Origin of the sequence: Enterobacter sp. SST3, assembly GCF_000286655.1 — a bacterium.
GTDB lineage: Bacteria > Pseudomonadota > Gammaproteobacteria > Enterobacterales > Enterobacteriaceae > Enterobacter > Enterobacter roggenkampii.
On record NZ_ALNS01000027.1, the window covers coordinates 1 to 56806 of the forward strand.

Consider the following 56806-nt stretch of genomic DNA (forward strand, 5'->3'; position numbering starts at 1 on the left):
CGTTTATTTTCGCTATTCTCCACTGACCCGGCGGCGTGTGTGCCGTTGTTCCGTGTCAGTGGAGGCGCATTATAGGGAGTAATTCCGAACCTGCAAGGATAAAGTGAAAATTATTTACTGACTGCTCACTTTCCAGGCAAACCTCACTCCAGACCTCAATTTTCGCCTGGTTTTTAAACAAAAACGAGCCGCAAGCGGCTCGTTTTTGCGTTTTGTGACTTACTGCACTGCCACAATACGATCGTCGTTGGCTTCCAGACGGATAATTTTACCAGGAACCAGTTCCCCGGAGAGGATCTGCTGCGCCAGCGGGTTTTCGATCTGCTGCTGGATAGCACGTTTCAATGGACGCGCACCGTACACCGGATCGTAACCATTCTTACTCAGCAGTTTCAGCGCATCGTCGGAGATGTGAATTTCATATCCACGCTCTTCCAGACGTTTGTACAGACGCTGCAGCTGAATCTGCGCAATCGACGCGATGTGTTTCTCACCCAGAGGATGGAATACCACCACTTCATCAATACGGTTGATGAACTCCGGACGGAAGTTATGGCTTACCACACCCAGCACCAGATCCTTCATGTGGCTGTAGTCCAGTTCACCGAAACGTTCCTGAATCAAATCGGAACCCAGGTTCGACGTCATAATGACAACCGTATTACGGAAGTCGACCGTTCTCCCCTGCCCGTCGGTCAGACGCCCATCATCCAGCACCTGAAGCAGAATGTTGAACACATCCGGATGCGCTTTTTCCACCTCATCCAGCAGGATGACGGAATAAGGACGACGACGCACCGCTTCTGTCAGGTACCCACCTTCTTCATAACCCACATATCCAGGAGGCGCCCCGACCAGACGCGAGACGGAGTGTTTCTCCATAAACTCGGACATGTCGATACGCACCATCGCATCGTCGCTGTCGAACATAAAGTTAGCCAGCGCTTTACACAGCTCGGTTTTACCGACACCCGTCGGCCCCAGGAACAGGAATGAACCAATCGGACGGTTCGGATCGGACAGCCCTGCACGACTACGACGAATAGCATTCGAAACCGCTTCAACCGCTTCGTTCTGGCCAATCACACGATTGTGGAGATCGTTCTCCATGCGCAGCAGTTTTTCACGCTCGCCTTCCAGCATGCGCGCCACCGGAATACCGGTCCAGCGGGCAAGCACTTCCGCAATCTCGGCATCCGTCACTTTATTACGTAACAGACGCATCGTTTTTCCTTCTGACTGCGTCGCAATCTCAAGCTGTTTTTCCAGCTCAGGAATTTTGCCGTACTGCAGCTCTGACATTCGCGCCAGGTCGCCCACGCGTCGCGCCTGCTCAATGGCAATTTTTGCCTGTTCGAGTTCAGCTTTGATGGTCTGCGTACCAGAAAGGGAGGCTTTCTCGGCTTTCCACTCTTCTTCCAGCTCAGAATACTGGCGCTCTTTATCGTCCAGTTCTTCATTGAGCATATCGAGACGTTTCTTACTGGCTTCATCAGACTCTTTCTTCAGCGCCTGCTGTTCCAGCTTGAGCTGAATGATGCGTCGGTCGAGTCGGTCCAGCTCTTCCGGCTTCGAGTCAATCTGCATACGAATGCTCGACGCCGCTTCATCAATCAGGTCGATGGCTTTATCCGGCAGCTGACGGTCAGCAATATAACGATGCGAAAGCGTCGCCGCCGCAACGATGGCCGGGTCAGTGATCTGCACATGGTGGTGCAGTTCATAGCGCTCTTTCAGACCACGCAGGATCGCGATGGTATCTTCAACGCTTGGCTCGGCAACAAACACTTTCTGGAAACGACGTTCCAGCGCAGCATCTTTCTCAATGTACTGACGGTACTCATCCAGCGTAGTGGCACCGACGCAGTGAAGTTCACCGCGCGCCAGCGCAGGTTTCAGCATGTTCCCGGCATCCATTGCGCCGTCTGCCTTACCGGCACCGACCATGGTGTGCAGCTCGTCGATAAACAGGATAACGTTGCCTTCCTGCTTCGCCAGATCGTTAAGCACGCCTTTCAGACGCTCTTCAAACTCACCGCGGTATTTCGCACCGGCCACCAGCGCGCCCATGTCCAGCGCCAGTACGCGGCGGCCTTTCAGGCCTTCCGGAACTTCACCGTTCACAATACGCTGCGCCAGCCCTTCAACAATCGCGGTTTTACCGACACCCGGTTCACCTATCAGTACCGGGTTGTTCTTGGTACGACGCTGCAGTACCTGAATCGTACGGCGAATTTCTTCATCACGGCCGATCACCGGGTCAAGTTTGCCCTGCTCAGCGCGTTCGGTCAGATCGACCGTAAATTTCTTCAAAGCCTGACGTTGGTCTTCGGCTCCCTGATCGTTCACGCTTTCACCTCCGCGCATGTTCTCAATCGCCTGAGTCACATTGGCGGTGGTCGCACCGGCGGATTTCAGCAGGTCGGTCAAGGTACCGCGTGATTCAAGCGCCGCCAGAACAAACAGCTCTGACGAAATAAAATTGTCCCCACGTTTTTGCGCCAGCTTGTCGCAAAGGTTCAGGACGCGCACCAGATCCTGCGACGGCTGAACGTCGCCGCCGGTCCCTTCGACCTGCGGTAAACGGCTCAGCGCCTGATCGATAGCGGTGCGTAACTGACCAGCATTAATGCCAGCGGACGTTAATAAAGGACGTACCGATCCCCCTTCCTGATTCAGCAAGGCGCTCATTAGATGAAGAGGTTCGATAAATTGGTTGTCGTGCCCCAGTGCGAGGGACTGGGCATCGGCGAGAGCAAGCTGGAATTTATTAGTAAGACGATCCAGACGCATAACTCCTCCCATAACAGGTCAAATTTGCTACTGGAGATTAAATGAGGTCATCCCTCAATTATTCAAGGTTAATGACCTGAATTATGTGAAAAGAAAACGGCACGTGCCGGATCGTCTTGATTCTTTAGGTTATATCAGCCAAATGAAACTTGCCATACGCCCCGTCGTCTTGTCGCGGCGATAAGAGAAAAAATCACCCTTTTCGGTGAATGTACAGCGATCGCCGCCGAAGATCTGCGTCACGCCGACGCGGTTCAGGCGCTGACGAGCAAGCTGATAAATATCGGCCAGATATTTATCTCCAGAAGGCAGGAAGGCGTCCACCGCTTGCGGATCTTTATCCATAAAGGCTTCGCGAACCTCCGGCCCCACTTCAAAAGCGCGAGGACCAATCGCCGGGCCAAGCCAGGCCATAATATTGGCGGGCTCATCCTTAAAGCAGGCGACAGTTTCTTCCAGCACGCCTTCACACAGTCCACGCCAGCCCGCGTGCGCTGCAGCCACCTCGGTGCCTGCACGGTTGCAGAACAGCACTGGCAGACAATCGGCGGTCATTACGGCACAAACGGTTCCCGGAGTATTGCTGTAAGAGGCATCAGCGCGTTTGGAAGCATAGGGCTCTCCCGTCAACTTCAGCACCGCCTTGCCATGAACCTGTTCCAGCCAGACCGGTTTCGACGGCAGGTTCCCCGCTGCAAACAGACGCCTGCGGTTCTCTTCCACGTGTTCCAGGTTATCGCCACAGTGTGCGCCGAGGTTCAACGACGCCCACGCGCCCTGGCTCACACCGCCAGTGCGGGTTGAACTGCAGGCAGCCACGCCGGCAGGCAATGGCCACTCCGGGACAATCAGTTTGGTCATAACCAGTCCACTTGATCCTTATGTTCTTCGAAATCAGCACGCATGGCGTCAATAAGGTCCACCATATCCTGCGGGATAGGCGCATGCCACTCCATCTGAATACCGGTGATAGGGTGATAAAGACGCAGCATGGTCGCGTGCAGCGCCTGACGATCGAATTTACGCAATACGCTGATGAACTCATCCGATGCGCCTTTAGGCGGACGCGGACGACCACCGTAGACCTGATCCCCCACCAGCGGATGGGTAATGTGGGCCATATGCACGCGGATCTGGTGAGTACGTCCGGTCTCCAGACGCAGACGCAGGCGCGTATGAATACGGAAGTGCTCCATAATGCGGTAATGCGTCACCGCCGGTTTACCCATCGGATGCACCGACATATGGGTACGCTTGGTCGGGTGACGGCTAATGGGCTCTTCCACCGTCCCGCCAGAAGTCATATGTCCAATGGCTACCGCTTCATATTCACGGGTGATTTCGCGCAGCTGCAGCGACTCCACCAGACGGGTCTGAGCAGGAACGGTCTTCGCCACCACCATCAGACCGGTAGTGTCTTTATCCAGACGGTGCACGATGCCCGCGCGCGGAACATCCGCGATCGGCGGATAGTAATGGAGAAGTGCGTTAAGTACCGTACCGTCAGGGTTTCCCGCACCCGGGTGAACAACCAGGTCGCGCGGCTTGTTGATCACCAGAATGTCATCATCTTCATAGACGATGTCCAGTGGGATATCCTGCGGCTCGAAGCGGATTTCCTCTTCGATTTCAGCATTGATGGCGACAGCTTCCCCACCTAACACTTTCTCTTTTGGTTTGTCCCAGATCTTGCCGTTTACCATCACGCGCTGGTCAAGGATCCATTCTTTTATGCGTGAACGCGAATAATCAGGGAACAATTCGGCCAAAGCCTGATCTAAGCGTTGACCGAGCTGATTTTCGGAGACTGTTGCGGTGAGTTCTACTCGTTGTGCCATAAACTGCTTCTTCGTTTAACGTTGGGTTTTACGGCTTTGCCGTTTAATATAGTGTGCTATTGTAGCTGGTCTTAATCGGGAGCAGGAACAGAGTTTCTCCCGGACAAACATTTGAGGAAAGTCAAAACGTCATGACGCGCATGAAATATCTGGTGGCAGCGGCCACGTTGAGCCTGGCTTTGGTGGGCTGCTCCGGTTCAAATGAACAGGTCCCTGACAATCCGCCGAATGAAATCTATGCGACTGCACAACAAAAGTTGCAGGACGGTAACTGGAAACAGGCGATAACGCAACTGGAAGCGTTGGATAATCGCTATCCATTTGGTCCGTATTCGCAGCAGGTACAGTTAGATCTCATCTACGCATACTATAAAAATGCCGATCTGCCGCTGGCTCAGGCAACCATCGATCGTTTCATGCGTCTGAACCCGACTCATCCTAACATCGACTATGTGATGTACATGCGCGGGCTCACCAACATGGCGCTGGATGACAGTGCGCTGCAGGGCTTCTTCGGTGTGGATCGTTCCGACCGTGACCCGCAGCATGCGCGTGACGCCTTCAATGACTTCTCTAAACTGGTGCGCGGCTATCCAAACAGCCAGTACGTGACCGACGCCACCAAGCGTCTGGTGTTCCTGAAAGATCGTCTGGCGAAATATGAATACTCCGTGGCGGACTACTATACCCGCCGTGGCGCATGGGTTGCCGTGGTTAACCGCGTAGAAGGTATGCTGCGTGATTACCCGGATACTCAGGCTACGCGCGACGGCCTGAAGCTGATGGAAAATGCTTACCGTCAGATGCAGATGACCGCTCAGGCTGAAAAAGTGGCGAAAATCATCGCCGCGAACAGCAGCAACACCTGATTTTGCCTCAATGCAAAACGGCAGCCCGAAGGCTGCCGTTTTTTTATTCGTTTCTGAGCGTCGCTGAAGCGCGTTAGCCTCAACACATCCATTCAACTATGGCCTCAATTTTTGCCTTCTACAAGGTAAATCTCACCTCTTCCTGCCCTGCCTCACAAAAAAGATTCCCTGACAAAAACCGACAAAATAACGTGATCTAAATCACACATTTTGACATTAGGTCGGGTATGCTGGAATCACCAAGACGGAAAGACAAGAGGTAAAATTTATGACAATGAACATTACCAGTAAACAAATGGAAATTACTCCGGCAATTCGCCAGCACGTCGCAGACCGTCTCGCCAAACTGGATAAATGGCAAACACATTTGATTAATCCACATATCATCCTGTCCAAGGAGCCGCAGGGTTTCATCGCTGACGCAACTATCAATACTCCAAACGGCCATCTGGTCGCCAGCGCAAAACATGAGGATATGTACACCGCAATTAACGATTTGATCAACAAGCTGGAACGGCAGCTCAATAAAGTGCAACACAAAGGTGAAGCCCGTCGCGCCACAACGTCGGTGAAAGACGCCAGCTTCGCGGAAGAAGTTGAAGAAGAGTAATCCTTTAAATTGAGTGTACCGCCAACGCGCCTTCGGGCGCGTTTTTTGTTTTTTATTGACAGGGTGAAAACAGTACGGGTACTTTAACGATATCACTCACAGGATGACTTTATGAAACTTACGCCGTTCTTCTTCGCATTCTTTTTTACCTTCCCCTGAACGGGAGGCGTTTCGTCGTGTGATAAAGAATGCGAAGACGAACAACAAGGCCTCCCACACCGGGGGGCCTTTTTTATTGATAACGATAAGATGAGACAGGCAACACTATGACACCGGAAAACCCGTTACTGGATCTGCGCGTAAAAATCAGCGCGCTGGATGAGAAACTGCTGGCGCTGCTGGCCGAACGCCGCTCCCTCGCCGTTGAAGTGGGCAAAGCCAAGCTGGACTCCCATCGTCCGGTCCGTGATATCGACCGCGAGCGGGATCTGCTGGAACGTCTCATTCAGCTCGGCAAAGCGCATCATCTCGATGCCCACTACATTACCCGGCTGTTCCAGCTCATCATCGAAGACTCCGTTCTGACCCAGCAAGCGCTACTCCAGCAGCACCTCAATAAAACCAATCCGCACTCTGCGCGTATCGCTTTCCTCGGGCCAAAGGGCTCCTATTCTCACCTGGCCGCACGTCAGTATGCCGCTCGCCATTTCGAAGAATTTATTGAAAGCGGCTGCGCGAAGTTTGCCGACATTTTTAACCAGGTCGAGACCGGCCAGGCGGATTACGCCGTGGTGCCGATTGAAAACACCAGCTCCGGCGCCATCAACGACGTCTACGATTTGCTGCAGCACACCAGCCTGTCGCTGGTCGGCGAGCTGACGATCCCTATCGATCACTGCGTGCTGGTCTCCGGCTCAACGGACCTGAACACGATCGAAACGGTCTACAGCCACCCGCAGCCGTTCCAGCAGTGCAGCCAGTTCCTGAACCGCTATCCGAACTGGAAAATTGAGTACACCGAAAGCACCTCGGCGGCGATGGAAAAAGTCGCCCAGGCGAACTCCCCCAACGTTGCGGCGCTGGGCAGCGAAGCGGGCGGCGCGCTGTATGGTTTACAGGTGCTGGAACGCAACCTGGCGAACCAGACGCAAAATATTACCCGCTTCGTGGTGCTGGCCCGCAAGGCAATCAATGTGTCTGACCAGGTACCGGCCAAGACCACGCTGCTGATGGCCACCGGCCAACAGGCCGGTGCGCTGGTTGAAGCTCTGCTGGTACTGCGTAATCACAACCTGATCATGACCCGGCTGGAATCGCGCCCAATCCACGGTAACCCGTGGGAAGAGATGTTCTACCTCGATATCCAGGCCAACCTGGAGTCTGCTTCCATGCAGAAAGCCCTGCGCGAGCTGGGCGAGATCACGCGCTCTATGAAAGTGCTGGGCTGCTATCCGAGCGAAAACGTCGTCCCGGTCGATCCAATCTAACGTTCGATAAAACGGCTTTTCTTCATCCCTGCCACGCTCACCGGCAGGGTGAAGATGGCGCCGGAGAGCGGATATTTCGCCACCTCCTCCGCATCCATATTTTCCCGCGTGGTGGTAATAAACAGCGTTTTCATATCATCGCCGCCAAAGCAGACCATCGTCGGGCAACGTACCGGCATGCGGTACTCTTCCAGCTGCTCCCCTTGCGGTGAAAAACGCGCGATGCGCCAGCCGTCAAACAGCGCGCTCCAGTAACAGCCTTCCACATCCATCGCCGCGCCGTCCGGTATCCCCTCGCCCTCTTTAAACTGACGAAACACCTCTCGCTTACCCGGTTCGCCCTGCTCATCAAGCGGGGTACGGTAGATCACACCGTTTGGCGTGTCTGAGGTAAACATCCATTGCTTATCCGGGCTAAACGCTAAGCCGTTGTGCCCGTGGATATCACACTGGATCACCTTCGGCGTCAGGTCGTTGTCGATGCGCATCAGCAGGGCGCCGTTGTAATCTCCCGGCCCCCAGAACGTGCCCGCATAGAAGCGACCCAGGTGATCGGTGCCTCCATCGTTAAAACGCGCCAGCTGCGGGTTAGAGGGGTTATCACACACCTTGCGGCGCAGCAGGCCGTGTTTATCGGTCAGCCAGATACCCGTTCGCATCGCAACGATAAAACCACCCTGCTCACGCAGCGCGAAACACCCCACTTCCTCGTGGAAAGAGAGTACGGTGTGTTCCGCCGTCGGCAGATGGTAGCGGTGGATCTCGCCTTCCAGAATATCGGCCCAGTAGAGCGCCTGCTCTTCGGCGCTCCACGTCGGGCATTCAGGCAAATGCCCGGTGTAATTCAACAGCAGCTGCGGTTCAGCCATGACAGTTCCCCAAAATGAAAAAAGCCAGCATTGCTGGCTTTCAGTATATACATCATCGCATTACTGGCGACTGTCATTTGCCTGGCGCAACAACGTCCGGCTCTCATTCTGGAAACGCTGCGCATAATCGCCAAACCAGTGCTCGACCTTGCGGAAGCTGTCGATAAACGCCTGCTTGTCTCCGTGCTCAAGCAGCGTAATGGCTTCTCCAAAGCGCTGATAGTAGCGCTTGATCAGTGCCAGGTTGTTTTCGGAGGACATAATAATGTCCGCGTACAGCTGCGGATCCTGCGCGAACAGACGCCCAACCATCGCCAGCTCCAGACGATAGATAGGTGAAGAGAGCGCCAGCAGCTGTTCAAGCTGCACGTTCTCTTCCGCCAGATGCAGGCCGTAGGCAAACGTCGCAAAGTGGCGCAGCGCCTGAATGAACGCCATGTTCTGGTCGTGCTCAACCGCGCTGATGCGGTGCAGTCGCGCGCCCCATACCTGAATTTGTTCCAGGAACCACTGATAGGCTTCCGGCTGACGACCGTCGCAGTAAACCACCACCTGCTTAGCCAGGCTGCCGCTGTCCGGACCAAACATCGGGTGCAGACCCAGCACCGGCCCGGTATGCGCAGCCAGCATTGCCTGCAGCGGACCATTTTTGACGGAGGCCAGATCGACCAGGATACAGTCTTTCGGTAAAGGAGGAAGCTTCCCGACGATCTGCTCCGTCACGTGGATCGGCACGCTGACGATAACCATCCCGGCATCTTTCATGAGCTCCGGCGCCTGCGCCCAGTCCTCTTTTTCCAGAATGCGCACCTGATAGCCAGAAAGCGTCAGCATTTTTTCAAACAGGCGCCCCATCTGTCCTGCCCCGCCGACAATCACCACCGGCCGCAGGGTCGGGCAAAGGGTTTTGAACCCCTTGTCGTTTTCGCTGGAATAGGATTCCCGCATCACGCGACGCAGGACGTCTTCAATCAAGTCCGGCGAAACGCCCAGCGCCTGCGCCTCTTTGCGACGGGAGGCGAGCATAGAGGCTTCGCGCTCCGGGACGTAAATCGGCAGGCCGTATTTGCTTTTCACCTCACCGACTTCGGCAACCAGCGCCATGCGGCGCGCCAGCAGATCCAGCAGCGCCTTATCCACTTCATCAATTTGATCGCGCAGTGCGGTCAATTCAGCAACCATAACTACCCTCTTAAGCCAGACGCGTCGCCAGCTGGCCGCTTAAATCTTTATGGATCTCACGCAGCAGTGCATCGGTGGTTTCCCAGCTGATGCAGGCATCCGTCACGGAGACGCCGTGCTTCATGGCACTGCGCGGTTGTTCAGATGATTGATTGCCTTCATGAATATTGCTCTCAATCATTAGACCGATAATCGAACGGTTGCCATCTTTGATCTGGGCGACCACGGATTCCGCAACCGCAGGCTGACGACGGTAATCTTTATTCGAATTACCATGACTGCAATCTACCATCAGTGCCGGGCGCAGTCCCGCCTGCTCCATCTCTTTTTCACACTGCGCCACGTCCGCCGGACTGTAGTTCGGGGCTTTCCCGCCGCGCAGGATCACGTGCCCGTCCGGGTTACCCTGCGTTTGCAGGAGGCAGACCTGGCCCGCCTGGTTGATACCGACGAAACGGTGCGGCATGGCGGCCGCGCGCATGGCGTTGATCGCCGTCGCCAGGCTGCCATCGGTACCGTTTTTAAAACCAACCGGCATCGACAGGCCAGACGCCATCTCGCGGTGGGTTTGCGATTCCGTGGTACGCGCGCCAATCGCGGACCAGCTGAACAGATCGCCAAGGTATTGCGGGCTGTTCGGATCCAGCGCTTCGGTTGCCAGCGGCAGGCCCATGCTGACCAGCTCCACCAGCAGGCGACGCGCAATCTTCAGGCCTGCTTCCACATCAAACGAGCCATCCATGTGCGGATCGTTAATCAACCCTTTCCAGCCAACGGTAGTACGTGGCTTCTCAAAATAGACGCGCATCACCAGGTAGAGGCTATCGCTGACCTCCTCCGCTAATGCTTTAAATCGACGAGCGTACTCAATGGCGGTTTCAGGATCGTGAATAGAGCAAGGACCACACACCACCAGCAGGCGCGGATCGCGGCCGGCGATGATGTCAGAAATGGTCTGGCGCGAGTGCTCAATCTGAGCCTCCTGCGCGACGCTCAGCGGAAATTCTGCTTTCAGCTGATCCGGAGTAATTAAAACCTGTTCGTCAGTGATATGTACGTTGTTCAGCGCGTCTTTTTGCATGATGGCGATCCTGTAAAGCTCGTTTGCGATAGTTGTTTTCCTCAATGAGGTGAAACCACGATACCATAAAAAGTAAACATTTCAATCCAAAATACGTACACATTACTTTACAGAAGCTAATTTATTGCAAAAATCAGCCGTCAAAAACGTAAAGTTTAAATTACAGACATACTTTCTTAAGCCAGGCTATGCTGAAGTAAAAAGGAGAATGGCTATGCGTTCAATTGCTCTCACGCTGTTGTCGCTGTTTTTAACGGGCTGTCAGATCAATCCTTATACCTTCCAGCCCGACTGGACCAGTCCATCCTGGTTTGATGCCGGCAAAGAAGACGCCATGAATGGCCTGCCGGTTAAAGATAACCAGACCCTGGCCGATAGTTTTAACGACACCCACGTTGATCGTAGTGAATATCTTCGCGGCTATGCCGATGGTCAGAAGAGAGTCTGCGAAGAAGGGTTTATTCACGCCTGGGGATTAGCGGGCAAATCTTTCCCTGCCAGTTGCGATACTGCTGAAAACGCGGCAAAACTGCGTGCGTCATGGCAAAAAGGGATGGATGAAAGTATGCGCTCCAGCAGACTCAATTAAGTCTGTTTTTAATCACCGGAAAATAAACAACAGTAGGATTTAGCTTAGGTTGACCTGAGGCTATTTCTGACATAATGACGGCTCTGACAAACAATGGTATTCTGCCCGCAACTCTTAAGGACATCTATTTCCGGAGCGATGTGGCGGATTCTGGTGAGAAATTTATTCTTGATCTCTTTTTTCCGACTCACTCTGGTGTTAATGCTGTTCATTATGGTGGGCCCAGCGACGGCAGGCACGCTCACGGAAACGGATAAATCGGTACGCTCGATAGTCTCAGGCATTGTGAGCTATACGCGATGGCCGTCACTATCCGGGCAACCTAAACTCTGCATCTATGCCACTTCTCACTATACGCACGCGCTTAGCGGCGACGAAGGGCACAACGAGTTACCCTATACTCCCGCTATTGTACATAACGATCGGGAAGCCCTGGCCGCGACGTGCGATGCGATTTATTTCGGGTCTGAATCACCGGCAAAACAACTTGAATTAATAAGCCAATATCAGGGCAGAGCATTGCTATTAATCTCAGAGCAAAATCCGGAATGTGTAATTGGCAGTGCCTTTTGCCTGATGATCGATCGCGGCCAGGTCCGGTTCTCCGTCAACCTGGATGCATTGACGCGCAGTGGCGTAAGAGTCAATCCGGATGTATTAATGCTGGCACGGAATAAGCAGCATGGATAAAGATTTCACTTCAACGCCACGTCCGACGTTTAAATGAACGTTGAGGCGAAACAGCATGATAAGCGTCATTATCACGATGACGTTAATATGGCTGTTGCTCTGTTTTGCTTCCGTTGTGACGTTAAAACAATACGCGCAAAAGAATCTCGAATTAACCGGCGCCACAATGAGCCACAGCCTGGAAGCCTCGCTGGTTTTCAACGACTCGCTGGCGGCCAACGAAACGCTTGCAGCCCTGGGCAAACAGGGGCAGTTTGCCGCGGCGGAGGTGATTAATGCGCATAAAAAGCGGTTCGCCTACTGGTCCTGGAACCCGGAAGATAACAACGACACGCTGGGCGCGCTGGTCAGCCGCTGGCTTTTCCCCGTACCGGTTGCGCAGCCCATCATGCATAACGGCTTAACGATCGGCGAAATTCGCCTTACCGCGCGTGACAGTTTGATCAGCCATTTCATCTGGACGTCGTTTGCCGTACTGACTGGCTGCATTCTCTTTGCCGCCGTCGTCGCGCTCGTCATTACCCAGTCTTTGCATCGTGGAATGGTCACGGCGCTGCAGAACATTACCGACGTCGTGCATGACGTGCGCACGAACCGAAATTTCTCCCGCCGGGTGAAAGACGGCCGTATCGAAGAATTTCACCAGTTTGGCGAAGACTTCAATAGTCTTCTGGATGAAATGGAAGAGTGGCAGCTGAAGCTTCAGGCGAAAAATGCCCAGCTGTTGCGGACCGCCATGCACGACCCGCTTACCGGTCTTGCCAACCGCGCGGCGTTTCGTAACAGCATTGCGGCATTAATGAATGACCCTTCAGCCAGAACAAACTCGGCCCTGCTCTTCCTCGACGGTGATAATTTTAAGTTTATTAACGACACCTGGGGACACGCGGCAGGAGACTGCGTGCTGATCGAAGTCGCCAGCAGAATGATGGAGTTTGGCGACAAACGTCATCAGTCCTACCGCCTTGGCGGTGACGAATTTGCGATGGTGCTGTACGGCGTGCACTCTGAGCTTGAGGTTCAACATATTTGTGCTGCGCTTTCGCAGCAGTTTATCCGTCCGTTTGATCTTCATAACGGACAAAAAGCATCGATGTCACTCAGCATTGGCTTTGCTCTGGCGTGGGAAAATACTTCCGTGGAAGCATTACTGGAGAGGGCTGACCGCAACATGTACCAGGTTAAAAACCAGCGTACGAAAACAATAAGTTAGAAAGGATACACTATGTTAAAACGTTACTTCGCGCCCTTAGTCCTGGCCTCACTGGTTCTGGCAGGCTGCCAGTCGCCGCCGGAAGGCAAATTCACTCCTGAGCAAATTGCGGCGATGAAGTCTTACGGTTTTAACGAACTGAACGGTGACTGGTCGCTTGGGATGTCGGACACCATCCTGTTTGATAAAAATGACGCCAGGCTGCGATCGGAGAGTGAAACGCAGATCCAGTCCATGGCCTCTCGCCTGGCGGAAACCGGCCTGACCCACGCGCGAATGGACGGTCACACGGATAACTACGGGGAAGAGAGCTACAACGAAGCGCTCTCGTTAAAACGCGCCAACGCCGTGGCCGATGCCTGGGCGAAGGGGGCAAATATCCCGCGCAGCAATCTCACCACGCGGGGATTAGGTCAAAAATATCCGGTTGCGAGCAACAGTACCTCACAAGGGCGCGCTGAAAACCGCCGCGTCGCAGTGGTGATCAGCACGCCATAAGGCTATTTAGCGGAGGATTCGGCGAGCGTCACCCTGGTTGCCGCTCGCCAGCGCAGCCAGTCCACCAGAACAAACAGCGCCAGACTCACGCCCATGACCGGCAGGGCCAGCCCCAACAGTACGCTGATTAACACCGTAACGCCTCTTCCCCACACTGACAAGGCAAGCCAGCTCTGGCAAAGCGTCTGTACCGGACTCACAGCCGATTGCGCCGGACGACGCATCCACCACATCCGGTATCCCCAGATAATGAGCACGCAAAGGGCGAGGCCGAACGCAACCAGCAGCAGCTGATTTGCGAGGCCGAATAAGATCCCCATATGGAAATCCACGCCCCAGCGGGTCAGTTTTGCCATTAGCGGAAAATCCTCGAATCGGGTTCTGTCCAGAACCTGCATCGTATGAGGATCAACCGCCACGGCGTCCACCTGGGTCGGCCAGCTGCGATCGATTTCCGTCACGGTCCAGGCGCGATCCCTCGTTTTCGCCGGGCGGATCTCCAGCTTGCCGGCATCAATACCCGCGTTACGCGCCGCGCTTAATACCCCATCAAACAGCGTCAAATCCATCGCCATTTCCGGCATCACCATTCCACCGTGATGACCGCGGTGTTCGGCATGTTCATCCACGACCTCATGTTGGCCGGATAGCGTCGTGTTCACCTGCGGGGTGAGCCAGTTCATCTCTGCCCGCAGCTTATCCACGTTCCCGCCAGCCCACTGGGACCAGGTCAGGCCGGTTGCGGAGAACAGCAGCATTCCACCCAGCAGGCTCCAGCCCAGCGTCACATGCACCCGACGCCGGTTCTGGAAGCGATTATTGATCCGCCGTTTGGGCCGGGTATAACACCACAGGGCAATACCGCCCAGCGCGGCGACCCACATCCACGAGGCCGCAAGCTCGCTGTAAAGGCGCCCAATGTCGCCCAGCATCAGGGACGTATGCAGGTAATCAATGGTCTGACGCAGGGGTAAAATCCCGCTGGTGCCGTATACCGTCAGATCTCCCAGCACCGTCAGGCTTACCGGATCGATAAAGATAGCCCGGTTCTCCGATGGCCCAAGTTTCGGGTCAGCGAACATCACGCGGGTGGTTTCGCCCTCAACCAGCCCCGGACGAACGGCGTGCAAACGTAAATCTGATCCAACGGTTTTTTTCGCCACGGCGATTTGTTCCGCCAGAGGCTGTGGCTCGCCCATAGAATCCGCGTGGAGCGCGTGCCGGTAGAGTGCGTTTTCCAGCTGTGGGGTCGCCACATACAGCGTCCCGGTTAGCGCGGCGAAGAAGATAAACGGGCCGACAAACAGCCCAACGTAGAAATGAAGGCGACGCAGCAGGTTTCCCCATGCCGCGCGCGAGGTGCAGGTAGTCATACTTTTCCTTTTTAAGGCAAAAAGTTATCGATATTTTTTAAAGTGAAAAAGCAGACTGCCGCGGCGGCGCGCGGGTATCAGGGTAAAGCCAGGGGAAAAAGTGCCAGTGCTTGACCGCCTGACGCGGCGGCTTAACGCGAAGCCTCTGCAGCACCACGCTGAGCAGGACGATGAGCGCCAGCATCACGCCAGGGACATGCGCTAACAGCACGCAGTAGCCGCACGCTTCCGCATGGTCGACGGGCATCGTGTGTGGCATATCGCCGTGATGCTCGTCCATCGACATCATGCTCATGTCATGATGCATGCCCGGCATGGCGCTCATGGGATCTTTCTGCAATGAGACGGAGATAAGGGGTGCTACCACGATCAGCAGGATCGCAAACAGCGCGGTCAATGCCGCTGCGCGTTTCCAACTATGCTGATGCAGTACGTTATCCACTTCCCCTCCATTCAAGAGGCAAGCATTGTAAATGATTTATGACGAAAGGGTTAACGCGAGAGGTGCGATGGAATAAAAAAAGGGCCGGCCTTTCGGCCAGCCCTTTCTAACAGGATGTCGCTTAAGCGAATCTTAGTTCAGATGCTCCTATTTACACCCTATTCAAAACAACAACTTACCATACAAAACAACTAGTTAAGTTAATTTTTAATGCAGTGAATTGTAGTGTTATGCAACCTCTGCCGCCATATTGTCGCCAACATACAACGAAAGAGGATTGAGAGAGACAGCTTGCTCTAAATGGTCAGGAGCAAAGTGCGCGTATCTCATTGTTTCGCGAATGTTGGAATGTCCGAGGATTTTCTGCAGTACCAGTATGTTTCCGCCGTTCATCATAAAATGCGCACCAAATGTATGTCTCAGGACATGCGTCTTTTGCCCTTCAGTTAGCTCGATATTCGTGAGTTTGAGCATCTTTTTAAACTCCTGATAGCAGGGCTTGAACATTCTGCCCTGACGTTCGGCTAGCTCGTCATACAACCATTTAGGAATGGGAACGGTGCGATTTTTCTTGCCTTTGGTTTTTGTGAAAGTCAGTTTGCAGGGAGAGAGTTGAGGCCGCGTCAATCTCTCGGCCTCCCCCCATCTTGCGCCGGTTGCAAGACAGACTTTGACAATCATCGTGAGATCCTCTTTGCCGTATTGCTCGCAGGCTCGAAACTGCTCAGGGATTTGAGAAAGAGTTAGCCAGGACATTTCTTTCTCGGCTTCTTTGAATACGCGCACCCCTTCCAGTGGGTTGGGTAAACTCCACTCCCCTAACCGCCGCAGCTCATTAAACACAGCTATAAGGTATTGCTGCTCACGATTCACGGTTATTGGTTTGGCGACCCATTTTGCCGGGTCTTTATGATATCCGTTATCGATTTCACCACGGAGTCGGCGGTCGCGGTAATGAGCCCAATCTTTAGCGGTAAAGCGGGATGCAATTGGGTCGCCCAAACCGTTACAGACAATTTGCAGCTTTGCTAACCGCGACTTACTGGCGACTAAAGCCTGCCCGTGCAGGTTATGCCAGAGTTGAATCAACTCGCTTAAGCGTCGGCGATCTTCTTTCTTGCCGAGCCAAGGCTTGTCCTCACTTTCATTATTCGTAAATGTTTCGAATGCCTCGGCCTCACCTTTTGTATTGAAATGCCGACGTATACGCCGCCCTTCTCGTCCATTTGGGTAGAGTTCGCATAACCATTTGCCATTTTTTTGCTTACTTACAGTCATGATTTCACCGAGGCAATGCTAATTATTCACAAAGCGCTGTTGCAGCATCCATTACCGGATCCAAAGGTATTTTTACGCCTTTGTAATACGGGTTATCCTTCCAAACAGCATCAATATCGCTACCCTCAAGCTTTCCAGACTTAACGCCGCTAATCGCTAGGCCGTTCAATGGGTAACGGTCATCTGTTGCTTTGTCGTACACAAAGGCATATCGACCGTTAACACAAGAAACCGAAGCTTTTTCAAAAGTTAGCGGCCAGTCTTCACCAAACTTGGCCCCGTCTAAATCCTGTGATTTTTCGGCGGATGAAGCCCCAAAAGAAATGGTAAGAAATAAAGCTAAAAAAAGTTTACCTTTCATAAATTCCCTTAAACGTGTTTTTCCAAAGTAAGCACTACAGCTCCGGCAGGAGTAATATCTGAAATATTGCATTCAAATTCAGCAGACTTATTAGTCAACCTGACTTTCCCGCCGGGAAGACGAATTACATCAAAAACATCAAGAGCGCCGTCGATATCAATTAACCAACGCCCATTACTTATGTTCGAAGCCGAACGGTCGACAAGCCAAGAGGAGCCTACGCCTTCAACAAAAATCAATTCCTCTGAGTCAGACGGTATCATCGAGGGGTCTGGATACCATGCGCCAGCGTCCTTAAGCTCACCAGATTCAAGGCGGGATTTTTTAATTGAGTAATTTGATATGGCCGCTTCCTTGTCAGCGCGCATTTGCCCTTTTCCGGTAGCTAACCATTCCAGCGAAACACCGGTATCAAGAGCACAAGTAACCACTACATCACCGGGGAAAAAATCACGCCGTACCCATGTGCTTATCGTTCCTGATGATATACCGAGTAGATCACCAAGCTCTTTTTGCATAGAAAAACCGTAAGCATCAAGGATTCGTCTAAGAACAGGTTTTCCACCTGAAGCCATGACCTCTTCATACAGCTCTTTCCCCTTGAGGGTTACATGTGGTGAGTTTGCTTTTGCAAGTTCACCAGTTACTAACCATCCAATATCAGCGCCCGTTTCGATAGCACATTCAACGAACACATTGCCCGGCACGCTATCTCTGGCAAGCCAACTGCTTATGTTGTTGGCATAAATCCCAAGTTTTTCGCCAAGCTCCTTCTGCGAGCTAAGTCCATAAGCCGAAAGGATTCTTTCGATAGCTGGTGCCGCCCCGTCTCCAAATTTAGCCATATCTCGCCACCAAAATTAATTTTTACCATTGCAAAATTAAATTTCGCGAACTAAAGTGACGTTTATCAACCACGATGCACATCAATGCAGTTCACTACAATCAACAGGAGATAATGCGATATGTCAGATGCAAAATCAATCTCGATGCACGACTCGCAAAACTCACAAAATCAAACTGTGCTGTTAGACCCGACTCAGTTTGACGCCATCGTTACAGCAATGCTGCCAGCCCTGCAGACAATGATTCGCTCTGCTATGTCAGACACCATGACAGTGAAAGACTTTGCCGCCACCCGCGGCGTTAGCGAGCGTCTGGTCTGGCAATGGCTTGATGAGGGCATTCTTCTTAAAGCTCCGACCAAAGACTTTTCCAACAAAGAGGAAGCCGGTAAACGAAGCCGCACCCTCGTAAACGTAAAAGCATGGCGCGACAAACTGACTCAACAAGCGATTGATTGTCGCTACATCGACCAGCGCACCGCTCTTAACTGAATTTGATTATGCAAGTTAGAGGGAACTTAACCATGTTTGATTTTCAGATTTCCAAACATCCCCACTATGACGATGCGTGTCGTGCTTTCGCTCAACGTCACAACATGGCGAAGCTGGCCGAGCGAGCGGGTATGAACGTTCAAACGTTACGTAACAAGCTCAACCCGGAACAGCCTCACCAGTTCACGCCGCCTGAGTTATGGCTGCTGACAGACCTGACCGAAGACTCAACCTTAGTTGATGGTTTTCTGACCCAAACACGAACAGTGGAGCGCTCAGCTATGTCGGGAATGGTTTCGGTCAGTGGCAGTCTGGAGCGGGCGTTAATATTAATTTTCGAAACCTTGTACTCAATGCTGCTAATCAGGTGCCGACGGCCTCAGAGAACCGGGTAAAAAACATTGCATTTAACTTTATCGTGAGGGCGGCATAATGGCGAAAGCTACGCTGAATAAAAACGGAATTGCCACGAAGGCAGGCGAAATCACGGTTTATAACTTTGCCGGTGATACGCGCGAATTTTTATCGTCATCGGTGGAGTTTCTCGCGATCGGCGTGGGTATTCCTGCCAGCTCCTGTACCGACTTACCACTGAGTCCAAAAGAGGGCTTCGCCGTCTGCCGCACGGCCAGCCTTGACGGGTGGGAATACGTTGCCGACCACCGGGGCGAAACGGTCTATGACACGGCCACGGGTGAGCCAGCAGAAATCACCACGCCGGGTGAATATGCCGACAGCGTGACCACACTTGCGCCATCAACACGTTTTGACAAGTGGAACGGTAGCGCGTGGGTCACGGATGTGGATGCGCAACACCGGGCGCAGGTGCAGAACGCCGAAACCGTAAAGGCCACGTTACTAAAAGAGGCGCAAGGCACAATCAGCATATGGCAGACTGAGCTGCAGCTCGGCATTATCGGTGATGATGACAAGGCCAGCCTGATTACATGGATGAAATACATTCAGGTGCTGAACGCGATCGACACCTCTACAGCGCCGGATATTGAGTGGCCTGAAAGACCAGAATAAACGAAGCCCTCCACCCGGAGGGCTTTTTTGTGTGTTGTGTTATCCCTCCACCAACGGCATTGCATCGCGCCTGCGCGACACACAACAGAAAATAGTCGCACCCCTTAACCACGGAGTTAAACAGATGGGCGACTATCATCATGGCGTCGAGGTCATCGAGATTAACGATGGCACGCGCACCATTTCCACCGTCTCGACGGCCATCATCGGCATGGTCTGCACGGCCAGCGATGCTGACGACAAGACGTTTCCCCTTAATGAGCCGGTGCTGATTACCAGTGTGCAAACGGCGATCGGTAAAGCCGGTAAAAAAGGTACGCTGGCAAAATCCCTGCAGGCCATCGCCGACCAGTGCAAGCCGGTCATTGTGGTGGTGCGCGTTCCCGAAGGTATTGAAGACCCGGAAGACCCGGAAGCGGCGCAGAAAGAAACCATTTCCAACATCATCGGCACGACCGACGAAAACGGCAAATACACCGGGCTGAAAGCGCTGCTAACGGCGAAAACCGTCACCGGCGTTAAGCCGCGCATTCTCGGCGTGCCGGGACTGGATACGCAGGAAGTGGCGACCGCGCTCGCGTCGACCTGCCAGAGCCTGCGCGCGTTCGGCTATGTGAGCGCGTGGGGCTGCAAGACCATTTCCGACGCCATCAAATACCGCGAGAACTTCAGCCAGCGCGAGCTGATGGTCATTCACCCTGATTTTCTGGCATGGGACACCACGGCGAACGAAACAGATATTGCATGGGCGACCGCCCGCGCGCTCGGCCTGCGTGCCAGAATCGACCAGGAGACCGGCTGGCACAAAACTCTGTCTAACGTCGGCGTGAATGGCGTCACCGGCGTCAGCGCCTCGGTCTCATGGGATTTGCAGGAGCAGGCCACCGACGCCAACCTGCTTAATCAGGCCGGGGTGACAACGCTTATCCGCAACGACGGCTTTAAGTTCTGGGGCAACCGCACCTGCTCGGACGATCCGTTATTCGTGTTTGAAAACTACACCCGCACGGCGCAGGTGCTGGCCGACACGATGGCGGAAGCGCACGCGTGGGCGATGGATAAGCCCGTTTCCGCAACGCTCATCCGCGACATCGTCGCCGGTATCAATGCCAAATTCCGCGAGCTGAAAAACAACGGCTATATCGTTGACGGCTCCTGCTGGTACGACCCGGAGTCAAACAGCGTGGAAACCCTCAAAGCCGGGAAGCTGTATATCGATTACGACTACACCCCCGTCCCGCCGCTGGAAAACCTGACCCTGCGCCAGCGCATCACCGATACCTATCTGGCAGACCTGTCAGACTCGGTCAACAGCTAAGGAGCTCAGAGCATGGCGTTACCACGCAAACTGAAATATCTGAACATGTTTAACGACGGTCTCAGCTACATGGGCGTCGTTGAATCCGTCACCCTGCCAAAGCTGACCCGCAAACTTGAAAAATACCGCGGCGGCGGGATGCCGGGCTCGGTGTCGGTTGACCTCGGTCTTGACGACGACGCGCTGTCGCTTGAGTGGACGCTGGGAGGTCTGCCTGACGTCGCGCTGTGGGCGCAGTACGCGTCACCGGGTGCCGACAGCGTGCCGTTGCGCTTCACCGGCTCATTCCAGCGCGATGACACCGGCGAAATTTCTGCCGTTGAGGTGGTTATGCGTGGCCGTCACAAGGAGTACGACGGTGGCGAAAACAAACAGGGCGAAAGCGGCACGACCAAAATCGCGACCGAGTGCTCGTACTACCAGCTCACGATTGACGGCAAAGAGGTCATCGAGATTGACGTCGTCAACATGGTGATGAAAGTAGACGGCGTCGACCGTCTGGCGGAGCACCGTAAGGCGATTGGCCTGTAATCCCTTAACCGGTCGGCAATGCTGGCCGGTCATTTAACTTTGAAGAGAGCAACATCATGGAAAACATCAACGAAACCGAAAACCCGAACATTGTGATCCTCGATAACCCCATCATGCGCGGTGAGCAAAAAATCGAGCAGGTGACCGTCACAAAACCCAACGCGGGAACCCTGCGCGGCGTGAGTCTGGCCTCGCTGGCAAACTCTGACGTCGATGCGCTGATTAAGGTGCTGCCGCGCATGACGTACCCGGCGCTGACCGAGCACGAGGTCATGCGTCTGGAAGCATCAGACCTGATTTTGTTCGCCGGTAAGGTGGTCGGTTTTTTGTCACCATCTTCGGCTCGCTGACCTTCCCGGATAATCTTTCGGTCGATGACCTGATGGCGGATATCGCGGTGATATTTCACTGGCCGCCATCAGAGCTGAATTCCCTGAGCGTGACCGAGCTCATCACATGGCGCGAAAAGGCGCTGCAGCGAAGCGGAAACCACCATGAGCAATAATGTCAGACTTGAGGTACTGCTTAACGCAGTAGACCGGGCAAGCCGACCGCTCAAAGCTATCCAGAACGCCAGCAAGACTCTTGCCGGTGACATCCGCACTTCTCAAAACAGCCTGCGCGATCTGAATGCGCAGGCTGGCCGAATTGACGGATTCAGGAAAGCGAGCGCACAGCTTGCCGTGACCGGTCAGTCGCTTAACAAAGCGAAACAGGAGGCCGCTGCGCTGGCCGTCCAGTTTAAAAACACGGAAAACCCCACTAAGGCGCAGGCGCGCGCGATGGAGGCGGCAAAGAAATCCGCCGCTGACCTGCAGCTCAAATACAACAGCCTCAGGCAGTCGGTACAGCGCCAGCGTACCGAGCTCGCGCAGGCCGGGATTAATACCCGTACCCTGTCGGCGGATGAGCGCCGCCTGAAAACCAGCATCAGTGAAACGACTGCGCAGCTAAACCGGCAGCGCGAGGCACTGGCGCGGGTCAGTGCTCAGCAGGCGAAATTAAGCCAGGTAAAAGAACGATATAAATCAGGTAAGGAGCTGGCAGGCAATATGGCCGCTGCAGGTGCTGCCGGTGTAGGTATCGCCACAGCGGGAACAATGGCCGGGGTAAAACTGCTGATGCCTGGCTATTCGTTTGCACAGAAAAACTCTGAGCTGCAGGCTGTTCTCGGGGTCGATAAACAGTCGCCAGAAATGGAGGCGCTGCGTAAACAGGCGCGCCAGCTCGGGGACAATACTGCCGCGTCTGCAGACGATGCGGCCAGCGCGCAGATTATCATCGCAAAAAGCGGCGGGGATGCGGCGGCCATTCAGGCGGCGACGCCGGTCACGCTGAATATGGCTCTGTCTAACCGGCGCTCGATGGAAGAAAACGCCGCGCTGCTGACGGGTATGAAATCCGCGTTTCAGATGTCTAACGACCAGATCGCACACATTGGCGACGTGCTGTCGATGACGATGAACAAAACGGCCGCTGACTTTGACGGGCTGAGCGACGCGCTGACCTATGCCGCGCCGGTGGCAAAAAATGCCGGGGTCAGTATCGAGCAGACCGCCGCCATGGTCGGCGCGCTCCATGACGCCAAAATCACCGGCTCGATGGCAGGGACGGGAAGCCGTGCCGTGCTGAGTCGCCTGCAGGCTCCGACCGGTAAGGCATATGAGGCCATCAAAGAACTCGGCGTTAAAACGTCTGACAGTAAGGGCAATACGCGCCCGATATTCGCCATTCTGAAAGAAATGCAGCGCAGTTTTGAGAAAAACAATCTCGGAACCAGCCAGAAAGGCGAGTACATGAAAACCATCTTTGGTGAGGAAGCCAGTTCGGCGGCGGCGGTACTGATGACCGCGGCCTCAAGCGGCAAACTCGATAAGCTCACTGCGGCGTTTAAAGCTTCAGACGGTAAAACCGAGGAGCTGGTCAAAATCATGCAGGACAACCTCGGGGGTGACTTCAAAGAATTCCAGTCAGCTTATGAGGCCGTCGGCACAGACCTCTACGACCAGCAAGATAGCTCTCTACGAAAATTAACCCAAACAGCCACGCGGTACGTTTTACAACTGGATGACTGGATCAAAAACAATAAGGAGCTTGCGGAAACTATAGGCATCATTGCCGGTGGTGCGCTGGCGTTGATTGGCATTATAGGCGGTATTGGTCTTGTTGCGTGGCCGGTAGTGATGGGTATCAACGCTATTATTGCCGCAGCTGGCCTGCTGGGAACGGTGTTTACCGTGACCGGTGGCGCGATAGTGACCGCCATCGGTGCAATTAGCCTGCCAGTGGTGGCAGTTGTCGGTGCGGTGGTGGCCGGTGCGCTCCTGATTCGGAAATACTGGGAGCCCATCAGCGCATTCTTTTCCGGCGTGGTTGAGGGGCTTAAAGCGGCGTTTGCACCAGTGGCGGAAGTCTTTGCACCGCTCGCGCCGGTGTTTGATTCAATCATTGAGAAATTGCGCGGTGTCTGGCAGTGGTTTACAGACCTCATAGCGCCGGTTAAGGCGACGCAGGAGACGCTCGACCGCTGCAAAAATGTCGGCGTGACGTTTGGTACAGCGCTGGCCGATGCGCTGATGGCGCCGCTCAATATCTTTAACAGCCTGAGCGGCAAAGTCAGCTGGCTACTGGAAAAGCTCGGGGTCATCAAAAAAGAGTCTGGCGACCTTGACCAGACGGCCGCTAAAGCCAGTGCCGCCACCGGCTCGCAAAATGGGGCTTATATTCCGGCCACCTCAGCATATGGCGGATATCAGGCATATCAGCCGGTAACGGCACCCACTGGTAAGACTTACGTCGACCAGAGCAAGCCAGAATATAACATCAACCTGAATGGTGGCATCGCGCCGGGCAGCGACCTCGACCGTCAGCTCCGCGAGGCTGTCGATAAACTCGACCGTGAAAACCGTGCGCGTCAGCGCTCAAGTATGCGTCATGACTGAGGGGGATAAAGCATGTTAATGGTTTTGGGCTTATTTGTATTTGAGCGCCGCACGCTGCCCTATCAGTCCATGCAGTATTCGAAGGACTACCGCTGGGCGTCAAATGACCGTATCGGCAAGCCACCGGCATACCAGTATCTCGGGGAGGGGGAAACCACGCGCACGCTGTCGGGTGTTCTCTATCCCGAAATTACCGGCGGACGTCTGTCACTGACCGCCATCGAGCTGATGGCAGACGAGGGGCGAGCGTGGCCGCTGATAGACGGAACGGGCATCATCCACGGCATGTATGTCATCGACAAAGTGACGCACACCCACACCGAGTTATTCAGCGACGGTGCGGCCAGAAAAATCGAGTTTAGCCTGTCGCTTAAGCGGGTCGATAAATCGCTGGCGTCCATTTATGGCGATCTGCAGACGCAGGCCGACAATCTGGTCACGTCTGCCGGTGACTGGCTGGGAGGAATGGCGGGATGATTACGGGAATGGATATTCAGGCCGGGGCGAAGGTTGCCCCGGCGTTTATGCTCACGCTTGACGGTGCGGATATTACGCAGAATTTCAGCGATCGGCTTATCAATCTCACCATGACCGACAATCGCGGGTTTGAGGCTGACCAGCTCGATATCGAGCTCGACGACACCGACGGGCTTGTCGAATTGCCCCCGAGAGGCGCAAATCTGACCTTGTGGTTAGGCTGGCAGGGCTCAGCCTTGCTGAATAAGGGGAGTTTCACGGTCGATGAAATCGAGCACCGGGGCGCGCCTGATACGCTGACCATCCGGGGGCGCAGCGCCGATTTTCGCGGGACGCTGAACTCGCGCCGGGAACAGTCATGGCATGACACCACGCTCGGGCAAATTGTGGAGACGATTGCGGCACGCAATAAGCTGACGGCCAGCGTGGCCGACATGCTGAAAGCCGTCGCTGTGCCTCACATTGACCAGTCGCAGGAATCCGACGCGGTGTTTCTGTCCCGTCTGGCAGACCGGAACGGGGCGGCGGTTTCGGTAAAAGCGGGGAAACTGTTATTCCTGAAAGCGGGGAGCTGTAAGACGGCCAGCGGGAAGCCCATTCCGCAAATGACCTTAGAACGCGGGGACGGCGATCGTCATCAGTTTGCCATTGCTGACCGGGAAGCCTATACCGGCGTTACGGCAAAATGGCTGCACACCAAAGACCCGAAGCCGCAAAAGCAAAAGGTGAAGCTCACGCGCAAACCGAAAGAGCAGCACCTCCGCGCGCTGCAGCACCCGAAAGCGACCAAAGCCCCGGCAAAGGCCAAAGCTCAAAAAGAGCAGGAAGCGCGCGAGGGTGAGTATATGGTCGGTGAGGCTGACAACGTGCTGGAGCTGACGACCATCTACGCGACAAAGGCGCAGGCCATGCGCGCCGCTCAGGCGAAGTGGGACAGGCTGCAGCGCGGTGTCGCGGAGTTTTCAATCTCGCTGGCGATCGGTCGGGCAGATTTATTTCCTGAAACGCCAGTCGCGGTGAAAGGCTTTAAGCGCGTTATAGACGAGCAGGCTTGGATAATCAGCCGGGTGGTGCATAACCTCAACGGGAACGGCTACACGACGGGCTTAGAGCTTGAGGTTAAGGTTTCGGATGTGGAGTACGAGCAAGTCAGCGATTAAATAAAGCAAACTTTAACTTGCAAATGCAAGTTTGGGGTTTATCATCCCGACTAGGTCATGAGAGGGGGATAAAATTATGATGCACTGTCCATTATGTCAGGAGGCGTCACACGCCAGATCGAGCCGGTACTTAAGCACTGAAACAAAAGAGCGTTATCATCAGTGCCAAAACATAAACTGTGGCTGTACTTTTGTAACACACGAAACACTTGCAAGGTACATAATGAAGCCAGGTGAAGTAGTGCCAGCCCCGCCCCACCCCTCAAAATATAATCAGGGTAATCTGTGGCTTTGAACCTGCTCCGGCAGGTTTTTTTTATTTCTATCGCCAAAGCGCTAATCTCTGCCGCCAATTTGCCGCCATCGCCAATAAAAAAGGGGCTAGCATTACGCTAACCCCTTGTTTTCTACAAGCTTTCGGATGTTGCGAAAGCGCGTTATTAGTTCAGACGCTCTTTAATACGAGCAGACTTACCAGTACGCTCACGCAGGTAGTACAGTTTAGCTTTACGTACAGCACCACGACGTTTAACAGCAATGCTGTCAACTACCGGAGAGTGAGTCTGGAAGACACGCTCAACGCCTTCGCCGTTGGAAATTTTACGAACAGTGAATGCAGAGTGCAGACCGCGGTTACGAATAGCGATAACCACGCCCTCGAATGCCTGCAGACGTTTTTTGGAACCTTCAACAACCCATACTTTCACTTCCACGGTGTCACCTGGACGGAAGGAAGGTACGTCCTGCTTCATCTGCTCTTGTTCAAGTTGCTTAATAATGTTGCTCATAATTTAATCTCTTATCCTGGGTAAACTGATATTCGGGAGCGTATTACGCATTCCCATCATGTTCATGCTGCTGTTGCGCGTGTTCAGTTTTGAACTCGGCCAGCAACTTTGCTTGCTCTTCAGTCAGAGCCAGGTTTTCCAGAAGTTCAGGTCTTCTAAGCCAGGTTCGGCCCAGCGACTGCTTCAAACGCCAGCGACGTATCTCGGCATGGTTTCCAGACAGTAACACTGCCGGTACTTCCATTCCTTCTAACACTTCAGGACGGGTATAGTGTGGACAGTCCAGCAATCCATCGGCAAAGGAATCTTCCGTTGCCGAAGCTTCATGGCCCAGTACTCCCGGAATGAACCGGGCGACGGAGTCAATCAGCGTCATTGCGGGTAACTCACCACCGCTGAGAACGTAATCGCCGATAGACCATTCTTCGTCAATCTCGGTTTGAATTACGCGCTCATCTATCCCTTCGTAGCGACCACAAACCAGAATCAGTTTTTGATTCGTCGCCAGTTCGCTGACGCCCGCTTGATCAAGCTTGCGTCCCTGAGGTGACAGATAAATCACCTTTGCGCCTTCACCTGCCGCGGCTTTTGCTGTGTGAATGGCGTCCCGTAAGGGTTGCACCATCATTAGCATCCCCGGTCCGCCGCCGTAAGGACGATCGTCCACGGTACGGTGCCGGTCATGAGTAAAGTCACGCGGACTCCAGCTCTGGATGCTCAGCAGGCCATTCTTTACTGCCCGGCCAGTTACCCCGTAATCGGTAATCGCGCGGAACATTTCAGGAAACAGGCTAATTATGCCAATCCACATAGCGCCGTCTTTTACCGTTTATCCGGAGAATTTAAAAACCAGGATCCCAATCTACTTCAATGGTTTGAGTAGTGAGATCGACTTTCTTGATAACCTGTCCATCGAGGAACGGGACCAACCGCTCCTTGATGCCAAATGCATCTTTCAGGTTTGCCTTAATGACGAGAACGTCATTTGACCCGGTTTCCATCATATCGATGACTTTCCCCAGGCTGTAGCCTTCAGTAGTGACTACCTGGCAACCCATAAGGTCTTTCCAGTAGTAGTCGCCCTCTTCCAGCTGTGGCAACTGCGACGAATCCACGACAATTTCACAATTAGTCAGCGCATTCGCGGCATCACGATCGTCAACGCCTTTCAGCTTGATGATGATGTCCTGATTGTGGTGACGCCAGCTTTCCAGCTCGACCTCTTCCCACTTACCGCCTTTCTGGATAAACCAGGGCTGGTAATTAAAAATGCTATCAGCGTCTTCAGTGGAGGAAAACACTCTGAGCCAACCACGGATACCGTAGCAAGAACCCATTTTTCCCAATACGATCGGTTCAACAGGTGCTTTATTGCTCATCATGACCACCGTGACAGATTAAGCTGCTTTGTTTGCTGCTTTGATCAGCGTAGCAACGCGATCGGAAACAGTAGCGCCCTGGCCAACCCAGTGAGCGATACGATCCAGATCCAGACGAGTTTCTTCTTCTGCGCCAGCGGCCAGTGGGTTGAAGAAACCAACGCGCTCGATGAAGCGACCGTTGCGTGCATTACGGCTGTCAGTCACAACAACCTGGTAGAACGGACGCTTTTTAGCGCCGTGACGTGCTAAACGAATAGTTACCATAACATCCTCTTGTGTGAATAAAACAACCGGGCCCCATCGAGGAACGGAGCCCGGGTGTCATATTAAAAGCCCGAAAATTTTACTCATTTTCGGGCAAAAAGCAATCTCAAAAGCGATTAACGCCCTGGAAAACCGGGAGGCATCATCCCTTTCATGCCGCGCATCATCTTCGCCATGCCGCCTTTCTTCATTTTCTTCATCATGCGCTGCATGTCGTCGAACTGTTTCAGAAGGCGGTTAACGTCCTGCACCTGCATGCCGCAACCGGCTGCAATACGGCGTTTACGGGAACCTTTGATGATGTCCGGATTAGCGCGTTCTTTAAGGGTCATCGAGTTGATGATCGCCTCCATACGCACCAGCACCTTGTCATCCATCTGTGCTTTCACGTTGTCAGGGATCTGGCCCATGCCCGGCAGTTTGCCCATCAGGCTGGCCATGCCGCCCATGTTTTTCATCTGACGCAGCTGCTCAAGGAAGTCAGTCAGATCGAAACCGTCACCTTTTTTCAGCTTGCTGGCCAGCTTCTCGGCCTGCGCGCGGTCAACCTTGCTTTCGATATCTTCGATCAGCGACAGCACGTCGCCCATGCCGAGGATACGGGAGGCAATACGATCCGGGTGGAACGGCTCCAGCGCTTCGGTTTTTTCGCCCACGCCGAGGAATTTGATCGGCTTGCCGGTGATGTGGCGAATGGAGAGGGCCGCACCGCCGCGGGCGTCACCGTCCACTTTGGTCAGCACCACGCCGGTTAACGGCAGCGCTTCGTTAAACGCTTTCGCGGTATTCGCCGCATCCTGACCGGTCATAGCGTCGACGACAAACAGGGTCTCTACCGGGTTGATAGAGGCATGCACCTGCTTGATCTCGTCCATCATCGCTTCGTCAACATGCAGACGACCGGCGGTATCCACCAGCAGCACGTCGTAGAATTTCAGCTTCGCCTCTTTCAGCGCGGCGTTAACGATGTCGACAGGCTTCTGCGCCACGTCGGACGGGAAGAAATCCACGCCAACCTGCTCTGCCAGGGTTTCCAGCTGCTTGATCGCCGCCGGGCGATAGACGTCCGCAGAGACCACCAGCACTTTCTTCTTGTGCTTTTCGCGCAGGAATTTACCCAGCTTACCGACGCTGGTGGTTTTACCCGCGCCCTGCAGGCCCGCCATCAGCACCACGGCCGGTGGCTGAGCCGCCAGGTTAAGCACCTGGTTCTCTTCGCCCATCGCCGAAACCAGTTCGTTACGAACGATTTTGACGAACTCCTGACCCGGGGTCAGGCTCTTGTTAACTTCATGACCAACCGCCTTCTCTTTCACGCGGTTGATAAAATCACGAACAACCGGCAACGCCACGTCTGCTTCCAGCAGCGCCATGCGCACTTCGCGCAGCGTTTCCTTGATGTTGTCTTCAGTAAGGCGTCCGCGGCCGCTGATGTTGCGCAGCGTGCGCGACAAACGATCGGTTAAATTATCAAACATTGTCTCTCGCCTGAGTAGAAACGTTGGGCCGCCATGAGCGACACATACACAGAATTTTGCCGGAGTATAACATGAAGGCGCCTTTGTTGTTATGCAACGGTTGGAGCAGGCGTCACGTAACGTTATACTGCTTCTCTTTCTTATTAAGACAACTGTCGATGCCTATATGCCTGTTTTCGCACTGATCGCCCTTGTTGCCTACTCTGTCAGCCTCGCGCTGATTATTCCCGGACTGCTGCAAAAAAACAGCGGCTGGCGGCGCATGGCTATTCTTTCGGCGGTGATCGCACTGATTAGCCACGCCTTTGCGCTGGAATCACGCATTATCCCCGGCGACGGCAGCGTGCAAAACCTGAGCGTGCTGAACGTCGGCTCGCTGGTCAGCCTGATGATCTGTACGGTAATGACCATCGTCGCGTCTAAAAATCGCGGCTGGCTGCTGCTGCCGATTGTCTACACCTTCGCGCTGATCAATCTGGCCCTCGCCACCTTTATGCCTAATGAGTTCATTACGCATCTGGAGGCGACGCCGGGGATGCTGGTGCATATCGGCCTGTCGCTCTTTGCCTACGCGACGCTGATCATCGCCGCGCTTTATGCCATGCAGCTCGCCTGGATTGACTACCAGCTGAAAAACAAAAAACTGGCGTTTAACCATGAAATGCCGCCGCTGATGGTGATTGAGCGTAAGATGTTCCACATCACCCAGGTGGGAGTGGTGCTGCTGACGCTCACGCTCTGCACCGGGCTGTTTTACATGAAGAACCTGTTCAGCGTGGAGAATATCGATAAAGCGGTGCTCTCCATCATCGCGTGGTTTGTCTATATTGTCCTGTTATGGGGCCATTATCATGAAGGCTGGCGCGGTCGTCGCGTGGTCTGGTTCAACGTCGCGGGTGCGGGCATTCTCACCCTTGCCTATTTTGGCAGCCGCTTCATACAGCAATTTGCTGGCTAAGAAACAAAGGAGTTCCCCCTGGAACACATCTCAACCACCACGCTGATCGTTATCCTGATCGTCATGGTGGTCATCTCCGCCTATTTCTCCGGCTCGGAAACCGGCATGATGACCCTGAACCGCTACCGGTTACGTCATCGTGCTAAACAGGGTAACCGCGCCGCCCGTCGCGTTGAAAAACTGCTCCGCAAGCCGGATCGCCTGATTAGCCTGGTGCTCATCGGCAACAACCTCGTCAACATTCTGGCCTCTGCGCTCGGCACCATCGTCGGGATGCGCCTGTACGGCAACGCCGGGGTCGCAATTGCCACCGGCGTGCTGACGTTCGTGGTGCTGGTGTTTGCCGAAGTGCTGCCAAAAACCATCGCCGCGCTTTACCCTGAAAAGGTCGCCTATCCGAGCAGCTTCCTGCTGGCACCACTGCAGATCCTGATGATGCCGCTGGTCTGGCTGCTGAACATGGTGACGCGCGTCCTGATGCGGATGGTGGGAATCAAAGCCGACGTCACCATCAGCAGCGCGCTCAGCAAAGAGGAGCTGCGCACTATCGTGAATGAATCCCGCTCGCAGATCTCCCGGCGCAATCAGGACATGCTCCTGTCGGTGCTGGATCTGGAAAAGGTGAGCGTGAACGACATCATGGTGCCGCGTAACGAAATCGTCGGTATCGACATCAATGACGACTGGAAAGCCATCGTTCGCCAGCTAACGCACTCTCCGCACGGGCGCATTGTGCTGTACCGCGACTCGCTGGATGACGCCATCAGCATGCTGCGCGTGCGCGAAGCCTACCGTCTGATGACCGAGAAAAAAGAGTTCACCAAAGAGGTGATGCTGCGCGCCGCCGACGAAATTTATTACGTGCCGGAAGGAACACCGCTCAGCACGCAGCTGGTGAAATTCCAGCGCAACAAGAAGAAGGTCGGCCTGGTGGTCAATGAGTACGGCGATATCCAGGGGCTGGTGACGGTCGAAGATATTCTGGAAGAGATTGTCGGGGACTTTACCACCTCCATGTCGCCTTCCCTCGCGGAAGAGGTCACCCCGCAAAACGACGGCTCAGTGCTGATTGACGGAAGCGCGAACATTCGTGAACTCAACAAAGCCTTTAACTGGCATTTGCCGGAAGATGAGGCTCGCACCATTAACGGGATGATTCTGGAAGCGCTGGAAGAGATCCCGGCGGCGGGCACGCGGGTGCGCATCGAGCAGTACGATATTGATATCCTGGACGTGCAAGACAATATGATCAAGCAGGTGAAAGTCCTGCCCGTTAAACCCCTGCGCGAAAGTATCGCGGAGTAAGGTTGTAGGCCGGGTAAGGCGAACGCCGCTACCCGGCACTATGGATAGCGAATTACGCTTTCGCTTTCGCCACGGTCACCATCGCAGCGCGGATGGTACGGCCGTTCAGGGTATAGCCTTTCTGCATCACGCCCAGCACTTTACCGGCTTCAATCTCTTCAGATTCAACCATCGCAATGGCCTGGTGAACGTTTGGATCCAGCGGAACGTCGGTATCGGCAATCACTTCCACGCCAAACTTACGCACTACGTCGAGCATGGATTTCAGCGTCAGTTCGATACCTTCGATCATTGCGGCGTTGTCCGGATTCGCTTTGTCAGCCACTTCCAGCGCACGATCGAGGCTATCGATCACCGGCAGCAGTTCGTTGACGAATTTCTCCAGCGCAAATTTATGCGCCTTCTCAACGTCCTGCTCGGTACGACGACGCAGGTTTTCCATTTCCGCCTTGATGCGCAGAACACTGTCGCGTTCGCGATTCTGTGCTTCTACCAGCTGGGCTTCCAGATTCGCAATTTTTTCATCGCGCGGGTCCACCTGCTCAGCAGATGCGTCTGGCTCTACAGCCTCAACTTCATCGTGCTGTTCCGTGATAATTTCTTCAGGGGCTTGCCCCTCAGGCGTTTTCTGTTCTTTACTACTCATGAATTTCTCCGCGTTTTTCTGCATTCATCTCGCTAACTTCGCTTATTATGGGGATCAGTTTCCGGGATTCAAGGGAACAAGACAGATTGTCATCATTCATCAGGCACAAGGACCTCCAGAAAATGAATAATCATTTCAGGTGTATTGGGATCGTCGGGCATCCGCGTCACCCTACCGCACTAACGACACATGAAATGTTGTATCGCTGGTTGTGTAGCAAAGGCTATGAAGTGATGGTCGAGCAGCAGATTGCCCAGGAACTGCAGCTGAAGAGCGTCAAAACCGGCACGCTGGCAGAGATTGGCCAACAGGCCGATCTCGCCGTGGTGGTGGGCGGCGACGGCAACATGCTCGGCGCGGCCCGCACGCTGGCGCGTTATGACATCAAGGTCATCGGTATCAACCGTGGCAATCTCGGTTTTTTAACCGACCTGGACCCGGACAATGCGCAGCAGCAGCTGGCCGACGTGCTGGAAGGCCACTATATCAGTGAAAAACGCTTTTTACTGGAAGCGCAGGTGTGCCAGCAGGACTGCCAGAAACGCATCAGCACCGCCATTAACGAGGTTGTCCTTCACCCTGGCAAAGTGGCGCACATGATTGAGTTCGAAGTTTATATCGACGAGATCTTTGCCTTCTCCCAGCGTTCCGACGGGCTGATTATCTCGACACCGACCGGCTCAACCGCCTACTCGCTTTCTGCCGGCGGCCCGATCCTGACGCCCTCATTGGATGCCATTACCCTGGTACCGATGTTCCCGCACACGCTCTCCGCCCGCCCGCTGGTGATCAACGGCGACAGCACGATCCGTCTGCGCTTCTCGCACCGTCGTAACGACCTGGAGATCAGCTGCGACAGCCAGATTGCGCTGCCGATCCAGGAAGGTGAAGATGTGCTTATTCGCCGGTGTGATTACCACCTGAATTTGATTCACCCGAAAGATTACAGCTATTTCAATACATTAAGTTCGAAGCTTGGCTGGTCAAAAAAATTGTTCTGATTTAGCATCCAGTACTTTACTGTATAAAAAACCAGTTTATACTGTATGAAAACACAGTCATGGTTTTTCATACAGGAAAACAATTATGCTGGCACAACTGACCATCAGCAACTTTGCCATTGTTCGTGAGCTTGAGATCGATTTCCACAGCGGCATGACGGCGATCACCGGGGAAACCGGTGCGGGTAAATCCATTGCCATTGATGCCCTCGGCTTGTGCCTTGGCGGCCGCGCCGAGGGCGACATGGTGCGCATGGGCGCAAACCGTGCCGACCTGTGCGCCCGCTTCTCCCTGAAAGACACCCCTGCTGCTCAGCGCTGGCTGGAGCAGAACCAGCTTGAAGATGGACGTGAGTGTTTACTTCGCCGTGTGATCAGCAGCGACGGTCGCTCACGCGGCTTTATCAACGGTACGGCGGTCCCGCTCTCCCAGCTTCGTGAACTCGGCCAGCTGCTTATCCAGATCCACGGTCAGCACGCGCATCAGCAACTCGTTAAACCCGAACAGCAGAAAGCGCTGCTGGATGGCTATGCGGGTGAGTACGCGCTTACTCAGCTTATGGCGGAGCACTATCGCCAGTGGCATCAGAGCTGCCGCGAGCTCGCTCAGCACCAGCAGCAAAGCCAGGAGCGCGCCGCCCGTGCGGAGCTGCTGGAATACCAGCTCAAAGAGCTGAACGAATTTAACCCGCAGGCGGGTGAGTTTGAGCAAATCGACGAAGAGTACAAGCGCCTGGCGAACAGCGGACATCTGCTCTCAACCAGCCAGAATGCGCTCAACCTGCTCGCGGATGGCGAAGACGTGAACCTGCAGAGCCAGCTTTATAACGTCCGTCAGCTGCTTACCGAACTGGTCGGCATGGACAGCAAACTGTCTGGCGTCCTGGATATGCTGGAAGAGGCGGCCATTCAGATCTCTGAAGCCGGTGACGAACTTCGCCACTACTGTGAGCGTCTGGATCTCGACCCGAACCGTCTTTTTGAGCTGGAGCAGCGTATCTCCCGTCAGATCTCGCTGGCGCGCAAGCACCACGTTACGCCGGAAGAGCTGCCGGGCTACTATCAGTCTCTGCTGGACGAGCAGCAGCAGCTTGACGATCAGGCTGACTCGCAGGAGACCCTCTCTCTGGCGGTGAATCTGCACCATGAACAGGCGCTGGCGACAGCGCAAAAGCTGCATGAAATTCGTCAGCACTATGCTCAGGAGTTAAGCCAGCACATTACCGACAGCATGCACACGCTGGCGATGCCGCATGGCGTCTTCACCATTGACGTTCGCTTTGAAGAGAATCACCTGACGGCGGAAGGTGCGGATCGCATCGAATTCCGCGTCACCACCAACCCGGGGCAGCCGCTGCAGGCGATTTCCAAAGTGGCCTCCGGCGGTGAACTGTCACGTATTGCGCTGGCGATTCAGGTGATCACCGCGCGTAAAATGGACACCCCGGCGCTGATTTTCGATGAAGTGGATGTCGGCATCAGCGGCCCGACGGCGGCGGTGGTGGGTAAACTGCTGCGCCAGCTCGGCGAATCCACGCAGGTGATGTGTGTCACCCACCTGCCGCAGGTCGCGGGCTGCGGTCATCATCACTTTATTGTCAGCAAAGAAACCGACGGCGAAATGACCGAAACGCACATGAAGCCGCTGGATAAACGTGCGCGTCTGCAGGAGCTGGCACGCCTGCTCGGCGGCAGCGAAGTCACGCGTAACACGCTCGCGAACGCGAAAGAACTGCTGGCGGCATAAACTTTTTCGGGATCTCAGGGTCATACAGAACAACAAAAACGCCGCCAGACCGGTTTCAAAGTGGGGCAAGGTCTATTATCATCGGCATATTACATATGAGCCGCGTTCTGCTCGGGCCCGAAAAGGAATCAAATCACTATGCGTTGTAAAATGCTGACCGCTGCCGCAGCGGTTCTTCTGATGTTGACCGCAGGCTGTTCCACTCTGGAGAAAGTGGTTTACCGTCCTGACATCAACCAGGGGAACTACCTTACCCCTAACGATGTGTCCAAAATCCGCGTGGGGATGACACAACAGCAGGTCGCTTATGCACTGGGAACCCCGATGATGTCCGATCCGTTCGGCACTAACACCTGGTTCTATGTATTCCGCCAGAAGCCGGGCCATGAAGATGCGACCCAGCAGACCCTGACGCTGACCTTCAGCAGCGCCGGTGTGTTGACCAACATCGACAACAAGCCTGCCCTGACTAAATAATCCGGTGTCAGAAATGCAAAAAGGTGCTCATTGAGCACCTTTTTTGTATCTGAGTTCTTACGAAGAATCGTAGCCCCGGTAAGCGCAGCGCCACCGGGGAAGAAAGCGCTACTTACTGGCCTTCTCCGCGCGTTGGCGACGCAGCTCTTTCGGGTCGGCAATCAGTGGACGATAAATCTCCACCCGGTCGCCCTCTTTCAGCACATCGCCCAGCTTCACCGGACGGCTGTAAATCCCGACCTTGTTCTTCGCCAGGTCGATATCGCTGCGAAGCTCGAGGATGCCGGAAGCACGGATGGCCGCCTCAACGGTCGCCCCCTCTTCCAGCGTCACGCGCTGCAGATACTGCTTCTCCGGCAGCGCATAAACCACTTCTACAGCAATCTTATGCGACACTGTAAACCTCTTTGGCGCGGGTGGTGAACGCCTGAACCATATTCGATGCCAGCTCTTTAAAGATGCGGCCAAACGCCAGCTCAATCAGCTTATTGGTGAACTCGAAGTCCAGATGGAACTCAATGCGGCAGGCGTCAGCGCTCAGCGGCGTAAACTTCCAGCCTCCCATCAGGGTTTTGAACGGACCATCCACCAGATGCATCAAAATACTCTGATTGTTTGTCAGCGTATTACGGGTGGTGAACGTCTTGCTGATCCCCGCTTTGGAGACATCCACCGCCGCGGTCATCTGCGTCGGGCCAGACTCCAGAACGCGGCTCCCGGTGCATCCCGGAATAAATTCTGGATAAGACTGAACATCGTTCACTAACTGATACATTTGTTCCGCGCTGTAAGGCACAAGCGCAGTACGGCTAATCTGAGGCATAGCATTTCCCATGGTCACACAACGGACAAATAATAACATTTATCACCTGTTAAAAAAACGCTAAGCCTCATCTCGTGCTAAGATAGCGCGTTAGACCTCACAGGACGCAATGAGGTGACTTTTTGAAATCAGATTACCGACGGCTTTACGACACTTATGACGAAGAAAAAAGCACATAAACCAGGCTCGGCGACCATTGCGCTCAACAAGCGTGCTCGCCACGAGTATTTCATTGAAGAAGAATTCGAAGCTGGCCTTGCGTTGCAGGGCTGGGAAGTAAAATCGCTGCGCGCCGGGAAAGCCAACATCGGCGATAGCTACGTCATCCTGAAAGATGGCGAAGCCTTCCTGTTCGGCGCGAACTTTACGCCGCTGACCGTCGCCTCTTCACACTACGTGTGTGACCCTACGCGCACGCGCAAATTGCTGCTGAACAAGCGTGAGCTGGAATCCCTCTACGGACGCATCAACCGCGAAGGTTTCACCGTGGTCGCCCTGTCGCTGTACTGGAAAAACGCCTGGTGCAAAGTGAAAGTTGGCGTCGCGAAGGGTAAAAAACAGCACGACAAACGTACTGACCTGAAAGAGCGCGAGTGGCAGCTGGACAAAGCGCGCATTATGAAAAACGCAGGACGTTGATTCTGCACACTTATTGTACTATTCAATAAGTTAGCGTTCCGGGCTGGTATCCAGGAAGTGAAATCTGGTATACTCAGTCCAACACTATTGGGGCTGATTCTGGATTCGACGGGATTTGCGAAACCCAAGGTGCATGCCGAGGGGCGGTTTGCCTCGTTAAAAGCCGCAAAAAAATAGTCGCAAACGACGAAAACTACGCTTTAGCAGCTTAATAACCTGCTCTGAGCCCTCTCTCCCTAGCTTCCGCTCTTAAGACGGGGATCAAAGAGAGGTCAAACCCAAAAGAGATCGCGTGGAAGCCCTGCCTGGGGTTGAAGCGTTAAAACTAATCAGGCTAGTTCGTTAGTGGCGTGTCTGTCCGCAGCTGGCGTGCGAATGTAAAGACAAACTAAGCATGTAGTACCGAGGATGTAGAAATTTCGGACGCGGGTTCAACTCCCGCCAGCTCCACCAATTTTTGATATATTGAAGTTCAGTGAAGTCTATCAAGCCCGCATGGAACCAGCCTTGTGGGCTTTTTTACGTCTATAGTAGTCTACCGAGAATTGCTAGAATCTACTCGTTATGGCACCCTTTTTGGGACCCAACACAAAGGGTCCAAAACATGAGGGTCCCAAACATGGCAAAAATCGCTAAGAAGCTCACTGACACTGAAATCAAAAGCACCAAACCTGCCGAGAAAGAGGTTAACCTTTTTGACGGCGATGGTTTGCTCCTGCGAATCGCCCCCTTAGCGAAGGGAGGAAAGAAAAATTGGTATTTCAGATATGCAGTGCCTGTGACCAAAAAGCGAACTAAGGTGAGCTTAGGAACCTATCCTCACCTTACACTTGCGAAGGCACGAGCTTTACGTGATGAGTACTTGTCGTTGCTTTCAAATGGTATAGACCCACAAGTTCATAACACCCACAAAGCCAATGCCCTTAAGGATGCAACGGAACATACATTTCAAGCAGTAGCCAAGAAGTGGCTTGATGAGAAAGTCAAAACGTCAGGCATCTCCCAGGATCATGCTAACGACATCTGGCGAAGCCTAGAGAGAAATATCTTTCCAACGTTGGGTGATACCCCCATTAAGGAGATTCGCCCTAAAATGCTTAAACAGCATTTAGACCCCATAGAAAAACGAGGTGTCCTTGAAACACTTCGCCGCATCATATCCCGCCTGAATGAAATTTTCCGCTATGCAGCAACAGAAGAACTCATAGAATTCAATCCGGCTGACAACCTGGGGCAACGGTTCAGCAAGCCAAAAAAACAGAATATGCCAGCATTACCCCCTTCCGAACTCCCCCGCTTCCTGGTTGCTCTAAACAATGCTTCTATCCGTTTAGAAACAAGGCTACTGATTGAGTGGCAACTTCTCACATGGGTTCGCCCTGGTGAAGCTGTTCGCACAAGATGGTCAGATATTGATATAGAAACCGGCATGTGGAACATCCCGGCGGAGTTTATGAAAATGAAGAAGCCTCACAAAGTCCCACTGAGCAAAGAAGCTTTGCGAGTCTTGGATTCAATGAAAGCCATCAGCGGGCATAGAGAGTGGGTTTTTCCCAGTATCAAAGCTCCACTCAATCACATGCATGAACAAACAGCTAATGCGGCTATAATCCGTATGGGCTTCGGAGGTGAGCTTGTAGCTCATGGTATGCGATCAATCGCTAGAACGGCTGCTGAGGAGTGTGGCAAGTTTAGAACTGATGTCTTAGAAGCCGCCCTTGCCCATTCGAAAAAAGATGAAATAATTGCAGCCTACAATCGTGCAGAGTATCTCACAGAACGTGTGGTTCTCATGCAATGGTGGAGTGACTATGTTTCGTCTCAAAAATACAAAGTTATTGCCGCATAACTCTTCCATGATGGGTTAACTATCTTGATTTATTTGAAGAATTAAGGATCACACCATTAACCTATGTGGACTAAGCATAGCCTTTACAAATGGGTACCTTGAGGCCACATAACGAAAGCTGTCGGTCATATCAGCTAAATAATTCACATCTCTTCTCGATTATCATACACCTCGAAGATCTACCAAATTCGCTCTAATCAATGATAAAACAGTTGAATTCGGTTAAAATTTGATCAATTTTATCCTCTACATTGTATTGAATCATCCATGAGGTTTTGTGCATGGCTAGCGGAAATGAAAAAAATCATAGAGTTAGGGTCGCACAGTACTTGAGAATGTCTACCGACCATCAGCAATATTCTTTACATAATCAGTCCGAATATATAAAAGATTATGCTGAAAAGAACAATATGGAAATCGCTTATACCTACGATGATGCAGGTAAGAGCGGAGTCAGTATCGTAGGCAGGCATTCATTGCAGCAGTTACTTAGCGATGTAGAACAAAAGAAAATAGATATACAGGCTGTATTATTTTATGATGTGAGCCGTTTTGGTCGTTTTCAAAATAGTGATGAAGCTGCATATTATTCCTTTCTATTTGAAAGAAATGGTGTAAATCTTATATATTGTTCCGAACCTATACCCACTAAAGATTTCCCTTTAGAGTCCTCTGTTATACTGAATATAAAAAGATCAAGTGCTGCATATCACAGCAGGAATTTATCTGAAAAGGTATTTATAGGGCAAGTAAATTTAATAAAGCTTGGTTATCATCAAGGCGGTATGGCTGGTTATGGGCTGAGACGTCTTTTAGTAGACGAAAATGGCATAGCTAAAGAAATATTGAATTTCCGCAAAAGAAAGAGTATTCAAACAGATAGGGTAATATTAATTCCGGGACCAAAAAATGAAATAAAAATTGTAAATAGAATCTATGATCTCTTTATAGATAGTAACGTCCCAGAATTCATTATTGCTGAGAGATTAAATGAACAAAGCATACCTGCAGAAAATGGAACATCATGGACTCGTGCAAAAATACATCAAATTTTGACAAATGAAAAATATATTGGAAACAACATATATAACAAAACCTCATCTAAACTAAAAAGTAGGCTTGTAAAAAACCCCAAACATGAATGGATTAGATGTGACAAGGCATATAAACCTATTATTTCAAAGAAAAAATATAATAAAGCTCAAGAAATAATTCAGCTCCGATCCATTCATTTGACTAATGAAGATCTATTAGAAAAGCTAAAAGAAAAATTAGAATCTAATGGAAAACTATCAGGCTTTATCATTGATGAAGATGATACAGGCCCTTCATCTTCTGTTTACAGAACCCGATTTGGTGGTCTTTTAAGAGCATATACTTTGATTGGTTATAAGCCAGAACATGATTACAGCTATCTCCAAATAAATGAAGCACTAAGATCATTTTACTCAGAAATAATTGAGGATTTTAAGGGCGAAATATTAAAAAGTAACTGTCATATAGACGAGTATAAATATTCCCCAATGCTTTACATCAATGATGAGTTTTTAATTTCCGTCCTTGTTACTAAATGCATACATATGAAATCAGGTAAACTTAGATGGAAAGTCCGGTTTGATAACTCACAGAAAGCAGACATAACAATTGTTATACGAATGAATTCACAAAATATTTCACCTCTTGATTTTTATATCATACCAAAGTTTGAAAACGAATATAGTAAAATGTGTATGATGGAAACAAACAACATTCGGTTAGATCTCTATAGATTTGATAATCTTGATAAATTTCTACAAATTATTACTCGCATGAAAGTGAGGGAACTATATGCTGCCTGAAAAAAATGAATTCCCAATAATTCAAATTGAGATTGCAAAAATAAAATTTCTTAACCCACGAACAAGAAATAAGGTAGTGCATGAAGAAATAAAGGAAAGCATAAAAAAAAGAGGATTAAGCAAGCCTATAAGCGTAAGAGCTATTGATGAAGACGATTTCAAATATGCTTTAATTTGTGGTCAAGGGAGAATAGAGGCTCTTGTTGCATTAGGTGAAACTATTATTCCAGCAATTATAAGAGATGTATCAGAAGAAGATGCTTACGTTATGAGTTTAGTTGAAAACATTGCAAGGAGAAGACCACGTTCTAATGAGTTATTACAGGTGATTAAAGACATGAAAATCAGAGGACTTTCAGACTCCGAAATAAGTGAGATTACTGGATATTCATCGAACTGGGTGAGCAGTATTAATATGCTTCTTGATAAGGGAGAGCATAAACTTCTCTCAGCAGTCGAACGGGGTAATTTGCCTCTGTATCTCGCAGTGCAATTTGCAAGATGTGAAACTGAGGAAGCACAAGATATTCTTACCGAAGCATATGATAAAAAATTAATAAAAAGTCGGGACATTATAAAGATAAAATACATTCTAAATCAAAGAACAGTTGGGAATAAAGGTGCAAAAGCAGCCGGATTTTATTATCACAAACCATCAAAAAGGATGACTGCAGAGGAGTTGATTGAGCTTTATGAAAATAGTATCGCTGAACATAAATCTGTTTATAACAACTCGAAATTTATAAAAACCAATCTACTAATAGTAAATGAGATTTTTAACATCATAATGATGAATAAAAGCTTTCAAAATATACTTGAACAAGAGAATCTTTCAGAACTACCATCTCAGATATTAAACCCAGTAAACAAAGAGGTATCAAAATGATTCAGATACGTTTTGGCGAAAATTTTATTTACCTGGAAACTAATAAGTTAATTCCATCTAAGGAATTATTAGAAAACGTAAAGCGAAGCCATAAATATCATCAAATAGTTACCTCTATCGAAAGCTTGGGTATTATTGAACCAATAATAGTATTCTATGACAAAGATAAAGATGTCACTAAGATACTTGATGGCCATTTAAGGGTTGAGGCTTTAAAAGACTTAGGTATAGAAAAAGCTCCATGTATACTTTCGAGCATAGATGATGCTTTCACTCCTAACAAACAAGTGAATCATATAAATGTAGTTGAAGAACATAGAATGATAATTAAGTCTCTGGCAAAAGTATCAATTGAAAAACTTAGTGCTGCTTTGGGCATATCTGTTGATGCCATAAAAGATAAAGCTAATGTGATGAACGGCATAGATCCAAGTGTAATTGCGAAACTTTCTGATAAACCTATACCTAAGGCTACATTTGACGTTTTGAGGAAAATGAAGCCAATTCGTCAAATTGAAGCAGTCGGTACAATGATTAATTTTGATAATTATAGTAAAAAATTTGCAATGAGCATCTTGGATGCAACACCGTCATCGATGATAGTAAATAAAGGGAAAAACACTCCCTATAAAAAGGACATAAAAAAAACCATACTTCGTCTGGAACAAGAAATGGCAACAACTTCGGAAGAAACAAAAAAACTTCAAACCGAGTATGGTTCAGATATGTTGAAATTCGTTATAATCCAGTCATATATTAATAAATTACTTGGCAACTCTAAAGTTCTTCATTGGTTCTTAGAAAACGAGGTTGATTATCTTAATGAGTTAAAAAGAATTTCTAGAATAAATTCTTTGGATGATAAGACTCTTACTGAAAACAGCCAGTCATAGTCATGGTTTTATATAGCCTAAATAAACCAAGAAGTATACTTACACAACGACCTTCACGCCGAAGAAGCTGTCAGATACGCCAGCAACCAAAGCATTACGTTTAAGAGTCAGTCATTGATGCGAAGGGATAATTGCGTATCAGCAGCCGGATATTGAGTCGAATAAAGGCTGGTAGAGAGGGACAGTTCTGTGTCACCGGGAGATTAGTCAGAAACATCAGCGGCAGAACAGATGAACCAGCAATTAGTAGTGTACAGAAAACTCTCCAGTATTTAATTATTCAACTTAACACTAAAAAAAATCACATAGTTAATATCATAATTTTTCTTTGGTCTACTTATGCGAGAGATATTGTGGCTTTAACCTGGTATTAGGAGTCGTTTCAGATAAAAGATGTTCTTCGATTCGACTGGACTTGGTAATAGCAATAAGTAATCGTGAATATTGAAGGACGAAAGGCTACTTCAAAACAAAGTAACCTTTCCAATATTCCCATATATGGGACAAGTGGCACATTAACTGCACATAGTGCAGGATACCTATGACATAAAACTTTTTATTTATGGCATACATTAAAAATAACTTTTATTTTACGAATGTCAATAGGTTCTTGCTTAATACTTTTAAAATAATTAATTGATTTTTTATTATAGCTTCGCTTGTACAAGCGAAGATCCTATTGTTCTTGAATGAATAATGCCAATTATAAAAGAAGCAAGGGCTAACCCTGCGAAGCCGCTGCGCTTGCTTCTCCGGATTGCCCTTGCTTTTCTTCCCTTCGGTCAGAAAAGAAAAGCAGGCCCCGGTGCCTCATGCCTGTAATGCTGTTCATTCTGCTGATACGTTAATACTGTGCACGTTCCTCTGCAGACTATATGGGATCAGCATCTAAGCTGATCCCACATTATTACATATTTCAAACCACCGTCTGAGACGCATGCCAAATCATAATCGATTCGAATACCAAACAGCTATCGATTCAGACGTTATTTTTCAATTATCACTCTCTTATCTTTATGTCAGAAAGTTATCTCTCATATTAATATGCAATAGAATTTCATCATTCGCATTTAAAATAATTAAAAATAAATTTGAAAAACAAAAATTCATTGATTATTGTTATTTGACATTATAACAAAGGAGATAAAAACATGAACCATAAATCACAAAATAAAAACACGCTGAACCTCTTCAAAATAAAATCGCCCGCAGAACTCAAAAAACTATTAAAGGTAGGGGTGGATATAAATATGCTCAGTTCATCGAACCAGAATGCATTGTTTCATTGCAAATACCCTGAGCTTATGAAAGCAATGATTAGTGCCGGAATAAACATTAACCATACTGACACGTTCAACAGGAATGCACTTTTTTATGCACCCTGCCCAGAAACTATGAAGGTACTGACTGAGAACGGGATTGATATCAGCCATACAGACACGCTGGGCAGAAATGCGCTCTTTTACACCAATGACGCTGAATCTGCCCGGTTACTGGTAAAACATGGAATCAACATAAACCATACTGAACTTGAAGATAAAAATGCGCTTTTCTTTGCAACCAACGAAAGCTCAGCCAGAGAACTCATCGACAGTGGTATTGATATTAACCACACTGACAGCTATGGAAGAAATGCCCTTTTCTACGTCTGTGAGGCTGACGTTAAGCGTCTGCTGATTAAGAAAGGTATCAATGTTAACCAAAGGGATATATATGGTCATAATTCCATTAACATTATCGGCATAGATGCTGACTTACTGGATGTTTATTTCGCTGCGGGCCTTGATCCTGACATACAGGATCGAAATGGGAACAGCTTAATTTTTCACCCTTATAAAAAACCAATTACAGACATTTTAATCAAAAATGGCTGTGATATAAATCAAGTTAATAACAATGGGGAAACCGTCTTTGAATACATACAGACCATGATATTCAGCAACTCTCAACTTGATCAGTGTCTCAGCGTGCTTACGCCTTTCATTAACCTTATTAAATCCAGACCATTAACTTTTAATCGCCTTACTTTTGGCTGCCTTGAGCTTATTAAAATATTGCAAAGTCAGAATATTGATTACAAAATTAATGAGCGGTGCGTAGTAAAATACCCCAACAAAGACATTAAAAAATTCATTACTGAAGCACAAAAAGTCATTGATTTCCGCCATGTCAATCTATGTTCATGGTATGACACCCCGCTTGTCAGTTTAAAAAACAAGGAAATTATTAAATGGTTTATAAGAAACAATGTTAAGGTGAACATTAATGATATTGAAGAACAGGACATACGTACTGAAATCCTTGCCTACCTTGCACAGAGGGAAAATAAAGAACTCAAAACCGTTATTAATCCGAATATAAAACATGCTGCCAGTAAAAAAAGACTGTGATAATTACTTTCTCATAAACAGGTTTGATCCACTCGCGCTACTTACACAACGATATTACCTGTCCGGCAATCAATAGGAGCGCTGTACAGCGTGATAAAGTTGTCAGCGTCCCACTACACGACTACCTCATAATAAAGGTTGTGTGAATGACAAGCCTTGAGCGCTGACAGAAATAAGCAATACTGTAGTTGATTGGGTTAAAGACAAACGTCCGCTCGGACTAAATGAACTTTAGTTATGATTTAACAAGCCACTTGAGTCATGAGGAGCATGTCACTGCTCGCCAAGTGCTTCAACTGAAGCACGAGGATGAACATCTAATGAGGTGGAAGGCCCAATTTCTCTGTTGAAATAGAAAACTGGTTGAACTCATCTTCCTGGTCATCTTTGGTTATCGGGTAACCAGGCAAGCCCGCCTGGCGTACATACACCATGCGGGATTTATATATATTACCTCAGGTTAACGTGTGCCAATGAAGTTGCAGATATTCAGCATCGTACTAAGCAAGATAGTTCGTTTTTTGTAATAGAATAGGAAGCAGTAAATGCCGGTATAAATACCGACTGACCTGCGAACAACGTCATTTCATCACCGCTCGTATCACGTAACGTTGTGATGCCGCTGAGTACAAGCAGAATTTGTGCGCTGTCGACTTCAACATGTTTTTGCTGGCAATTTCCAATAACTGAAAAACAAAAATCATCTACCGGTACAGAATAATGCTGTTCAATTCCGGTATCATTTGACGACAGTCTCAGTTCCTGTTCCTGTGTTTCCCTAAAGACTGTACATTTCACCAGTTCAGGAAGATTAATTTTCTTAGGTGTTAACCCCGCACGTAGTACATTATCGGAGCAGGCCATCACTTCGACAGCAGTTCCATGCACGTATGCATGTAACGTTCCGGCACGTAAAAACATGGCTTCGCCTGGCTCAAGCGTAATGCAGTGTAGGAACAGGGGAGCGAGAATGCCGATATCACCAGGGTAGTCACGCATCAGACGAGTGATAAAACTCTGCAAATGCGTAAAACCGCCGCTGTCGAGGCTCACCTGTAACTGTTTCAGGACGCTATCTTTTTCAAGCTGAGCAAGCTGCATCAGGCTTACAAAGAAGTGTTTAAATCCTTCGCCTGTCAGGTTTCCACGGAATTCAGCCAGTGCAGGCATCAGTTCAGGCGCATTAAGACGAAGAAAATGATTCACGGTTTCCTGAAAAGGGCGAAAACCATTCATTGCCATAAAAGGCGTGATGGCATAAACCAGCTCAGGTTTGTGATTCGCATCGTTATAATCTTCTCCGGTCCGATTCCCTTGCTGTGCATATCCTTCTTCCGCCAGACGTTTATCAGGATGAACCTGAATGGAAAGCGCTGTTTCTGCTGAAAGTATTTTCAGTAAAAACGGTAGCTGGCCAAATTTCTCTACCGTTCGGGCACCCAAAACAGTCCCAGGAGATTGTGCAATCGCTTCAAGCAGCGAAACAGAATCTGACCCGGTTTCTATTTCTGAACACCCTGCCGGATGCGCGCCCATCCACATCTCAGCCTGCGGTTGTTCATCAGGATTAGGTACCCCAAACAACGTGTTTAGAGCCGTCCGACTACCCCAGGCATAATTTTTAATGCCGTTTCTCAGACGATAAAAAGAAGGTTTCATTTAACGCCCCTTCCAAATGTACCGGGGGTAAATCCGTTGCTTGCAGCCAGTTCAGCAAACCAGATGGCATTGCGTTTTATTTTCCGTTCTCCGGTTTCCAAATCCAGGCGCCAGAACCCGTATCGACGTTTAAAGCTATTTATCCATGACCAGTTATCGATAAACGTCCACTGATGTACACCAAAACAATTTGCACCGTCGCTAATGGCGTGATGGAGTTGTTCAAGGTGTTCTTCCATCAACTCGATGCGGAACATATCATCAATAACGCCATCGGCCTGAACCGGGCCTTCCGACTGCACATCCATGGCGATGCCTATTTCAGCCAGATACCACTTAATATTGCCGTAATTATCGCGAATGTTGCTGGCAATATCATAAATCGCCTGTGGATAGATTTCGTTATTATCGCGATAAGGATTGAAGCGACCCTCAGGGTCAATATAGTTCTCGAAATAATATTCTGGCGTAAAGTAATCGAGCTCATACGGACATTCCCGTGCTTTAACCCGTCGCGGAACGTAATAATTAACGCCGAGGAAATCAACCTGCGAATCGGTAATCAAGTCTACATCTGCTTTTTTTATTTCAGGCAGACAATCGTGCATAGCCAGAATTTCACACAACTCCTTTGGGAACTCATGCTTAACCAGCGGATCAAGGAAACTGCGATTAAAAAGCAGATCAGCGTACCACGCAGCTTTTTTATCCTCCTCGCTGTCATTTCGGGTATACGAGGGTGTCAGGTTCAGGACGACGCCAATTTCCCCCGGCAGTTCCAGTTCACGATACACCTGCACCGCTTTCGCGTGGGCCAGCATAATATTGAACGCAACCTGTGCCGCAAGCTTACCGTCTTTTTTGCACGGGTAATGGAAGTCATAGAGATAACCGCCTTCAACCGGCACAATCGGCTCATTAAAGGTTATCCAGTATTTCACTTTATGGCCAAACAGTTCAAACGCTGTTCGAGCAAAGCGGGAGAAGAGTTCTGTTACGTATGACGACTCAAAACCCCCGTACTGTTTTTGTAACGCCTCCGGCATATCGAAATGATAAAGATTAATCATCGGCTCGATACCGTTGGCGATCATCTCATCGAAGTAGCTATGATAAAACTGGACTGCCTCTGCGTTCGGTGCACCCGTTTCAAAATCATCAATCAACCGCGACCACTGAATGGAGGTACGAAACGAGTTGAACCCTGTTTGCTTCATCCGTTTCACGTCATCTTTGAATTTACTGTAGGTCTCGCAAACGCTCTGCGGACCAATTTGCTGATAGAACCGCTCCGGCTGCTCAGCAAACCAGCTGTCCCAGATGGAACGGTGTGCCTTACATGCTGCTCCTTCCGTTTGCGGTCCAGATGCCGCAGCCCCCCAGAAAAACCCTTCGGGAAATTGATACCGGGTCATAACGCCTCCTTTGAGAAAAAAAGGGCTGCACCCAAAGGGCGCAGCCAAAACAACTACTCTGCAGTCACTTCAATGGATTTAATAAACATATAGCCCCAGTCACCGGACAACTTCCCGAACGTGATGGTGTTCTCCCCAGCGTTGAGAACGACCGGCACAATCATGTCTTGTCCTTTCTCATCGGTTTGCGGGAATTCAATGCCAATCGGCGTGCCTTTGTTCACCATGAATGAGTTTTTCTTACCGCCCCATTTGGCGTTGAACTTCACATGCAGGGCAAATTTCCCGGCCCACGGTGCATTCACTTGCCAGCTCACACTGTCGCCTTCATTCGCGAATGGGCCAAGGAAACCGTCATCACCGATAGCAAGCTGATTTTCATTGCTTTTCACGATGTTCAGTTTTCCCTGTTTTACATCCATCGCCCCGCCGCCAAAGTTGCAGTAATCCGCAGGGATTTTGCCCGCCGCTTCTTTAACAGAAACGTTCAGCTTTTTACTGCTTTCCAGCAATCCATCATCGGCGGTAAAGGTCAGTACATAATCTCCAGGTGCCGAGAACCAGGCACGAGTATCGTCTTTGCCCGCGTCGCAGAAATGAACGTTCTTGTTTCCCCCGTTACTCCAGCCAGTTTTCACCTGCCGGTCCGGCAGATTGTCATCCGTCCAGGCTCCGTGAAGCTGTACACCTTTATCCACTGTGGTGGTCAGCGCCTCACTCAGTGTGATTTGCGGTGCGAGATTTTTCTGCGAATGCTTAATGCTAATGACGTTTGACGGAGAAGAGTCTCCACTTTCGTTCTTCGCGATCACGCGGTAGTAATAGGTTTTGCCGAGTTGCAGACTGCGGTAGTCGTCGCGGAAGAGATCCATTTTGGCCGGATCCCATTCATTCACCCCGTCAGAAATGTCGTGGCCGACAACGGCCCACGGTCCTTTCGCACTGGATGCCCGCTCAATATCGTAAGTACGGCCTACCGGCGCCCCCATCCAGTTGATGGCAAACGGAGAATCAGATGCCCGCAGCTTCGGGGCTTCCGGCACAGGCAGTGCAGGCGCTTTTTCAAGGCCCGCCATTTGCGCAGACGCATTACGTACCAGACCCACAACTTCCATTTCCTGATTTGCTTTCCCTTCGACAGGGAAGCCCGGCAGGTGATAGCTGTAATGACCGGTATACTCTTTGTGCCAGTAGAATCCGCCGTCATGACGATGGCCGCGGAAGCCCCAGATAAAACCGCCTGCCGCCTTCGCACCGTTCACCTCGGTATGCACGATGGACTGCATAATGCTGTTAAGATCTTTATGGTCCAGCAGGCCAAACTCACCGACCAGATACACTTTTTTACCGCCAATCGCTTCCAGATCTTTACGCACCTGTTCGGGATGGTTGTTGTCAGCATTGGTGTAATAGTGGTTGCTGATGATATCGACGTTCGGATCGCTCAACGAGAAGTCGTTAATCTTCTTGTACGTCCCGTCAACAATAAGCTGATGCGGTGCCCATTTGCGGATCCATGCCGCCGTTTCTGTCAGAAATGCCGCGTTGGTATCTTCCAGTTCGTTACCGGTTTCCCAAGCCATAATGGCTTTTTCATCATAGTAATGACGCCCGGTTACGGAGTTGGTGCGTGTAATAACCTGACGAATCACATCCTGGTAAGCTTTGTAGGTTTTACTGTCGGTACGATAAAAATCTTCCGGCTTTTCACCATAAAATGCGGCGAGCTGTTCACGGCCCCCCCACCACCACCAGTGGTCAATAAATGGCAGGATCAAGCGCAGTCCCTGCTTGTCTGCTTCGGCAATCATGTTGTCGTAGACTTTCATCGCCGTTTCATTCAGCCGTGGCATACCGTCTGGCGTGGCGGGTGCAAGAATATGCGTTTCACGGGCGCAGTCAGCATCATTCTCCTGCTGAACGGAAAGTACATATACGCGCTGGGCTTTCGCACCAGTTTTCACCATCGCCTTGATCCAGTTCTCCTGCTCTTCAGCGGTTGGCCATTTAAAATATTGCCCCCAACCGCGAGGATCGGCTTTACAGGTTCCGCGCGCGTCATCTTCAATTCGGTGCAATTCTGGCGCGTGGATCCCGGCAAAGCGGAAAACCTGATCGCCATCTTTTAGTTGAGCGCCGTCGCGGGTAATAAAATGTTCAAAATGGGATTGCTCCGCCGCCATTGCTCCAGCGCTGCCCAGCGCCGACAGCAGAGAAATCAGAAGCATTTTTTTCATCGGGATATGCATTGTTCTTCTCCTTAGAACCAGACTTCAGCCTGTACACCAAAATTGAGAGTGTCGGTTTCACCACTACGGGAATAGCCACCCGCACTGATTGTGCCGGTGCCCCAGTCGTAGCTACCATCGAGTGCATCAGAAACGCCTTTATCCCATTTCGCATAGGTCGCGAAGAAACGCAGTTGAGGGCGGCTCCAGAAACCCGAATCAAACGTCAGCGTTGGCGCTACGGTAATTTTCGTCAAACCGCCTTTTCCTTTACCGTTCGCTCCCATGTAGTTTTTATCATCGAGATATTCGTAACCCAGCTCATACTGCATGGCGAAGTTTTTGGTGATCTGATGGTAAGGGCGGATCCCGGCAACCCACATTGAGCGTCCCCAGCCGTCGTCATCGCTGGTCCACCAGCGGTAGTTTTTGTCTTTCTGGTAGAACGCGAAAGTCGACACTTCCAGATCGCCCATGCTGGCTAAGTTGTCCAGCACGATACGCCAGGACTGCGTATTCTCCAGATTCGCCCATCCCCAGCCGTTTTTACCCAGTGAATCAGCGGCTGCCAGCCCTTTGCCATATTGCAGGGCAATACGCGAATAACCGCCGGTCAGGCCGTAAAAACCGTCGAAGTTATAAACCGCCGTGGCGCCGTAACCTTTCTGCGCCGCCGTAGGATGGTTTTCATTGCGGTTCATGCGATGGCCAATCAACTCCAGATCCAGCCCGGTTCCACCGATTTTCTTGAACCACAGGTTAAGAGAATAGTCATCTGGATAACCCTGATCGCCTCGATCAACCGGATAGGCTTTGGTTTCATCAGTTGGAGAGAAGGCATAAATCCCGGCATCGAATTGTGCAAAGCCAAGATCCATCTTGTCGAAACCACCGCCAGTCCCGTTGTACTGAATGTACTCCCAGTCAAACTGGTGGCTTGAGGTGTTAGAACTGCTGTAGCGTTTGCCAGCCCAGAAAGTCATGCCAGGGGCAAAATCAAGGTTGCTTAGTTCGGCGAAACCCTCGCGGAACTGCGTTTCTTTACCGTCATCGTCAGTACAGTTCCAGTCGGCCGTACACTTAGTTTGATGCGTCAGGTTGGCCTGAATCCGCGCCACAGCACCCGAATCCGACTTCAGCGTTACCGTCGGGATCAGTTCAATTTTCGTATCTTCCTCGTTACCCAGTCGCCATTTGCCATCTGGCATCAGGCCTACGGAGTTCACGCGGTTGCCATCACTGTTCGCAAGGATCCCGGAACGCATATAACCGTGCAGGGCAAAGTCATATTTCTCGTCTGCGCTGGCATAGTCACTGAGTACCGCAAGGGCGATTAAGGACAGAGGTATTGATTTAATTAACTTTCTCATAGGTTCCCTTAGATTTTTTATTTTCACTGCTTTACGTCGCAGAGGAAATGTAAGGATCCCTGACGGAAAAGTACATCCACAAACGGAAAGCGCTTTCCGCTTTTGCCGGATCAAATCACACTTCTGAGTTCAGATGGAATAAATTTGTGAAATGAATCACAAAAAAACGGCTTATCCATATTTCAAAGATAAGCCGCTCGAAGGAGGGTTATTTTTCCAGGGTCATAAGCTGGCGTTCGTGAACTTTAAAGAAGGGGCGGTAGAGCATCCAGGCGTTGAAAATGGCAAACAGACACATGCACATATTTTTCCAGCTACCGTTTGCCGACCACGCGGCCCCCAGTGGAGAAGGCATTGACCACGGGAGCATAGCCACCGCTCGATCAAGTACACCAAGTTGCGTGAGATACCAGGCAATACAGGCATTTATCAAGGGAACAAAAATAAATGGCAGCAAAAATACTGGGTTCATAATGATGGGAAAGCCGAACAATATCGGCTCGTTGATATTAAAAAGCGACGGCAACAGCCCTATTTTCCCGACACTTTTAAGCTGCCGCGACCGGCTGCGCATCGCCATAAATACCAGAGGCAGCGTGGAACCAATTCCGCCAATCAGGAGATAAAAATCCCAGAAGCCTTGCAGATAAATATGTGGCAGTACAGCTTCGCCCATGGCAAGTGCCCGCTGGTTTTCAAACAGATAGGTTAACCAGAACGGGTTCATAATACCGGTGACAATCAATGCACCGTGGATGCCAACGAACCACAAAAGGTTACAGATAAACAATGAGATAAGTACCGCGGTCAGAGTATCCGAGGCAACAATCAGTGGCTGGAGGGCTTCGCTTATCAGCTGTGGGAGGATCCGCCCTGTAGCCTGTAGCATTAGCGCGTTCATCACGCTGATGGATAACATGATCACCAGTAGCGGAATTAATATCTGGAAGCCGTTTCGCGTCATCACAGGCACTTCTTCCGGCAGGCGGATACACCAGCCTCTATTATAGAAAAAACGAATAATTTCAATGGAATAAACACTTGATATCAGTGCGGTAAACAGCCCCATTCCTCCCAGAAAAATGTTGGTAGCCCCATTATCGCGAAAACCAATAAACAACAAAAACGAGAGGCATCCGGTCAATCCGCAGAGCCTTTCCGGGAGTTGGTACTGTTTGGCGAGACTGGCGCTGGCACCAAAGGCCACAATCAGAGCCACCAGTCCGAGCGTCAGTTCGAAAGTTGGCAACAACATTGGACGCAGTTGCTGGTAGAGTTGTCCAAAGAACGATGAACTAGAAATGGTTACCGGCGGAAACAGGAGCGGCACCATCAGACTGCCCACTATCACAAAAGGCATTGCCAGGGCAAAGCCATCGCGCATCGCCGTAATATGCTGATTTCGCGTAATTATATTCGCGATAGGTGTTAAACGTTGCTCTATTAAATCCACAACAACATTCATTAAATGAATGTTCATAATTCAACCTTAGTCATTCCTGAATAGCCGCGATGATCGCGCACATCACGATAAAGTGAAAGCCTCCCTCTGGTGATCATGGTCACAATTAGATAATCCATTCATGGAAAGCGCTTTCCGTTTTGTTCCGTGATAGCTATATTCCAGCCATCAGTTAACAGGAGTCGTTATGAAAAAAATCATGTTGTGTTGCTCTGCCGGGATGTCCACCAGTCTGCTGGTAAAAAAAATGGTTGAGGAAGCCCAAAAGCGTGGAATGGAAGCGGAAATCAAGGCCTTTGGCGTGGCCGAATTTGCCGAACAGGTTGGCCACTACCAGGTGGTGTTACTGGGCCCACAGGTCAAATACATGCAGAGTGATCTGCAAAAACAAGCCGACAAATATGGGATCCGAGTCGAGCCGATCAACATGATGGACTACGGCATGCAAAAAGGGGGCGCCGTGCTCGATTTCGCACTCACCCTGATAGATAACAAATAATTAAGGGAAATCCCATGAGCTCTCTGTACTCTAAACTCATCAGCGTCATTGAACAAAAAATCACACCGATGGCAGGTGCTGTCGGTCAACAAAAGTATGTGACCTCAATCCGTGATGGTTTCATTACTGCTCTGCCCTTTATGATCGTGGGCTCGTTCATGCTGGTGTTTATTTTCCCACCGTTTTCGCCTGATACCACCTGGGGGTTTGCACAGGCGTGGCTGAAATTCTCGCTGGATCACCGCGATGCGCTGATGCTACCGTTTAACTTCAGTATGGGCATTATGACGCTCTTTATTTCGGTTGGGATCGCCGCAAGTCTGGCAAAACACCATGAACTGGATCCGCTGACCGCCGGAATGCTGTCACTGATGGCCTTTTTACTGGTCGCCGCACCACTAAAAGACGGGCAGATCTCCACAGCCTATTTTTCCGGTCAGGGGATCTTCACCGCCATTCTGGTCGCCATCTACTCCACTGAACTGTATGCCTTCCTGAAACGGAACAATATTACGATCCGCCTCCCGCCGGAAGTACCAACAGGCGTGGCACGCTCGTTTGAGATTCTGGTACCGGTTCTGGCCGTCGTCGTTACCCTGCACCCACTCAATCTTTTTATCGAATCACAACTGGGTATGATTATCCCGGAAGCGATCATGTCGCTGGTGAAACCACTGGTTGCCGCCTCTGATACTCTGCCTGCAGTACTGCTCTCTGTGTTGGTGTGCCAGGTTCTCTGGTTCGCCGGGATCCACGGTGCACTAATCGTCACGGGCATCATGAACCCCTTCTGGATGGCAAACCTGTCAGTTAACCAGGCAGCAATGGCGGCGGGCTCAGCGATCCCTCACATCTACGTTCAGGGGTTCTGGGACCATTATCTGTTGATCGGCGGCGTCGGCTCCACACTGCCGCTCGCCTTCCTTTTACTGCGCAGCAAAGCCATCCATTTACGCACCATTGGCCGCATGGGCGTGGTACCGGGACTCTTTAACATAAATGAACCCATTTTGTTCGGCGCACCGATCATCATGAACCCGCTGTTTTTCCTGCCATTCGTATTAGTGCCGATGGTTAATGCCACGCTTGCCTGGTTTGCGCTGGATCTCGATTTAGTCAGCCGCGTGGTCTCAATGACACCGTGGACTACACCGGCTCCTATTGGCGCGTCATGGGCCGCCAACTGGAGTTTCAGTCCGGTCATTTTGTGTCTTATGTGCATGGTGACATCCGCTGCGATGTACCTTCCGTTCCTGAAAGCCTACGAAAAACAGCTTATTGAGCAAGAGAATGAAAACGCGGTTGAACACGCGCAAGATGCGGCGCAGTCCGCCTGACAGATGTAATCAGAGGTAATACATGGAATTAGAAGAACAAGTTATGGGCATCATCATCAATGCGGGCCAGTCGCGCAGCCTGTGTTATGAGGCGCTAGGTTGCGCCAAACGTGGTGACTTTGAAGCCGCAGATGAACGAATGAAAGAGGCAACGCACTATGCTCGCGAGGCGCATCTGGTGCAAACGCAGCTCATTGAAGCCGATGAAGGCGAAGGAAAAACCAAAATGACGCTGGTAATGGTTCACGCCCAGGATCACCTGATGACGTCCATTCTGGCCAAAGAGTTGGTGACTGAACTCATCGACATCTACCGCACCCGCCCGCAACAGGCATAACGATAACCAGGAGAGGCTTTGGCCTCTCTTTTTTTACAGAGGGTTGTATGCACCATCTCGGACTGGATATTGGCGGCACAAAAATGGAAGCTGTGCTGCTCTCGCCGCAAGGGGAATGTCTCTGGCGTCAACGGCGCCCTACACAGAAGGAGAGCTATGATACGTTTATGCTGCATCTTGTTAGCCTGATTGAGGAATCACGCTCAATCAGCCCAGTGCCATTCAGCGTAGGGATCGGGTTGCCGGGTGCCATTGACCCGCAAAGCGGGCTAATCAAAAACTGTAATTGTCTGGTGCTCAACGGCCACGATCTCAAAACCGATGTAGCTGCTCGTATCCAGCAACCAGTGTGGATTGCCAATGATGCCGATTGTTTCACCCTCTCAGAAGCAGTGGACGGTGCGGGTGCAAAAGCGGATACCGTTTTTGGTGTGATTATAGGAACCGGCTGCGGCGGTGGGGTTGCCGTACACAAGCGCTTATTACAAGGCCCGAATGCCATTGCCGGTGAATGGGGGCACAACCCACTTCCAGGATATACACCAGCTTATGACGGTCCTGAGCAGCCTTGTTATTGCGGTAATATTAACTGTATTGAAACCTTTATTTCCGGCACTGGGTTTGCCCGTCGTTTCCCGGCTGAATTGACATCACAGAAGATTATCGAAGCCGCCGAACAAGGAAACCCGCAGGCTCGTGCACACTGGCAGCATTTCATTGACGCGTTCGCCCGGAGCCTCGCGTCAGTCATCAATATTCTGGATCCTCAAGTAATTGTGCTGGGAGGCGGACTATCAAACATCAGCAGAATTTATCATGAGCTTCCGGACGCAATAGTACCGTATATCTTTTCCAATTCCTGCCACACGCGCGTTGTTCCGGCCCGATTTGGCGATGCCAGTGGCGTACGCGGCGCGGCCTGGCTTCCTGGTCTTAATGCGCGGGAAACATGACGTTGACGACAGGTGATGTGGCGATTCTTCGGGAGGGTTATGTTAAGATGATGAAAACTCACCACGCAGAAAACACTATGCCAACGATGGATGATGTATCACGATTAGCCAATGTTTCCAGAGCAACGGTTTCCCGCGTGCTGACAGGCACGCGAGGCGTACGCGAAGAAAGCCGTGAAGCGGTTTTACGGGCGGTAGAAGAGCTGAATTACCGTCCAAGCTTTGCCGCGCAAAACCTGGCGAGTCAGTCATCAAGCTATATCGGCGTGGTGCTT

58 protein-coding genes, 1 other RNA gene, 2 pseudogenes and 1 other annotated feature (1 of these 62 cut by a window edge) are annotated in these 56806 nt (G+C 51.0%); of the genes and pseudogenes, 36 read left to right on the top strand and 25 right to left on the bottom strand.

Translation table 11 applies throughout. The features are described 5' to 3' along the window. Nucleotides 1–219: 219 nt before the first annotated feature. The 3 genes from clpB to rluD all read right to left on the bottom strand — a co-directional run bounded on the left by clpB (nucleotide 220) and on the right by rluD (nucleotide 4631). Nucleotides 220–2793 (bottom strand): ATP-dependent chaperone ClpB, encoded by a 2574-nt coding sequence (clpB, locus tag B498_RS05560; protein WP_008502466.1) that lies wholly within the window; start codon nucleotides 2791–2793, stop codon nucleotides 220–222. 129 nt (nucleotides 2794–2922) lie between these two features. Next, nucleotides 2923–3654, bottom strand: coding sequence for a purine nucleoside phosphorylase YfiH (gene yfiH / locus B498_RS05555; protein ID WP_008502467.1), 732 nt, complete (start codon nucleotides 3652–3654; stop codon nucleotides 2923–2925). Continuing rightward, a complete protein-coding gene (gene rluD, locus B498_RS05550; RefSeq protein ID WP_008502468.1) occupies nucleotides 3651–4631 on the bottom strand; it encodes a 23S rRNA pseudouridine(1911/1915/1917) synthase RluD in 981 nt (326 codons plus the stop codon). The genes yfiH and rluD overlap by 4 nt, the downstream gene beginning before the upstream one ends. Nucleotides 4632–4762: 131 nt before the next feature. On the opposite strand from rluD, the gene bamD reads away from it, so the two are divergent. The 4 genes from bamD (at nucleotide 4763) to pheA (ending at nucleotide 7537) form a co-directional block, all read left to right on the top strand. Further along, nucleotides 4763–5500, top strand: coding sequence for an outer membrane protein assembly factor BamD (gene bamD / locus B498_RS05545; RefSeq protein ID WP_008502469.1), 738 nt, complete (start codon nucleotides 4763–4765; stop codon nucleotides 5498–5500). Between the two features lie 268 nt (nucleotides 5501–5768). Beyond that, on the top strand, nucleotides 5769–6110 hold the full coding sequence (gene raiA, locus B498_RS05540) for a ribosome-associated translation inhibitor RaiA (RefSeq protein ID WP_008502470.1): 342 nt from the start codon (nucleotides 5769–5771) through the stop codon (nucleotides 6108–6110). A gap of 110 nt (nucleotides 6111–6220) precedes the next feature. Continuing rightward, nucleotides 6221–6346, top strand: a sequence feature (Phe leader region). After that, nucleotides 6222–6269, top strand: coding sequence for a pheA operon leader peptide PheL (gene pheL, locus B498_RS23185; protein ID WP_100249759.1), 48 nt, complete (start codon nucleotides 6222–6224; stop codon nucleotides 6267–6269). (Overlaps the previous feature by 48 nt.) Nucleotides 6347–6376: 30 nt before the next feature. Further along, nucleotides 6377–7537 (top strand): bifunctional chorismate mutase/prephenate dehydratase, encoded by a 1161-nt coding sequence (gene pheA, locus B498_RS05535; RefSeq protein WP_008502471.1) that lies wholly within the window; start codon nucleotides 6377–6379, stop codon nucleotides 7535–7537. Here the strand turns inward: pheA and B498_RS05530 are convergent. From B498_RS05530 to aroF, 3 genes are read right to left on the bottom strand one after another with little or no spacing between them, the layout of a single operon-like run. Further along, the gene (locus B498_RS05530) at nucleotides 7534–8406 is read right to left on the bottom strand and encodes an SMP-30/gluconolactonase/LRE family protein (RefSeq protein ID WP_008502472.1); all 873 of its coding nucleotides are present in this window, start codon (nucleotides 8404–8406) and stop codon (nucleotides 7534–7536) included. The two genes, pheA and B498_RS05530, sit on opposite strands and share 4 nt — an antisense overlap. A 60-nt stretch (nucleotides 8407–8466) precedes the next feature. After that, nucleotides 8467–9588, bottom strand: a complete 1122-nt coding sequence (tyrA, locus tag B498_RS05525) for a bifunctional chorismate mutase/prephenate dehydrogenase (RefSeq protein ID WP_008502473.1) — start codon at nucleotides 9586–9588, stop codon at nucleotides 8467–8469. Between the two features lie 10 nt (nucleotides 9589–9598). After that, entirely contained in the window at nucleotides 9599–10669 is a 1071-nt protein-coding gene (gene aroF, locus B498_RS05520; RefSeq protein ID WP_008502474.1) for a 3-deoxy-7-phosphoheptulonate synthase AroF, read from the bottom strand. A 214-nt stretch (nucleotides 10670–10883) separates the two neighbouring features. Between aroF and B498_RS05515 the strand changes: the two genes are divergently transcribed. The 4 genes from B498_RS05515 to B498_RS05500 all read left to right on the top strand — a co-directional run bounded on the left by B498_RS05515 (nucleotide 10884) and on the right by B498_RS05500 (nucleotide 13659). Continuing rightward, on the top strand, nucleotides 10884–11258 hold the full coding sequence (locus tag B498_RS05515; protein WP_008502475.1) for a DUF2799 domain-containing protein: 375 nt from the start codon (nucleotides 10884–10886) through the stop codon (nucleotides 11256–11258). 138 nt (nucleotides 11259–11396) lie between these two features. Beyond that, nucleotides 11397–11948, top strand: a complete 552-nt coding sequence (locus B498_RS05510; protein WP_021241999.1) for a YfiR family protein — start codon at nucleotides 11397–11399, stop codon at nucleotides 11946–11948. Between the two features lie 40 nt (nucleotides 11949–11988). Then, a complete protein-coding gene (gene dgcN, locus B498_RS05505) occupies nucleotides 11989–13161 on the top strand; it encodes a diguanylate cyclase DgcN (protein ID WP_237716808.1) in 1173 nt (390 codons plus the stop codon). Between the two features lie 12 nt (nucleotides 13162–13173). Beyond that, nucleotides 13174–13659 (top strand): OmpA family protein, encoded by a 486-nt coding sequence (locus tag B498_RS05500; RefSeq protein WP_008502478.1) that lies wholly within the window; start codon nucleotides 13174–13176, stop codon nucleotides 13657–13659. Between the two features lie 2 nt (nucleotides 13660–13661). Here B498_RS05500 and B498_RS05495 read toward each other — a convergent pair whose 3' ends face one another. The 5 genes from B498_RS05495 to B498_RS05475 form a co-directional block, all read right to left on the bottom strand. After that, nucleotides 13662–15032 (bottom strand): PepSY-associated TM helix domain-containing protein, encoded by a 1371-nt coding sequence (locus B498_RS05495; protein WP_008502479.1) that lies wholly within the window; start codon nucleotides 15030–15032, stop codon nucleotides 13662–13664. A gap of 37 nt (nucleotides 15033–15069) precedes the next feature. Further along, nucleotides 15070–15474, bottom strand: a complete 405-nt coding sequence (locus tag B498_RS05490) for a DUF2946 domain-containing protein (RefSeq protein WP_008502480.1) — start codon at nucleotides 15472–15474, stop codon at nucleotides 15070–15072. A 228-nt stretch (nucleotides 15475–15702) separates the two neighbouring features. Then, nucleotides 15703–16752: a site-specific integrase gene (locus B498_RS05485; protein ID WP_008502481.1), complete on the bottom strand. Its 1050-nt coding sequence runs from the start codon at nucleotides 16750–16752 to the stop codon at nucleotides 15703–15705. 22 nt (nucleotides 16753–16774) lie between these two features. Continuing rightward, nucleotides 16775–17113, bottom strand: a complete 339-nt coding sequence (locus tag B498_RS05480; protein WP_008502482.1) for a DUF2511 domain-containing protein — start codon at nucleotides 17111–17113, stop codon at nucleotides 16775–16777. 8 nt (nucleotides 17114–17121) lie between these two features. Further along, nucleotides 17122–17958: a phage repressor protein CI gene (locus B498_RS05475; protein WP_008502483.1), complete on the bottom strand. Its 837-nt coding sequence runs from the start codon at nucleotides 17956–17958 to the stop codon at nucleotides 17122–17124. A gap of 120 nt (nucleotides 17959–18078) precedes the next feature. Between B498_RS05475 and B498_RS05470 the strand changes: the two genes are divergently transcribed. The 11 genes and pseudogenes from B498_RS05470 (at nucleotide 18079) to B498_RS22485 (ending at nucleotide 26202) form a co-directional block, all read left to right on the top strand. Next, nucleotides 18079–18450 carry a hypothetical protein gene (locus tag B498_RS05470; RefSeq protein WP_008502484.1) on the top strand — a complete coding sequence of 124 codons (372 nt, stop codon included), beginning with the start codon at nucleotides 18079–18081 and terminating at the stop codon, nucleotides 18448–18450. Between the two features lie 32 nt (nucleotides 18451–18482). After that, nucleotides 18483–18707: pseudogene (locus B498_RS0121595) on the top strand (phage regulatory CII family protein); the annotation flags it as partial. A gap of 175 nt (nucleotides 18708–18882) precedes the next feature. Continuing rightward, nucleotides 18883–19479 carry a tail fiber assembly protein gene (locus tag B498_RS05465; RefSeq protein WP_008502486.1) on the top strand — a complete coding sequence of 199 codons (597 nt, stop codon included), beginning with the start codon at nucleotides 18883–18885 and terminating at the stop codon, nucleotides 19477–19479. Nucleotides 19480–19603: 124 nt separating this feature from the next. Next, nucleotides 19604–20797, top strand: a complete 1194-nt coding sequence (locus B498_RS05460; protein ID WP_008502487.1) for a phage tail sheath protein — start codon at nucleotides 19604–19606, stop codon at nucleotides 20795–20797. A 12-nt stretch (nucleotides 20798–20809) separates the two neighbouring features. After that, on the top strand, nucleotides 20810–21328 hold the full coding sequence (locus B498_RS05455) for a phage major tail tube protein (RefSeq protein WP_008502488.1): 519 nt from the start codon (nucleotides 20810–20812) through the stop codon (nucleotides 21326–21328). Nucleotides 21329–21384: 56 nt separating this feature from the next. After that, the gene (locus tag B498_RS05450; RefSeq protein WP_008502489.1) at nucleotides 21385–21678 is read left to right on the top strand and encodes a phage tail assembly protein; all 294 of its coding nucleotides are present in this window, start codon (nucleotides 21385–21387) and stop codon (nucleotides 21676–21678) included. Beyond that, entirely contained in the window at nucleotides 21675–21833 is a 159-nt protein-coding gene (locus tag B498_RS0121600) for a GpE family phage tail protein (protein ID WP_310581672.1), read from the top strand. The genes B498_RS05450 and B498_RS0121600 overlap by 4 nt, the downstream gene beginning before the upstream one ends. Continuing rightward, entirely contained in the window at nucleotides 21823–24270 is a 2448-nt protein-coding gene (locus B498_RS05445) for a phage tail tape measure protein (protein WP_008502490.1), read from the top strand. The genes B498_RS0121600 and B498_RS05445 overlap by 11 nt, the downstream gene beginning before the upstream one ends. A 12-nt stretch (nucleotides 24271–24282) precedes the next feature. Next, nucleotides 24283–24747: a phage tail protein gene (locus tag B498_RS05440; protein ID WP_008502491.1), complete on the top strand. Its 465-nt coding sequence runs from the start codon at nucleotides 24283–24285 to the stop codon at nucleotides 24745–24747. Further along, complete coding sequence (locus tag B498_RS05435) at nucleotides 24744–25907, top strand: phage late control D family protein (RefSeq protein WP_008502492.1); 1164 nt, start codon at nucleotides 24744–24746, stop codon at nucleotides 25905–25907. Before B498_RS05440 ends, B498_RS05435 begins: the two co-directional genes overlap by 4 nt. 76 nt (nucleotides 25908–25983) lie before the next feature. Beyond that, nucleotides 25984–26202 (top strand): DNA-binding transcriptional regulator, encoded by a 219-nt coding sequence (locus B498_RS22485; protein WP_032623023.1) that lies wholly within the window; start codon nucleotides 25984–25986, stop codon nucleotides 26200–26202. A 145-nt stretch (nucleotides 26203–26347) separates the two neighbouring features. Here B498_RS22485 and rplS read toward each other — a convergent pair whose 3' ends face one another. The 5 genes from rplS to ffh form a co-directional block, all read right to left on the bottom strand. Then, nucleotides 26348–26695, bottom strand: a complete 348-nt coding sequence (gene rplS, locus B498_RS05430; protein ID WP_002914145.1) for a 50S ribosomal protein L19 — start codon at nucleotides 26693–26695, stop codon at nucleotides 26348–26350. A 43-nt stretch (nucleotides 26696–26738) separates the two neighbouring features. Next, nucleotides 26739–27506 (bottom strand): tRNA (guanosine(37)-N1)-methyltransferase TrmD, encoded by a 768-nt coding sequence (gene trmD / locus B498_RS05425; RefSeq protein WP_008502493.1) that lies wholly within the window; start codon nucleotides 27504–27506, stop codon nucleotides 26739–26741. Nucleotides 27507–27537: 31 nt separating this feature from the next. After that, nucleotides 27538–28077, bottom strand: a complete 540-nt coding sequence (gene rimM, locus B498_RS05420; protein ID WP_021241995.1) for a ribosome maturation factor RimM — start codon at nucleotides 28075–28077, stop codon at nucleotides 27538–27540. Between the two features lie 15 nt (nucleotides 28078–28092). After that, entirely contained in the window at nucleotides 28093–28341 is a 249-nt protein-coding gene (gene rpsP, locus B498_RS05415) for a 30S ribosomal protein S16 (RefSeq protein WP_003863133.1), read from the bottom strand. Nucleotides 28342–28457: 116 nt separating this feature from the next. Then, nucleotides 28458–29819: a signal recognition particle protein gene (gene ffh, locus B498_RS05410; protein ID WP_008502496.1), complete on the bottom strand. Its 1362-nt coding sequence runs from the start codon at nucleotides 29817–29819 to the stop codon at nucleotides 28458–28460. Between the two features lie 166 nt (nucleotides 29820–29985). Here ffh and B498_RS05405 point away from each other — a divergent pair, with 166 nt between their 5' ends. Beyond that, nucleotides 29986–30777: an inner membrane protein YpjD gene (locus tag B498_RS05405; RefSeq protein ID WP_032623031.1), complete on the top strand. Its 792-nt coding sequence runs from the start codon at nucleotides 29986–29988 to the stop codon at nucleotides 30775–30777. Nucleotides 30778–30795: 18 nt separating this feature from the next. After that, a complete protein-coding gene (locus B498_RS05400) occupies nucleotides 30796–32082 on the top strand; it encodes an HlyC/CorC family transporter (RefSeq protein WP_025759264.1) in 1287 nt (428 codons plus the stop codon). A gap of 52 nt (nucleotides 32083–32134) precedes the next feature. Here the strand turns inward: B498_RS05400 and grpE are convergent, their stop codons facing one another. Then, on the bottom strand, nucleotides 32135–32728 hold the full coding sequence (grpE, locus tag B498_RS05395) for a nucleotide exchange factor GrpE (RefSeq protein WP_008502499.1): 594 nt from the start codon (nucleotides 32726–32728) through the stop codon (nucleotides 32135–32137). A gap of 122 nt (nucleotides 32729–32850) precedes the next feature. Between grpE and nadK the strand changes: the two genes are divergently transcribed. The 3 genes from nadK to bamE all read left to right on the top strand — a co-directional run bounded on the left by nadK (nucleotide 32851) and on the right by bamE (nucleotide 35953). After that, nucleotides 32851–33729: an NAD(+) kinase gene (gene nadK, locus B498_RS05390; RefSeq protein ID WP_008502500.1), complete on the top strand. Its 879-nt coding sequence runs from the start codon at nucleotides 32851–32853 to the stop codon at nucleotides 33727–33729. A gap of 85 nt (nucleotides 33730–33814) precedes the next feature. After that, nucleotides 33815–35476, top strand: a complete 1662-nt coding sequence (gene recN / locus B498_RS05385; RefSeq protein ID WP_008502501.1) for a DNA repair protein RecN — start codon at nucleotides 33815–33817, stop codon at nucleotides 35474–35476. Between the two features lie 138 nt (nucleotides 35477–35614). Beyond that, the gene (gene bamE, locus B498_RS05380; protein WP_008502502.1) at nucleotides 35615–35953 is read left to right on the top strand and encodes an outer membrane protein assembly factor BamE; all 339 of its coding nucleotides are present in this window, start codon (nucleotides 35615–35617) and stop codon (nucleotides 35951–35953) included. A gap of 108 nt (nucleotides 35954–36061) precedes the next feature. Here bamE and B498_RS05375 read toward each other — a convergent pair whose 3' ends face one another. Then, entirely contained in the window at nucleotides 36062–36349 is a 288-nt protein-coding gene (locus B498_RS05375; RefSeq protein WP_008502503.1) for an RnfH family protein, read from the bottom strand. After that, on the bottom strand, nucleotides 36339–36776 hold the full coding sequence (locus B498_RS05370) for a type II toxin-antitoxin system RatA family toxin (RefSeq protein WP_008502504.1): 438 nt from the start codon (nucleotides 36774–36776) through the stop codon (nucleotides 36339–36341). The genes B498_RS05375 and B498_RS05370 overlap by 11 nt, the downstream gene beginning before the upstream one ends. Before the next feature lie 156 nt (nucleotides 36777–36932). Between B498_RS05370 and smpB the strand changes: the two genes are divergently transcribed. The 6 genes from smpB (at nucleotide 36933) to B498_RS05345 (ending at nucleotide 42881) form a co-directional block, all read left to right on the top strand. After that, nucleotides 36933–37415 (top strand): SsrA-binding protein SmpB, encoded by a 483-nt coding sequence (gene smpB / locus B498_RS05365; protein ID WP_008502505.1) that lies wholly within the window; start codon nucleotides 36933–36935, stop codon nucleotides 37413–37415. 89 nt (nucleotides 37416–37504) lie between these two features. Continuing rightward, nucleotides 37505–37868: a transfer-messenger RNA gene (gene ssrA / locus B498_RS22500) on the top strand. 166 nt (nucleotides 37869–38034) lie between these two features. Beyond that, complete coding sequence (locus tag B498_RS05360; protein ID WP_008502506.1) at nucleotides 38035–39264, top strand: integrase domain-containing protein; 1230 nt, start codon at nucleotides 38035–38037, stop codon at nucleotides 39262–39264. Between the two features lie 281 nt (nucleotides 39265–39545). Beyond that, complete coding sequence (locus B498_RS05355; RefSeq protein WP_008502507.1) at nucleotides 39546–41102, top strand: recombinase family protein; 1557 nt, start codon at nucleotides 39546–39548, stop codon at nucleotides 41100–41102. After that, a complete protein-coding gene (locus B498_RS05350; RefSeq protein ID WP_008502508.1) occupies nucleotides 41092–41988 on the top strand; it encodes a ParB/RepB/Spo0J family partition protein in 897 nt (298 codons plus the stop codon). The genes B498_RS05355 and B498_RS05350 overlap by 11 nt, the downstream gene beginning before the upstream one ends. Continuing rightward, a complete protein-coding gene (locus tag B498_RS05345) occupies nucleotides 41985–42881 on the top strand; it encodes a ParB/RepB/Spo0J family partition protein (RefSeq protein WP_008502509.1) in 897 nt (298 codons plus the stop codon). The genes B498_RS05350 and B498_RS05345 overlap by 4 nt, the downstream gene beginning before the upstream one ends. 73 nt (nucleotides 42882–42954) lie before the next feature. On the opposite strand, the pseudogene B498_RS23415 reads toward B498_RS05345, so the two are convergent. Beyond that, nucleotides 42955–43066 (bottom strand): annotated as a pseudogene (locus B498_RS23415) (IS3 family transposase); the annotation flags it as partial. A gap of 966 nt (nucleotides 43067–44032) precedes the next feature. Here B498_RS23415 and B498_RS05340 point away from each other — a divergent pair. Then, nucleotides 44033–45271, top strand: coding sequence for an ankyrin repeat domain-containing protein (locus tag B498_RS05340; protein WP_008502510.1), 1239 nt, complete (start codon nucleotides 44033–44035; stop codon nucleotides 45269–45271). A gap of 489 nt (nucleotides 45272–45760) precedes the next feature. Here the strand turns inward: B498_RS05340 and manA are convergent, their stop codons facing one another. The 5 genes from manA to B498_RS05315 form a co-directional block, all read right to left on the bottom strand. Next, a complete protein-coding gene (manA, locus tag B498_RS05335; RefSeq protein WP_008502511.1) occupies nucleotides 45761–46930 on the bottom strand; it encodes a mannose-6-phosphate isomerase, class I in 1170 nt (389 codons plus the stop codon). Then, a complete protein-coding gene (locus tag B498_RS05330; RefSeq protein WP_008502512.1) occupies nucleotides 46927–48345 on the bottom strand; it encodes a glycoside hydrolase family 1 protein in 1419 nt (472 codons plus the stop codon). Before B498_RS05330 ends, manA begins: the two co-directional genes overlap by 4 nt. A gap of 53 nt (nucleotides 48346–48398) precedes the next feature. Then, nucleotides 48399–50594, bottom strand: a complete 2196-nt coding sequence (locus B498_RS05325; RefSeq protein ID WP_008502513.1) for a CBM35 domain-containing protein — start codon at nucleotides 50592–50594, stop codon at nucleotides 48399–48401. Between the two features lie 11 nt (nucleotides 50595–50605). Continuing rightward, nucleotides 50606–51943: a maltoporin gene (locus B498_RS05320; RefSeq protein WP_008502514.1), complete on the bottom strand. Its 1338-nt coding sequence runs from the start codon at nucleotides 51941–51943 to the stop codon at nucleotides 50606–50608. A gap of 208 nt (nucleotides 51944–52151) precedes the next feature. Beyond that, on the bottom strand, nucleotides 52152–53423 hold the full coding sequence (locus tag B498_RS05315; RefSeq protein ID WP_008502516.1) for a PTS cellobiose transporter subunit IIC: 1272 nt from the start codon (nucleotides 53421–53423) through the stop codon (nucleotides 52152–52154). A 169-nt stretch (nucleotides 53424–53592) separates the two neighbouring features. Here B498_RS05315 and B498_RS05310 point away from each other — a divergent pair, with 169 nt between their 5' ends. The 5 genes from B498_RS05310 to B498_RS05290 all read left to right on the top strand — a co-directional run. Further along, entirely contained in the window at nucleotides 53593–53904 is a 312-nt protein-coding gene (locus B498_RS05310) for a PTS sugar transporter subunit IIB (RefSeq protein ID WP_008502517.1), read from the top strand. Between the two features lie 14 nt (nucleotides 53905–53918). Next, nucleotides 53919–55241 carry a PTS cellobiose transporter subunit IIC gene (locus B498_RS05305; protein WP_008502518.1) on the top strand — a complete coding sequence of 441 codons (1323 nt, stop codon included), beginning with the start codon at nucleotides 53919–53921 and terminating at the stop codon, nucleotides 55239–55241. Nucleotides 55242–55263: 22 nt separating this feature from the next. Next, the gene (locus tag B498_RS05300) at nucleotides 55264–55578 is read left to right on the top strand and encodes a PTS lactose/cellobiose transporter subunit IIA (RefSeq protein WP_008502519.1); all 315 of its coding nucleotides are present in this window, start codon (nucleotides 55264–55266) and stop codon (nucleotides 55576–55578) included. 47 nt (nucleotides 55579–55625) lie between these two features. Further along, nucleotides 55626–56531, top strand: coding sequence for an ROK family protein (locus B498_RS05295; RefSeq protein WP_008502520.1), 906 nt, complete (start codon nucleotides 55626–55628; stop codon nucleotides 56529–56531). A 77-nt stretch (nucleotides 56532–56608) separates the two neighbouring features. After that, on the top strand, nucleotides 56609–56806 hold the 5' portion of the coding sequence (locus B498_RS05290; protein WP_032623027.1) for a LacI family DNA-binding transcriptional regulator. Its footprint extends 762 nt past the window's final position; the window shows 198 of its 960 coding nt (coding positions 1–198); it begins with the start codon at nucleotides 56609–56611; its stop codon lies off the right edge, out of view.

What these genes read in the sequence shown, in the direction of transcription:
- B498_RS05310 (WP_008502517.1), top strand. Translation starts at nt 53,593, where the DNA reads ATGAAAAAAATCATGTTGTGTTGCTCTGCCGGGATGTCCACCAGTCTG.
- rpsP (WP_003863133.1), bottom strand. Translation starts at nt 28,341, where the DNA reads ATGGTAACTATTCGTTTAGCACGTCACGGCGCTAAAAAGCGTCCGTTC.
- aroF (WP_008502474.1), bottom strand. Translation starts at nt 10,669, where the DNA reads ATGCAAAAAGACGCGCTGAACAACGTACATATCACTGACGAACAGGTT.
- B498_RS05485 (WP_008502481.1), bottom strand. Translation starts at nt 16,752, where the DNA reads ATGACTGTAAGTAAGCAAAAAAATGGCAAATGGTTATGCGAACTCTAC.
- manA (WP_008502511.1), bottom strand. Translation starts at nt 46,930, where the DNA reads ATGAAACCTTCTTTTTATCGTCTGAGAAACGGCATTAAAAATTATGCC.
- clpB (WP_008502466.1), bottom strand. Translation starts at nt 2,793, where the DNA reads ATGCGTCTGGATCGTCTTACTAATAAATTCCAGCTTGCTCTCGCCGAT.
- grpE (WP_008502499.1), bottom strand. Translation starts at nt 32,728, where the DNA reads ATGAGTAGTAAAGAACAGAAAACGCCTGAGGGGCAAGCCCCTGAAGAA.
- B498_RS05435 (WP_008502492.1), top strand. Translation starts at nt 24,744, where the DNA reads ATGATTACGGGAATGGATATTCAGGCCGGGGCGAAGGTTGCCCCGGCG.
- B498_RS05495 (WP_008502479.1), bottom strand. Translation starts at nt 15,032, where the DNA reads ATGACTACCTGCACCTCGCGCGCGGCATGGGGAAACCTGCTGCGTCGC.
- B498_RS05315 (WP_008502516.1), bottom strand. Translation starts at nt 53,423, where the DNA reads ATGAACATTCATTTAATGAATGTTGTTGTGGATTTAATAGAGCAACGT.
- ffh (WP_008502496.1), bottom strand. Translation starts at nt 29,819, where the DNA reads ATGTTTGATAATTTAACCGATCGTTTGTCGCGCACGCTGCGCAACATC.
- B498_RS05355 (WP_008502507.1), top strand. Translation starts at nt 39,546, where the DNA reads ATGGCTAGCGGAAATGAAAAAAATCATAGAGTTAGGGTCGCACAGTAC.
- B498_RS05470 (WP_008502484.1), top strand. Translation starts at nt 18,079, where the DNA reads ATGTCAGATGCAAAATCAATCTCGATGCACGACTCGCAAAACTCACAA.
- B498_RS05465 (WP_008502486.1), top strand. Translation starts at nt 18,883, where the DNA reads ATGGCGAAAGCTACGCTGAATAAAAACGGAATTGCCACGAAGGCAGGC.
- B498_RS05440 (WP_008502491.1), top strand. Translation starts at nt 24,283, where the DNA reads ATGTTAATGGTTTTGGGCTTATTTGTATTTGAGCGCCGCACGCTGCCC.
- rimM (WP_021241995.1), bottom strand. Translation starts at nt 28,077, where the DNA reads ATGATGAGCAATAAAGCACCTGTTGAACCGATCGTATTGGGAAAAATG.
- bamE (WP_008502502.1), top strand. Translation starts at nt 35,615, where the DNA reads ATGCGTTGTAAAATGCTGACCGCTGCCGCAGCGGTTCTTCTGATGTTG.
- B498_RS05350 (WP_008502508.1), top strand. Translation starts at nt 41,092, where the DNA reads ATGCTGCCTGAAAAAAATGAATTCCCAATAATTCAAATTGAGATTGCA.
- B498_RS05460 (WP_008502487.1), top strand. Translation starts at nt 19,604, where the DNA reads ATGGGCGACTATCATCATGGCGTCGAGGTCATCGAGATTAACGATGGC.
- bamD (WP_008502469.1), top strand. Translation starts at nt 4,763, where the DNA reads ATGACGCGCATGAAATATCTGGTGGCAGCGGCCACGTTGAGCCTGGCT.
- B498_RS05330 (WP_008502512.1), bottom strand. Translation starts at nt 48,345, where the DNA reads ATGACCCGGTATCAATTTCCCGAAGGGTTTTTCTGGGGGGCTGCGGCA.
- B498_RS05295 (WP_008502520.1), top strand. Translation starts at nt 55,626, where the DNA reads ATGCACCATCTCGGACTGGATATTGGCGGCACAAAAATGGAAGCTGTG.
- B498_RS05325 (WP_008502513.1), bottom strand. Translation starts at nt 50,594, where the DNA reads ATGCATATCCCGATGAAAAAAATGCTTCTGATTTCTCTGCTGTCGGCG.
- B498_RS05300 (WP_008502519.1), top strand. Translation starts at nt 55,264, where the DNA reads ATGGAATTAGAAGAACAAGTTATGGGCATCATCATCAATGCGGGCCAG.
- nadK (WP_008502500.1), top strand. Translation starts at nt 32,851, where the DNA reads ATGAATAATCATTTCAGGTGTATTGGGATCGTCGGGCATCCGCGTCAC.
- B498_RS05340 (WP_008502510.1), top strand. Translation starts at nt 44,033, where the DNA reads ATGAACCATAAATCACAAAATAAAAACACGCTGAACCTCTTCAAAATA.
- B498_RS05405 (WP_032623031.1), top strand. Translation starts at nt 29,986, where the DNA reads ATGCCTGTTTTCGCACTGATCGCCCTTGTTGCCTACTCTGTCAGCCTC.
- B498_RS05345 (WP_008502509.1), top strand. Translation starts at nt 41,985, where the DNA reads ATGATTCAGATACGTTTTGGCGAAAATTTTATTTACCTGGAAACTAAT.
- recN (WP_008502501.1), top strand. Translation starts at nt 33,815, where the DNA reads ATGCTGGCACAACTGACCATCAGCAACTTTGCCATTGTTCGTGAGCTT.
- tyrA (WP_008502473.1), bottom strand. Translation starts at nt 9,588, where the DNA reads ATGGTTGCTGAATTGACCGCACTGCGCGATCAAATTGATGAAGTGGAT.
- B498_RS05370 (WP_008502504.1), bottom strand. Translation starts at nt 36,776, where the DNA reads ATGCCTCAGATTAGCCGTACTGCGCTTGTGCCTTACAGCGCGGAACAA.
- B498_RS05450 (WP_008502489.1), top strand. Translation starts at nt 21,385, where the DNA reads ATGGAAAACATCAACGAAACCGAAAACCCGAACATTGTGATCCTCGAT.
- rluD (WP_008502468.1), bottom strand. Translation starts at nt 4,631, where the DNA reads ATGGCACAACGAGTAGAACTCACCGCAACAGTCTCCGAAAATCAGCTC.
- trmD (WP_008502493.1), bottom strand. Translation starts at nt 27,506, where the DNA reads ATGTGGATTGGCATAATTAGCCTGTTTCCTGAAATGTTCCGCGCGATT.
- B498_RS05515 (WP_008502475.1), top strand. Translation starts at nt 10,884, where the DNA reads ATGCGTTCAATTGCTCTCACGCTGTTGTCGCTGTTTTTAACGGGCTGT.
- B498_RS05360 (WP_008502506.1), top strand. Translation starts at nt 38,035, where the DNA reads ATGGCAAAAATCGCTAAGAAGCTCACTGACACTGAAATCAAAAGCACC.
- pheA (WP_008502471.1), top strand. Translation starts at nt 6,377, where the DNA reads ATGACACCGGAAAACCCGTTACTGGATCTGCGCGTAAAAATCAGCGCG.
- B498_RS05455 (WP_008502488.1), top strand. Translation starts at nt 20,810, where the DNA reads ATGGCGTTACCACGCAAACTGAAATATCTGAACATGTTTAACGACGGT.
- yfiH (WP_008502467.1), bottom strand. Translation starts at nt 3,654, where the DNA reads ATGACCAAACTGATTGTCCCGGAGTGGCCATTGCCTGCCGGCGTGGCT.
- B498_RS05500 (WP_008502478.1), top strand. Translation starts at nt 13,174, where the DNA reads ATGTTAAAACGTTACTTCGCGCCCTTAGTCCTGGCCTCACTGGTTCTG.
- B498_RS05475 (WP_008502483.1), bottom strand. Translation starts at nt 17,958, where the DNA reads ATGGCTAAATTTGGAGACGGGGCGGCACCAGCTATCGAAAGAATCCTT.
- B498_RS05480 (WP_008502482.1), bottom strand. Translation starts at nt 17,113, where the DNA reads ATGAAAGGTAAACTTTTTTTAGCTTTATTTCTTACCATTTCTTTTGGG.
- B498_RS05305 (WP_008502518.1), top strand. Translation starts at nt 53,919, where the DNA reads ATGAGCTCTCTGTACTCTAAACTCATCAGCGTCATTGAACAAAAAATC.
- B498_RS05445 (WP_008502490.1), top strand. Translation starts at nt 21,823, where the DNA reads ATGAGCAATAATGTCAGACTTGAGGTACTGCTTAACGCAGTAGACCGG.
- B498_RS05530 (WP_008502472.1), bottom strand. Translation starts at nt 8,406, where the DNA reads ATGGCTGAACCGCAGCTGCTGTTGAATTACACCGGGCATTTGCCTGAA.
- B498_RS22485 (WP_032623023.1), top strand. Translation starts at nt 25,984, where the DNA reads ATGATGCACTGTCCATTATGTCAGGAGGCGTCACACGCCAGATCGAGC.
- smpB (WP_008502505.1), top strand. Translation starts at nt 36,933, where the DNA reads ATGACGAAGAAAAAAGCACATAAACCAGGCTCGGCGACCATTGCGCTC.
- rplS (WP_002914145.1), bottom strand. Translation starts at nt 26,695, where the DNA reads ATGAGCAACATTATTAAGCAACTTGAACAAGAGCAGATGAAGCAGGAC.
- B498_RS05510 (WP_021241999.1), top strand. Translation starts at nt 11,397, where the DNA reads ATGTGGCGGATTCTGGTGAGAAATTTATTCTTGATCTCTTTTTTCCGA.
- B498_RS05320 (WP_008502514.1), bottom strand. Translation starts at nt 51,943, where the DNA reads ATGAGAAAGTTAATTAAATCAATACCTCTGTCCTTAATCGCCCTTGCG.
- raiA (WP_008502470.1), top strand. Translation starts at nt 5,769, where the DNA reads ATGACAATGAACATTACCAGTAAACAAATGGAAATTACTCCGGCAATT.